This is a genomic window from Pseudoalteromonas sp. BZA4, assembly GCF_040104395.1.
Taxonomy (GTDB): Bacteria; Pseudomonadota; Gammaproteobacteria; order Enterobacterales; family Alteromonadaceae; genus Pseudoalteromonas.
This window is the reverse complement of sequence record NZ_JBECOT010000029.1, coordinates 1-52,648: the sequence shown is the minus strand read 5'-3', so window position 1 is coordinate 52,648 and position 52,648 is coordinate 1. Positions and strand designations below refer to the sequence as shown.

Here is a 52,648-nt window from a genome sequence, read left to right as displayed (position 1 = left end):
TTCGAAAGCAGAATGAAGAGCTTGTTCTATATTCACAAAAAAATCCGTAGTTAGTTGCCTAACTACGGATTGTGCATGATCATTCTGATCGGTCAACTGATCAACTTCTTAACTGATCAGCATTAGCTGGTTGGCTCATTTTTCGTATAATTTCATCTTAGATACTTGCACCCAATGCCCTGTCTAAGCATAATCTTGAAAACAATTTGAAATTGGAACTTTCATGAATTGGTTAGCAGAATTAGCAACTAAAAGAACACCTTGGTTATTATTAGCCGTTATTTCCCTCGCATTTGAAATCACTGCGTTATTTTTTCAATACAACATGGGCCTTGAGCCATGCATCATGTGTATTTATCAACGAACCGCTGTTTTAGGCTTACTTGCAGCGGGAGTTATTGGTGCAATTAACCCACAAAATATGGTTATTCGCTTAGTCGCATTTGCCACTTGGGGTGTCTCTGCAATTTGGGGTTACTTTATTGCCAAAGAACACATTGCAATGCAAAACAATACTGACCCTTTTGCATTTAGTTGTGCATTTGAACCTAACTTCCCAAGTTTTATGCCTTTGCATGAATGGATCCCTAGCTTCTTTGCCGCCACAGGTGATTGCGGAAATATCGATTGGCAGTTTGCTTCTATGAGTATGCCAGCATGGATGGAAGTGATTTTTGCAGCATTTTCAGTGGTATTTGTGGCTGTTTTAGTTAGCCGATTAGTGAGCGAAAAGTCGCTATAATGATTTATTTTTTTACTAGCCAAATCCCTGCTTTAAAAAGCTTTAAAGTAAGGCAACGTCAGCAAATAATTGCTCTTGCTTTGGCTCATTTAAGTCCAAGCAAAAAGATCATTTTATCGGTTTGTAAGCTTGCTTTTTTAGCGCCATTATTTTTAGGCTTAGCCTACTTTGAAGGTTGGATGCTTATTCCTTGGTTGTTGTTAGCAGGCTTAAGTTACCCACTTATTACAACACCTATCGAAAACATGTTCGCATTAGCGCATTTAGACAAAGCTATCGATGAATTTAAACAGGGCGAATAACGCCCTGTTTAGGTGTATAGCCTGCTGTTTATAATGTAATTTTCCCCTCAAGTTTAGCAAATAGCTTATCGCCTATTCCTTTTACTTCTTTTAATTGCTCTACCGACTTAAACGGTCCCTGTTTTTTGCGGTGCTCAACAATTGCTTTAGCTTTTGACTCCCCAATACCCGGTAATTGAGTAAGTTGCTCTATGCTGGCTTTGTTTATACTGAGCTTTTGCATTTTAACTTGTGTTGCTTCTGTTGGTTTAACGGCGAATGCCGATGTAGCAGGTAGTAACGCAATACTTGTGGCAAGTAAAATACTTGATAGTAATTTCATAATTTCCTCCATGATGTCCATCTTGGACAGGTAGTTAGCTATTACCCAACACTCACTCCATCGCTTGTGTTTAACTTTGGGTAACAATTTAAATAAAGCTAATGTCCCTACTATTGTCAAATTTGTTAAATAAAATTTTTCTCAAGTTACTTGCAAAGTAAGCCTCGAAGCATTACTGTATATAAAAACAGTAATCAAAGTAGCGGTATTGCGCTGCAAATGCCACGCTTAAATGCAGGAGAAATCATGGCTGTTGTTGTTAAATATGTTGTAGAAAGAAACGGAGTCGAGCGCATGACGTTTACTACTAAGAAAGAAGCTGATGCGTATGACAAAATGCTCGACATTGCTGAGTCATTAGAACTAATGCTTGAAAAAGTTGATGTACCATTAAGCGAGCAACAAATTGAGTCACTGGCGCTTGAAATGGCAAAAGAAAAAGACCAATTTATGGCGGTACTTAAAGGTGCTAAAGACTCGCCAGCTAAGCCTAAAAAAGCAAAGTCAGACGACAACGTTGCTGATATAAAAGAAAAAGCGGCAAGCTAAACGCAAATTTAGATCATAAAAAAGGGCAACAGATGTTGCCCTTTTTGTGTTTAATCAAAAACTACAGTGACGACTCAACTTCATCAAATAAGTCTGTAATTTCTTTTTTCGGCTCAGCAGTTGTAAGGCTAACAACAACAATAGCAATTGTTGATAAAATAAAGCCTGGGACAATCTCATAAATGATTGCACTTAATGCTTGGCCATCAATTGTAATTGGCGCGTAAATCCAAAACAGCACTGTTGCAGCACCAACAACCATACCACTAATAGCGCCTTGTAAGTTCATACGCTTCCAGTAAAGGCTCAGTAATACGAGTGGACCAAATGCAGCACCAAAACCAGCCCATGCATTACTCACTAAATCTAAGATAGAGCTATCGCGGTCATAGGCTAGGTAAATAGCAAATAGAGCAACCAAAATAACACTAATACGACCTACTAAAACCAGCTCTTTTTGAGATGCACTACGGTTTAAGTAAATCTTATAAAAATCTTCGGTTAGTGAGCTTGAACACACTAATAACTGCGATGAGATGGTACTCATAATCGCCGCTAAAATAGCTGCCAATAAGAAGCCGGCAATTAAAGGATGGAAGATTAGCTCAGACAACACTAAGAAAATCGTTTCTTTATCATCAATTGGCATTTGGTTTTCAAGCATATAAGCAGCACCAAATAGACCTGTTAGCACAGCACCAATAGCTGAAAGCGTCATCCACGACATACCCACACGACGCATAGTCGGCATATCTTTCACAGAGCGCACAGACATGAAACGCACAATAATGTGTGGTTGTCCAAAATAACCAAGGCCCCATGCCATGGCAGAAATAATCGCTATCGTTGAACCACCTGCAAACCAATCCATCATATTAAGTGCATGAATTTCTGATTCTTTTGGTGAGCTTAATAATAAGTCATAGCGTGCATTTGCAAGTGTATCCATAACTGGCTGATCAAGCATGGTAAACGTTGCAATTGGCACAGCCAGCAACGAGATAAACATGATACAGCCTTGTACAAAGTCAGTCAGGCTCACTGCTAAGAAGCCACCAAACAAGGTATATAACACGACAACACCTGTTGTGATGTACAGACCCATTTCGTAGCTCATATTAAATGAGTTTTCGAACAACTTGCCGCCTGCAACAACACCTGATGAGGTATACAAGGTGAAGAAAACAATGATTACAATCGCAGAGATAACACGCAGAATATTCTTATTATCATCAAAGCGGTTCGCGAAGTAATCTGGAATGGTGATTGAGTCATTCGCCTTTTCTGTGTAAACACGTAAACGAGGCGCGACTAAGAAGTAGTTAGCCCAAGCACCGAGTACTAGACCTATGGCAATCCAAACCTTGCTTAAACCAAACAAATACATTGCACCCGGTAGACCCATTAGCAGCCAACCACTCATGTCTGATGCGCCAGCTGAAAGCGCAGCAACACTTGGTGATAAATTACGACCACCTAGCATATAGCCTGATACATCGTCGGTAGATTGCTTATAAGCATACAGCCCAATCCCCAGCATGACGATGAAGTACATTGCTAACGAAATTATCATTCCTGTTTCCAAATTAGCCTCCAAAAGTTGTTTAATGTTGGCTTTTAATCCGAATAATGACTCGCAAGTTATTTAATTTTAAGACATTATTGGGGTAAAAACCGATATCATCCATGACTATAACATGCTTCTGCCCCACAACTCCAATCAAGCCGTTCAGTGACAGAGTTTACAATTTCAACCTTTTTATAACAAAAATATGATATTTAATCGCAAGTTATAGAATTCAATTACAAATTATCCTAGTCTTAAGGTAAAAATAAAATCAGTATTTATCCTCAATAATTCGCATTTAATTAATGCTATTTCAGGCACAATGACATATATTGCTGATGGATAAATGAATTAACCGAAGTGGACATGCCAGGACTATGTATTTTTACGCTGCACGCCAACCTATTTTAGATAAGGAAAAGAAACTTGTCGGCTACGAACTCCTATTTAGGGATGGCGTAGATAACGTGTTTCCAGACATTGATGGCGATGAAGCAACATCACGGCTCATTGAAGGTAGTCAGTTTAATTTTGGTTTAGAAGATTTAACGGATAACAAACCAGCTTACATTAATTTCACTTTAGAGACGCTCCAAAAAGGTTACCCTCTGTTATTGGGCAAAGAGCAAGTCGTTGTCGAAATTCTTGAAACTATTCAACCTGGCAAGCGTTTACTTGCACTGGTTAAAGATTTAAAAGAGCGTGGCTATACTCTAGCCCTTGATGATTACATACATCAACCTGTGTGGCGCCATTTTTATCCGTTTATCGATATGATCAAAATTGATTTTTTAACCACAGACAAAGAGTCAATTGAAGCAGTTATTGAGGCAATAAAACCTCACCCGCACATCAAGTTGCTTGCCGAAAAAGTCGAAACTTACGAGAAATACCAACTTGCTCTAGAAATGGGCTTTAGTTACTTTCAAGGCTTCTTCTTTTCAAAACCTGAGATGGTTCAAAGCAAAACCTTACCGCCCTCAGAGATGGCCCTTGCCGAGCTATTGTATGAAACGTCAAGCATGGATTTAAACCTCAAAAAAATCACTGAGGTATTCGAGCGTGATGTTAACTTATCTTACAAACTGCTTCGCTACTCGAATTCAGCTGCTTTTAAACGCCGCGCCGAAATAAGCACGATTAAACAAGCACTTATTGTTTTAGGTAGTGAAGAAATCAAACGTTTCTTATCACTTTTATTTGCTGCGCAAGTTGCCGCAGATAAACCTGCTGAGTTAATACGTTTATCACTAACCCGCGCCCGTTTTGCTGAATTACTAGCAATCAGTCATGGTAAATTACGTGATACCGGGATGGCATTCTTAACAGGCATGATGTCATTAATGGATGCTATATTGGATGAAGATATGCCAAGCGTAATGGGCAAACTGCCATTAACGAATGAAATAAAAGGTGCCCTTCTTCATGGTGAAGGTTTGCTGGCAACTTACTTATCACTTGTTAAGTTCTATGAACAGGCAGATTGGGACAACGCAAAAGAGATTCAGCAACAGTTAGGGCTCAAACCTGAAGAAGTACCTGATGCTTATCACGATGCTCTAAGTTGGTCTAATGAGCAGATGAGTGTGTTTGGCGACTAATAAATACCAACCCCTCAATTGATATTAAAAATGCCAGCAATTGCTGGCATTTTTATGACTTAAAGATTCTCTAAAAAGTCTTCGTCAAAATCATCCGTTTCTTTTTCAACTGGCGGATTACCATCATGTAGCTCATATAATTGACGCTGGAAGTAAATATCCTTCACGAAAATATATGGGTCTAACGACTCATTTAATAGGCTCTCTTGTGGCATTAATGAAGCACGGGCCTCAACCGCTTTCAGCGCGAAGACTAATATTGTCTGTGGTGTCGTTAACGTGATTTCAGGTAAGACAAAGTTATCTACCACATCACCAGTTAGGTTTCGTGCTGTACTTGGTCCCATACCCGGGATCATCAAATAAGCGCCATCACCTACACCCCATACACCTAGAGTTTGGCCAAAGTCCTCATCGACAATTTCTAAACCCAGCGATGAAGCGACATCAAAAAAACCGAGTAGACCAACCGTAGAGTTCACTAAAAAGCGCGCCAAGCTAATACCCATATTGCCAGGTTTACCTTGCAGGCCAGCATTGACCATATCCGTTGGTGCAGTGATGTTATCGGTAAAATTAACAATGCTGCGTCTTACTGGTGTTGGGGTCACTGTAACGTAGCCAACGGCTGCTGGGCGAAGAATATAAGCATCAAGCACGTCCATATTAAAATCATACATAGGACGGTTGAACGACTGTAATGGGTCTCGCTCATCCGCTTTTTCTTCAGGTATTTGTGCACATCCTGCAAGCACTACAAAAAAGATAAAAAATATACTGTGCCTAAACATCGGCTATCCTTAAGGTATTAACTCATTAATTAGCAACGAATATTCTTTTACGTTTGCACGCTCTAAAACATCCGACTTGCCTTCCAACTCGCCGCTAGAAGTTACCACAGTTGCATCTTTTGATAAACGCGCAGTTAAAATAATTTTATCGACACTTGATAGATTCAAGCCTTCAACCATGGCATTGGTATCACTTAATGTCACGGTTAGCGGAAAGCTATATTCGGTCATTTTTACCACAGCTAATGGCATTTGTGGACCACTGGCTGCTTTTGCAAAAACAAATAACGTGCCGTTTTGTGGCTGCGAATCTGCAAGTGCAGAGTCTAAATCAACCGTGATGCTAATTTCACTGTTTGAAGCTTCTGCGAGTTTTGTATTTGTAACTTGCTGCTCATTATTTAAATGGGCATCAATTTCAGCAATTCGCTCTGCAATCATGCTATAACGCGGGTCGTTTTGCTGCATACTTGCAAGCAGTACTTCAAACGCCGTTTTTGCTTGCAGCCAATCTTTACGCTCATAAGCAATTAGGGCTAGCAATGAGATAGCATCAATATTGGTCGGCTCTGCTTTTAACACTCTCGATAACATAGTCGCGGCACGAGACATATTCGCATCACTGCCTTCCATTAGCAGGACTTGCGAGTAGCTGATCAGCACTTGCTTGTTATCTGGGTTCATTTTAAGAACCTTATCAAATGACTGCATTGCCATATCAAATTCATTTAATGACATAGCAACACGACCTAGCAGCATCCACGCCACTTCATCATCACCACTTTGATCAAGCTTGGTACGCAATGCTAAAGCAAATGCTTGCAGCTCATTCGGTGTTAACGGCTCACCATCTTGCATCACGGCACGCTCACCATACGACTTAAGGTTTGCCATCGCGTCATGCCAGCCTTTAATTTGCTGCTGACTACCCGTGTAGCCGTAAAAGATAGCCGTTAAAACAATTAAAAAGCCAGCGCCAGTAAGCGCAAAAATACGGTTGTTACCTTTACTATTTAGCGCTTTTTCTGGAGACAATTCATTGAGTAAACGACGCTTTTGTTCGATAACTGACTCATCGTGCATTTGTGCATCAATACGCTGGTTATCTAAGTCAGCTTTAAGCTCGTCTAAACGTTGATGATAAATTCGGATTAACTCCGAGTTTGCATTGTGATCAAGGCGTTGAATACGTTCGCGTTTAAAAAACGGAACGACAACAAATAGCAATGCAATCAGTGTGAGTAAAACAAAAGAAGCCCACATTAATGCCATCTAGCTTTGCTCCTGACGTTGATTTTGTTCAATTAACTTTGCAAGTAACGCTTCGTCTTGCTCTGTCCATGTTTGTTTTACTGATGCCTTACGTTGGCGTAAAACAATAAAGCCAAAGCCAAGTACCACAATTAATACTGGCAATACCCATAACACTAAGGTTGCTGGTGTTACTGGTGGATCGTAATGTACGAAGTAACCGTAACGGTCAATCATATAATCGATGACTTCATCTTTGCTTTTGCCGTCTTTTACCAGCGCTAATACTTTGTCACGTAAGTCTTTGGCTACAACAGCGTCTGAATCGGCAATGTTTTGGTTTTGACATTTAGGGCAACGCAGCTCTTTGGTAAGCTCACTAAAGCGTACGGCCTGCTCTTTATCATCAAATTGATACTTGTCTTGCTCTGCAAATACGCTAAACGTGATAAGCAAACTTGCTAAAAAAATCACGAGTCTCATTACTGTAGCTCCTGCATTAACGGTGCGAATTTGGCTCGCCACACACGCGGATTAATATCGCCGGTATGGTGCAGCAAAATAGTGCCTTGTTTATCGACTAAAAAAGTCTCTGGTGCGCCAGACACACCTAAATCAAGGGCTAATGTGCGTTTTAAATCTAAGATATTAAATTGATATGGGTCGCCAGCACGATTAAGCATGCTAGTGACATCTTCGCGTAGTGCGTTAATATCAAACTGGCCATCAAAGTCAGGGTCGTAGCCTTGCTCGTAGTATAAGCCAACAATCTTAACGCCCTGCTCTCTAAGCTCGGTTAAATAGCCTAACTCAGCTAAACAGGTCGGGCACCATGTGCCCCACACATTTAGTAAGTAAACTTCACCTTTTAAATCACTATCTGTCCAACGCTTTGACTCATCCATCAAATCTGGCAGATTAAAAGCTGGCATAGCCTGCCCAATACGCCCTGTTTGCAGCTCACGCGGGTTAGCAAACAAACCTTGATATAAAAAAACACACAGTAAAACGAAAACCAGTAAAGGTGCTAGTGCGAATAGTTTACGGTTCATGCTGAAGCCTCCTGCTTAGTCGATTTTTGGCGATAGCGTTTATCACCAAGTACTAAAAAGCCTGCCAGTGAAATCAAGATACCACCGAGCCACATCCAACGAACATAAGGCTTATGGTAAATACGTAACGACCACGTACCTTGGCTTAATTGCTCACCAAGCGCTAGATATAAGTCACGTGTGAAGCCTGCATCAACAGCTGCTTCAGTCATAAACTGCATACCAATGTCATAACGGCGTTTTTCAGCATGTAAAACGGTTACTTGTTTATCGTTTTTCAGCACAGTGACAACCCCAGCATGGCCGCTATAGTTAGCACCGCGAATAGACTTAACACCATCAAAACGATACTGGTATTCATTTAACGCTACAGTGTCACCCGGCTTCATTGATACATCACGCTCTACTGAATAAGCAGAGGTTAACGTTACACCTGCAATCACGAACGCTAAACCAACGTGGCCTAAAACCATTGCCCAATAGCTTAGCCCTAAACGTTTAAAGCCTTCGCCTAAGGTTTTGTGAATAGTTACTTTTGCCGCTAAATCAACCACTGTAGTAACAACAATCCATACCGCTAGCGCAGTTGCAATAAAGGTAATAGGCGCAATTACATCGTAACTTGAATATAACCACGCTGCCGTAGCCACGAGACTAACTACAGCCGATAGTGCAAACTTGTTTTGCAACATCGACCACTTGTTTTGTTTCCAGCGTAACAGCGGACCCATACCCATTAAAATGGCAAACGGTACCAGTAAAATAGCAAACATCTTATTGAAGAACGGCTCACCAATCGAAATGCTACCTAAGCCAAGTTCTTTGTGGATCATTGGCAGTAATGTACCTAGCAATACAATCAGCGTTGCCACAACTAAGAAAATATTATTAAGCCAAAGCGCAACTTCACGTGAGGCAAACTTGTAACGGCCTTCACTTTTCACCTGTGAGACGCGTAATGCATAAAGCGATAAACCACCACCAACTACAATGGCTAAGAAAGCTAAAATAAACATACCGCGGTTAGGATCTGAGGCAAAAGCATGCACAGATACAATGATACCCGAGCGAACAATAAAGGTACCCAGTAAGCTTAACGAGAATGCTGCAATAGCCAACAATACGGTCCACGACTTAAATACACCACGCTTTTCGGTGGTTGATAATGAGTGCAGCAATGCTGTTGCCACAAGCCATGGCATTAATGATGCGTTTTCAACTGGATCCCAGAACCACCAGCCACCCCAGCCAAGTTCTGAGTATGCCCACCAACTACCAATGGTAATACCGAGTGTCAAAAAGCCCCATGCTGTCATAGTCCAAGGACGAGACCACTTAGCCCAAGTATTATCAAGCTTACCTGTAAGTAACGCTGCAATAGCAAATGAGAACGACACAGATAAACCCACATAGCCCATATAAAGCAATGGCGGGTGAATGATCATACCTGGGTCTTGCAATAACGGGTTTAAATCGCGACCTTCAACAGGGAAATAAGGCAATAAGCGCTCAAATGGGCTCGACATTAATAAGGTGTATAACATAAAGCCAACACCTAAAAAGCCTAGTACACCCAGTACACGAGCACGTAATACCCAAGGTAATGATTGCGAACGCATAGCAACTACAGCGGTCCAACCCGCTTGCATTACTAACCAGAGTAAAATTGCCCCTTCATGACCACCCCATGTCGAGGTTATCTTGTAGTACCAAGGTAAAGTGCTACTTGAGTGATAAGCAACATACGAAACAGTAAAGTCGTCGGTTAAACTGGCATAAACAAGTGCAGCAAAAGACAAAAGTACAAATACGAATTGTCCAATTGCCAGTGATGGGGCGGCACGCATTAAACGTAAATTGCCGGTATGCGCGCCCCACAAAGGAAAAATACACAATAGAACACTGAGCACCATGGCCAGTGTTAAAGAAAAATAACCGAGTTCTGGGATCATATTAATTGCCGTTATCTAAGTTATACGTCGGTTTTTCGTGCTTGATACCCTTCACAGCTTCAGCAACTTCTGCAGGCATGTACTCTTCATCATGCTTTGCAAGTACTTCAAAGGCATCAATTTCATTGGCTTTAACTAGCACGCCCTGCGCCACAATCCCTTGGCCTTCACGGAATAAGTCCGGCAAAATCCCTTGATAATTAATTGTCACCATAGGGCCTTTATCAATCAGTTTAAAGCTTACCTTTAAGCTTGATTCGTCACGAACAACTGAGCCAGGTACAACCATGCCGCCAATACGTAGCTTCTGACCAATATGCGGTTTTTCTTTGTTTGGTCCTTTACCCTCAACAAGTTCACTTGGGGTATAGAATAAATTGATGTTTTCTTGCAGTGCGTATAGCACTAAACCAATCGTTGCACCCACACCAAAAATAATGGCTACAACAGCTAATAAACGTTTTTTACGTCTTGGATTCATTGCCCTGCCTCTTGCTTCGCTTTCTTAATGCGCTCTTCACGTTGTGCTTGCTGCTTTACTGAAGAGAAAATACGTTTTGTATCGTTTAACGAACTAAATAAAATACCAAGTAAAATTAATGCACAGCTACCAAAAGACAACCATACATAAAAGCCATAGCCACCCATGGCAATAAAATCTGCAAAAGAATCAAACTGCATGATTAACCTCGCTCAACCATATCACGCACCCAAGGGCGATGCTTTTCACGTTGGAGAATTTCGTTTTTAAGACGGATTAACGTCACCACACCAACAAAACCTGCAAACGCAACAATGTTAACCATTAATGGCCAAAACATGCTTGGATCAATAGCTTTAGTATCAAACTTTGTAATGGTTGCACCTTGATGCAAGGTATTCCACCACTCCACCGAGAAGTGAATAATCGGTAAGTTGATAACCCCAACAATGGCTAAGATACAAGCAGCACGCCCCGCTGCTTTCTTATCTTCAAAAGCATGATAAAGCGATAACACACCAAGGTATAAAAATAACAGAATTAACTCAGAGGTAAGACGTGCATCCCACACCCACCATGCGCCCCACATAGGTTTACCCCATGCTGCACCGGTAATTAATGCTATCGCTGTCACACATGCCCCGACAGGTGCAATTGCAATCACTGCAAGTTCTGCATTACGTAATTGCCATACTAGTGCGATCACTGCTGCAATCGCCATAGAAGAGTAAGCGCCCATAGATAAAATAGCTGAAGGCACATGGATAAAAATAATTCGGTAGCTGTCTTTTTGTTGGTAATCAGCTGGGGCATAAGCAAGCCCCCAGACCCATCCAACAATCATACAAACCACCGTAACGACGGCGAAATAAGGCAGTAAGGTGTTACACAATTGGTAAGCACGATCTGCTTTTGCGTAGGGATGTAACCACTTCCACATATTAACTTACACTCACTTTCAATGCTGACGATATGGCAATTGGCGCCGCTATAATCGCTACGATTAGCATGGCACCAAGGATTGCAAGCTGTCCGCTATAGGCAAGCTCCATAGAGCTGGTATCAATAGCCGAGGTTGCAAAAATTAGTACAGGGATATACAAAGGCAAAACAAGCAAACTCATTAAAATGCCGCCTTTTTGTAGCCCCACAGTAAGTCCAGCGCCAATTGCGCCAATGAAGCTAAGCAATGGCGTACCTAACAATAAGGTCAGAACGGTTGCTAAAAGCGCTGAACTTTCTAAATTCAATAACAAAGCAAATACCGGGGTCATTAACACTAAAGGCAGCCCCGTGATCACCCAATGCGCTGCCACTTTTGCAAGGACAGTTAACGGTAATGGGTATGATGATGCAATTAATTGCTCTAATGTTCCGTCGTGATAATCATCACGAAATAGCTTATCTAGGCCCAACATAGTTGAGAGTAACGCAGCGACCCAAATAATGCCCGGTGCCATACGAGCAAGTAGACCGGGTTCAGGGCCAATTGCTAACGGAAAAAGTGTAATAACAATAAGAAAAAACAAGATAGGGTTAACGATTTCAGCACGCTGACGAAACGCTAATTTAAGATCTTTAGAAAAAACCGCAGTGAATAATTGCCAATACGAATGCTGTTTTACCATCAGTGGCGATACTCCAAAGTCACTGTTTGTAGGTCACTAAAATGTGTCGTTAAGTCTTGGTGGGTAGTTAAAAGAATCGCGCCACCAGCATTTAGGTGCTCAACAAAGCGTTCTTGTAAAAATGCAACGCCGCTTTTATCAAGGGCCGTAAATGGCTCATCAAGGATCCATAGTTTGGCACTATTCAGCCACAGTCTTACTAAAGCGACACGGCGCTGTTGCCCTGCTGACAACATACGAACGGGCACATCCTCAAGACCTACTAAGCCTATTTTTGCTAAGATCGGATACAAGTCTTGTTTGCTATCGTAGCCATTAATTTTTAGCCAAAATGCGACATTCTCAAGGGCGGTAAGCTGTGTATTTACACCCGTTTTATGGCCGATGAATAATAACTCTTGTGCATATTCATCATAGTATTTTGTAATCGAGCGTTCTTGGAACAAAACATCGCCTTCATCCGCCATAGCGAAACCCGCGATAATACGCAATAATGATGTTTTACCAGCCCCATTCGGACCAGCTAATTGCATAATTTGTCCCGATTTCAAGCTGAAATTAAGATCCGCAAACAAACAACGATCTTGCTTGATGCAGGTGACGGCCTTAATGTGTAACAAGATGACGATTCTCTATACCCAAAATTAGGCGTTAGTCTACCATAATGATAGGGTAATACGAATATTGCTTTAAAACGATTAACTTATATTTGATCTAAAATAATGAATAAACAAAGCCAGTTGACTCTCAGCACTCAGCTTAATCTAGACCCAAAAGCAATCAGCAGTGCATCACAGCAATCACCTAATGATGCCTTAAAAATGCTGGCTGAGCAGAGCTTAACTGCCCGAAATATCGTAATTGGTAAGCAAAGCGTGCAAATGGACGTGCTAATCAATAACTCATGGCAAACACTGCGCTTATCAACAGAGCAAGAAAATCTTAAAACTGAGCGCTTTTTAGCGGCCAATATTCAATTAAGTAGTGATGGTAAACAGCTGACTATCACACCAGCACCGCTGACTATTACACTTGGCAAAAGCCAGCAATTACAAGCACTACTGAACTTACTAACGCAAGGGAGCGCAAATACAAATATGCCGCACCCTGCTCAGATTGCGCCAAGTAAACCTTTACTACAACTACCAACATTAAAAGCTGAGTTTGCTCTTCACAATAGCCTGGTTGCTCTTTTAAAAGCTGAAGCACCACTTAAAGCCATTTTGCTGCCTGCTACCAACCAACAAAATAGCTTTAATTTAAACATTATTAATCGCTTTGGGGATTCACTCCATCAGCAAAGTGTTAGCCAACAAAAAGTAGCTGAGTTGGTGGCTAAGCTAACCCCTGAAATGAATTTAAAATTAGCTGGGCAACAAGTACAGTTAAGCGTTGCAAACAAGCAAAGTAATGAATTAACTTTACCGCTACCTACAATATCGCCAAAACAAGCTAAGCAAATTCAAGCGCAGTGGCAATTTCATCCTCATGCATTAAAACTAATCCCCCAGCAAGTTAAAAATACTATTGAACTTATAAGTAAAGCACCTGTGCAACAAATACTGTTAAAGAACTCGCTGTCAGAGACATTCAATCAAGCCTTAAAAAGCCAAGCTGTTGAACCTAAGAATACGTTGATAGCGCCATCGAGCAGCTCAAATTCCCCCATTAGCTCTTGGCTAAAAGACAGTTTTGCTGATTTAAAAACGCGTATTAGTGATGCTGTGCGCTATTTTGAAAAGCTCCCCGCTACCACCAAAGCGGCTGTTAACCAGTCAACGCATCAGCTGATTGAAAGCAAAAATACGATTAGCCAACTGGGCTTTAATGCTAATAAAATCAATATAGTAAAGTTTGCCGCTATTCAACAAAGCTCGCCACAACACGCCGCCCTCCAAGTAGCGCAAAATACCAGTGGGCCAGTTACAGCAAATACGCCATTACCTGCGACTAAAAAGACAGAGCCATTAACCGAAAGTCAGTCTACAAAGCAAGTTAGCTTACCCGTGAGTTATAACAAGGCTCCACCATTAATACAGTTACTGCAACGGATAAAAGTCAGTTTAGAGCCGATTGCTAGTGCACAAACTCAGGCGAGTCAAACAGCAATAAACAGTAGCAAAACACAACCACCGTTACTGAGCACTGATAACACTTTGCAAAAAGCACCTGTAGACAACAAAGCAGTTAGCGGCGCTGTTACTGCCATGAAATCTGACAAACCAGCCACCGAGCAGCTCGCTCAAGCTAAAAATAACCTTGCTAATTCAGTAGTTAAAAATCTTAGTGAGCAGATTACACAAACTAAACAAGCGACATTAAACTCAGCGCCCAACCCTACTGCACAAAATGCAAAGCCAGATTTAAAAGGGGCACCTGCTCCTTCGCAACAACAAGCTGATCGAGCAATAAAAACAGTGGCTAAAAACCTTGTAGCGGCAACGCCTAATGAACAAATAAAACAGAATAACTCAGCGACTCGAACAGCAGCTGAGCAAACAGCAGGGTTACAAAAAGTTGCTCAGCAGCAAACTCAATTACATGCCCCCTACTTAGCTTTGAAAGAACCTAACTTGAGTCAGCCATTGTTGCCGATAAGACCGATTGAGGCCACGCTGATTGCGAAGCTATTACCGCTTCCTGAAAGCAAACCTTTAGCAAGCACACCTCTACCAGTGCAATTAACAGAAAAACTTGTAGCTCTGAGTGAGCAAAACACATCGTCTTCGGTAGATTTAAATCGACTCGTAAATCAAGCATTTAATCGCATGATCTCGAGTCAAAACATGCATCCTACTACGATTGAACGAGAGCTTTTAAGTATCCTCAGGCCAACAGCATTACTTAGCCAGACTCAGCAAGCGAGCTTTAGCCAAGGGTTAGAACAATTAGCAGTGGCTTCACTTGCCGCGCCAATTATTAATCAAGCACCAACCAACCTTAGTTTTAATAATCAGACTGGTCTTGATGCCTTACTGCAAGTGTTAGTGCCCAACTTTAAAGCCGTTAACGGTAATAAATTACTCGAGCAGCTACAGCAGCCTGCGATGCAAGCCATGGCGGCTGAAGCCTCACAACTAAAAAACACGTTGGCTCAGGTGCAAACAACACCTATCAATCAGCAACAAGATAATAGTGCTTTAGCGCAGTTTTTCTTACCGATGAAGTTACCTCCTGAAACAGGGCAAACAGAAATCAGCTTAGGACAATATAAAAAGCCAAGTAAAAATAAACTCGAAGCTAAGAATGTCTGGTTTGTGCGATTAAACTTTGATTATGCTCAGCTTGGCAAGTTACAAATTACCGCAGAGGTGATGGATAAAGCGGTTGATTGCCAGTTGCTAGCGTCTTCACAAGAAGTGACAGCGCTTGCTCATCCGCATTTAGAAACGCTGCGTCATAAATTAGCAGGCCATGGCTTAAATGTAGGTGAGTTAAACTTGCAACAAGGGACGTCAAGCCACCAAGCTTTTTATAAATCCCATGCGATTATTAACATTAAGGTGTAATTCTTATGAGTGAACAAGCGGTGCATAAATCAGCAATTGGCTTACTCTACGAAGCTGGTAGCTCGCCACGAGTAACCAGTAAAGGCTTTGGTGAATTGGCTGAAGAAATCGTCAAACTTGCTGAGCAAAAAGGTATTTTGATACACCAAGATGCGGATTTGGCCCAAACCTTATCGCATCTTGAGTTAGGTGAAGAAATACCGAAAGAGCTCTATTATGTCATTGCCGAGTTAATTGCTTTTTCGTACGTATTGCGTGGTAAATTTCCACCAGGTTGGCAAGACTTTCAAGGTAAGCTCAACATTCAAGCCTAGTGCTCAAATGTACTCAAATAAAAAAAAGCGCCTTATTGGGCGCCTTTTTGTTTATGAAGTGACATGAGTAGCTCAGCTTCGGCTCTGGGTAATTCGCATTCACGAATTATTTCTTCTAAATCAGCGCCTAGCTCAACCATTTTAACCGCTCGCGAATAAATTTTCGCATTCGGATCATCATATTTTTGTGCATCTTGTAGCTGTTCAAGCTCTTTACTTTTTTCTTCAACAGCAACAACGCGTTTGCCAATACTCAGCATGCCAGCTCGCATCTCAGCCACTTCGCTACGTAAAATACTCAATTGCTGTTGAGCTTCTTGTAACTGTTTTTGCTTGGCTTGAATCGCCGCCGCTTGCTTATTGTTATTGACAAAAATAAGCCCCAAACACACTAATACAAGTAAGATTGAGGCACCAAACAAAGAGTATAACAGCATATAATTTCCAAACGCTTATAGTGCGCTTAGCTCGTCCCACTCATCGTCATTTAATAATTTATTAAGATCAACCAAGATCAGTAACTCACCATCACGGTTAGATACACCTTGGATAAACTTAGCACTTTCTTCTGTGCCAATATTTGGCGCACTGTCAATTTCAGAGCTACGTAGGTAAACCACTTCTGCGACACTGTCGACTAAAATACCAATCACTTGCTTTTCAGCTTCAATGATAACGATACGAGAGTTATCAGTGACCTCAGCACCCATTAAGCCAAAACGTGCACGAGTGTCGATAACAGTAACAACATTACCACGTAGGTTAATAATACCTAATACATAAGAAGGCGCACCTGGTACAGGAGCAATTTCGGTATAGCGAAGTACTTCTTGTACTTGCATTACGTTAATGCCGTACGTTTCTTCTTCAAGTTTAAAGGTTACCCACTGTAACACTTCATCGTTGCTATCAGCGTTTTTATTTGCTGACAGTAGTCTTTCTTCACTCATGCTATTACTCCGTAAAAATAGTTACTGCTCACGGCTGTCTAAGCCCTGCTCTAGCAATTGATTTAAATTTTCAACGTCAATCAAGGCGCACATTTTCTCTTTGATAACACCTGCAAGCCAAGGCCGCTTACCTGATTTTGCTCGCCATTTTACATCTTCTTTACGAAGCGTAATATTATTTACGAGCTTTTCAGCCAATAATCCCCATTGACTGTCACCTAAGGTGATTAAATACTGATAATCTAATGATTGTTCTAATTTTTCATCATACTTTTCTGGCATAACCCAACGTGCAGTATCAACAACATTTAGTTTTTCTTCACGGTTTAGCATTACACCTTTAAACCATTTAGGTTTACCAAATAATTGGTTAACCTCAGCCAGCTGATGAATTCCCCCTAATGCTTTTAACGGTACAGCAAGCGTTAACCCTGCAACCTCAAAGAATAATGCCTGAAATTCACCATCAAAATAGTCTTCTTGACGATCAGACGAGGTTTTTGCAACCAGTTCAGCTTTAGGTTCTGTGACTATATCTTTGATATTAGCTTGGTTCTCGGTTTTCTCAAGCTCTTTAGTCGGTTCTGGGGGTGGTAAAACAGGTTCTGGAGTAAGCTGAACGTCTGTCAGCTTTTCTTCCGTCTTAGTTTCAGGCTCTTTAACCTGCTCCAGCAGCTTTGCGACTGGCTCAAGATTTTGGTCTGTAGGCTCATCTTCACACAACAAAGCGCCCAAATATTGGGTCATCACTTTTTCATTGGCAAATAAATGCTTACTCATCTTTAACCTTGTGCAACTAAGTAATCAAGCAGCGCGCGATAGGCAAATACCCCACGCGAACGCGGGCAAAATTGAATCGGCACTTGTTGTGCTAAACTAGCATCTCTAAACTTTGTATCGACAGGAACCACGCCTGACCATACTTTATCTTTGTAATTATCCTGCAGAGTCTTGTAAGCTTCAAGTGATGCTTTAGTACGTTTATCGTACATTGTAGGAATAATTGTATATTGGTACTGTTTTGCTTGCGATGTTTGCATCAACTCCATCGTACGCATCATACGATCAAGCCCTTTTAAGGCCAGAAACTCTGTTTGTACTGGCACTAAAATTCGCTCACTAGCTGCAAGAGCATTGACCATCAAAACCCCTAAAACAGGCGGGCAATCAATAATTGCATAGTCATAATGGTCACTAATTTTGGCCAGTGCTTTTTTTAGTATTAAGCCCATACCATTTTTATTGCCCATGCTTCTATCAAGCGTCGCGATTGCCATCGTCGCAGGTAAGATATCAAGGTTTTCAAGTGTTGATGGACATAGAGCCTGTAAAATTTCTTCACTGGCCATGTTATTGCCGCGCGCAAAGATATCATACACGCTAACTTCTAAGTCTTCTGAATCTATACCAAAATAATAAGTCAATGATGCATGCGGATCGGTGTCAATAAGTAACACGCGTTTTCCTTGTAAAGCGAGAATACCAGCAAGGCTAACGGCTGTGGTGGTTTTCCCTACCCCACCTTTTTGATTCGCTACGGTCCAAACTTTCACATCACACCTTATTATTGTTCATTGCGCGTGGTAATCCTAATGCCACCATGTGGTAATTGAATCACTTTAATGCTGTTGTCATCGCTTGGCAACTCAATTTCTGTCGTCTGTTGCGGTTGGTTTTGTGACTCTTGTTCAGTATTTTCTGGCTCTTTTGGCGGTAAACCATATTTAGACAATGCAACAACCACTTTGCGGTTTTCTGCGCGGCCTTGCTCAGTGTCATTACTTGCGAAGGGCGAATACTGACCGTAACCTTCAATAGCCATACGCGCAGGGTTAATGCCTAAACTCTCAAGCTCAACCAGTACGGATGTAGCCCGCGCTACAGATAGCTCCCAATTTGAGCGAAACATCTCATTACGAATTCCTTCGTTATCGGTATAACCACGCACGCGAATGTAGTTATCAACCGGCGCGATAATATCTTTCACTAAACCAACAACTTGCTTGGCACGCTGCTGTGCAACAGCACTGCCCGATGAAAATAACATACCTGAACTTAATTCGATGATAAGCCAATCTTGGTGAAGCTCTAAACTCGCTTCGCCATCACGAATTTCATCAATAAGCGCAGACTGTAATTTAGTAAGTAAGCTGTCGAGAGGCTTGCCGAGATGTTTTTTCTCAATATTGCTGGTTTCGCTTTGTCCATCGAGTAATTCAGGACCCTGCTCATCTTTACGAATGCTCTCACCGTATAGAATGTCGTTCTCAGGACTAACTCTGTCAGTTAATATGCCTGTGCCGTTAACCCCAGTGCCAACCTGTTGTTGCTGACGAGCTGATTTTTCGAACACCTGCTCCAGTGAGTCTGAGAGAATCTGAAAGTCTTCATTTTTACTAATTGCGATAGCATACATGACCACAAAAAAAGCAAACATGATGGTCATGTAATCGGCATAAGAGACAAGCCAGCGTTCAGTATGTTGGTTTTTTGACGTGTTATGACGCAGACGACGGCGCATCATAATAAATTACTCGTCAACTAAGCTTGGGCGCTCTACACGGTACGCCTCAAGTTTTAGTTCGATATTTAGTGGGCTTTCACCTTGCGAAATAGCAATAATGCCTTCAGCAAGTAGTTCATGATACAGCATTTTTTGCTCAACTTGTTGCTTAAGTTTATTCGCCATCGGCAAGAATAATAAGTTAGCTAAACCAACACCGTAAATAGTAGCGATAAACGCAGTAGCCACACCGGCACCCAGTTTTTCAGGATCGGTGATAAATTGCATAGCCTGAATCAAACCGAGTACCGCACCTAGAATACCAATTGTAGGGCTATAACCGCCCATGGCTTCGTAAACTCGGCTTACCTCAAGTAAGCGCTCGCGCTCAAGCATTAAATCAATTTCAAGGGTATCTCTAAGCTTTTGCTCATCAACCCCATCAACAAGTAGACTCAATCCTTTTGCCGCATACGGGTCTGAATGCGACAGCGCATCAGACTCAAGGGCTAAGTATCCTTCTTGGCGTGCTTTGTGTGACCAACGCTTTACTTCTTCAATGGCTGCATCAATATCGTGATACGGCGGAAAGAACACCCAATGACTGATCTTCAGTGTTTTAGTAAAAACACTTGCAGGGGTTTGAAGCATCACAGCCCCAAGCGTACCACCGAGTACGATGATAAGCGCAGGACCATTAAACAGTGCAGAAACAACCCCGCCCTCTAATGCATAACCAAAGGCGATGGCACTTATCGCGACAATTAAGCCAAGAAAAGATAGCTTATCCACAGCCAGTCTCACGCGTTAGGCGAGCTGCAACATCAGTGAGTGCTAAGCTCTCGCTCGCTAGCCCCGCATTTGCAACAGCTTGTGGCATACCATACACCACACTGGTTTTTTCATCTTGCGCCCAAATAGTAGCACCGACTTGCTTAAGCATACGCGCACCATCACGGCCATCTGCGCCCATGCCCGTTAAAACTACAGCTAGCACATCACCACCAAAGGTTTTTGCAGCACTAGCAAAGGTGACATCAACGCTCGGTTTGTAAGTAATACGCGGACTGTCGTCTTCAAACACACGCAGTGTGCGAGAGCCGCCTCGTCCTTCTATTAGCATTTGTTGACCACCTGGCGCTAAATAAGCGGTACCAGGCACTAAACGGTCACCATTTTGCGCTTCTTTCACATTGATTCTGCATAAGCCATTAAGGCGTGCAGCAAAAGCAGGTGTAAACGCAGCTGGCATATGCTGAATAAGCAAAATAGGATGCGGAAAGTTAGCTGGCAGCTGAGTTAAAATTGTTTGTAGCGCTACAGGCCCACCGGTTGATGTGCCAATAGCAACTAACTGATATTGCTTGCCCGAAGCGCGAATGTTACTCGTACTCGAAGACGATGCGGCAGGCGAACTAGCAGGAGCTGGACGGCTAAAGCTGCGATCAGGTTGAACAATACCGCTACTCGTATTTGCAGTGCTACTGCTCCTTGGTGCAGGAGCCGGAGTTGGTCGCGAAATAGGTGCTGGGCGCGAAAAACGAGAAAGGCGACGGCGACCAATTTCTTTTACTTTATTTTGCAAAAGTGCGATTGCATCTTCATTGTTGCGTGCAATGTCTTCAAATTTTTTCGGTAAAAAATCTAACGCCCCAGCATCCAGTGCATCTAGGGTTGCGGTTGCACCATCACGAGTGAGTGATGAGAACATTAAAATAGGAGTTGGTGTTGCTGCCATTATTTCTTTTACGGCACTAATGCCATCAAGAACCGGCATTTCAACATCCATAGTAATTACATCAGGTTTTAGTTCACGGGCTTTATCTACCGCTTCACGACCGTTTACGGCAAAACCTATCACTTGAATATTGCTGTCTTGCTCTAAAATTTCGCTGACACGACGGCGAAAAAAGCTTGAATCATCAACAACTAATACTTTGACTGCCATTGGCACTCTCTTGTTTTATATCATTCAAAGTGCAGCTAAATACTGCACTTTATTATTTATTATTTATTATTTATTATTAGCCAACGTAGTGTTTAAGCATGCTAGGTACGTCGAGGATCAGTGCAATCCCACCATCAGAAGTAATTGTCGCACCTGCCATACCTGGTGTGCCTTGTAATAAGGCATCTAAAGGTTTAATAACAACTTCCTCTTGACCTATTAACGAGTCAACGACAAAGCCCACTTGCTTAGTACCTATTTGTACAATAACCACGTGGCCTTCTGCTTTACGCTCTTGGCGGTTGGCACCTTTTACTAACCAATGTTGTAAATAGAAAAGCGGGATCGCTTTTTCACGTACAATAATTGTCAGTTGGCCATCAACTACGTTAGTTTTAGTTAAATCAAGGTGGAAAATTTCGCTAACACCAGCAAGTGGTAATGCGAAGGTTTGCTCACCCACAACAACCATTAAGGTCGGTAAGATAGCAAGTGTTAATGGCACCTTGATTTCAAGTGCAGTACCTACACCCAGCTCAGACTGAATATTAACCGAGCCATTTAACTGAGTGATTTTAGTTTTAACAACATCCATGCCGACACCACGGCCTGAGATGTCAGAGATTTCTTCTTTGGTTGAGAAACCTGGTGCAAAGATTAAGTTGTACGCTTCGGTATCCGACAAGCGACTTGCTTGGTCGTGATCAATCACACCTTTGCTAATTGCGATTTTTTTCAGTTTCTCAGCATCCATACCTGCACCATCATCACGAATGGTTAGTAGGATGTGATCACCTTCTTGTGATGCCGAAAGCGTTACGGTACCTGTACGTGGTTTACCTGCGGCTTCACGCACGTCTGGCATTTCAATACCATGGTCAACAGAGTTACGCACTAAGTGCACCAATGGATCAGCAAGTGCTTCAACAAGGTTTTTATCTAAATCGGTTTCTTCACCAACTAGCTGCAGGTTAATATCTTTTTTCAAGCTACGGGCTAAGTCACGAACAACCCGTGGGAAACGGCCAAATACTTTCTTAATTGGCTGCATCCGGGTTTTCATCACCGCGCCTTGCAAGTCTGCGGTTACCACATCTAGGTTAGAGATGGCTTTACCCATTGACTCGCTATTGCTGTTATTAGCAAGGCTCACTAAGCGGTTTCGGACCAATACCAGCTCACCCACCATATTCATGATTTCATCGAGACGTTTAGTATCAACACGTACCGTTGTTTCTGCCTGTGGTGGTGGCGCTTTTTTCGGTGCAGCAGAAGCAGCAGGCGATTTTTCTGGTGCTTTTGCAGGTGCTGGAGCCGGTTTAGGCGCTGCGGCAGCAGGTTTAGGCGCAGGTGCCGGTTTTGATACTGCAGGCTGTGCTGGTTTTGCAGGTTCTGCTTTTGGTGGTTCAGGCGCTTTTTCTGGCGCAGTCGTTTCTAAAGACTGAGGAGCAGTACCTTTACCATGTAATTCATCAAGCAGTGCTTCAAACTCGTCATCGCTAATTTCATCGTCTGAGTCATTGCTTGAAGGTTCTGCTGCAGACGCCTGAGGAGCAGCCTGTGCAGGCTTTGTAGCTTCAGACTGAGCAGGAGTATCTTGTTTTACTTCACCAAAGTTACCAACGCCATGCAGTTCGTCTAATAAGCTGTCAAATTCATCATCGGTAATATCGTCACTGTCATTGCTTACAGTATCTGCAGCAGGTGCTGCTGGGCCTTGGCCTTTACCATGAAGTTCATCTAGTAGGCTTTCAAATTCGTCTTCGGTGATTTCGTCAATATTTTGTGACTCAGCGTTGCTATCTGCAAGACCGCCGCCATCAAATAACATATCAAACGCAAATGGGTCATCTTCATCGATGTTGTCTGTTGTTGTTTCTGCTGTGACTTCAGGCGTATCAACAACTGGCTCTTCAACTGCGGGTTCTTCAGGTGCAACTGCAACAACGTCTGCTACAGATAAATCTTCACCTGCAAGCTCTTCTGCAGTCGGTGGCTGACTTAATTTATGAAGGACTTCTAATAGGGCTGGGTCTGCAGGCTCTGGCTGTTCGCGATTTTGAATCGTAGCGAACATTTCGTTGATAGTGTCGAGAGCCTGTAAAATTACGTCCATTAGTTCTGGTGTTACACTGCGCAGACCTTGGCGTAATAAATCGAAAACATTCTCTGCACCATGACACGCATCTACAAGTTCAGTCATACTTAAGAAGCCTGCACCACCTTTAACAGTATGGAAGCCTCTAAAAATGGCGTTTAATAGATCTTTGTCTTCTGGGTTGTTTTCAAGCTCGACTAATTGCTCTGACAAAAGCTCTAAGATTTCTCCTGCTTCAACAAGGAAATCCTGTAATATATCTTCATCGACTTCAAAGCTCATGCAGCTACTCTCCTCTTAGAAGCCCAGGCTTGATAATAGATCATCGACTTCATCTTGTCCTGAGACAACATCATCGCGAGACTCTTTATCAATAATTGGCCCTTCAGGACCTGCTAGTGTGTCACTTGTTGCAGGTGCTTTTTCTATGGCCTGTTTTTCTTGTTGTTGATGACCATCTTCTTGACTGCCAAACACAGTTAAGAGATTAATTAAACTGTCTTCTACCTCTCGCACCAACTCAATAACACGGCGAATAACTTGTCCGGTTAAATCCTGATAATCCTGCGCCAACAGCACATTAGTCATCAAACCTTGGAGCTCATCGGTTTTGGTATGCGAGTTATTCATGAACTTATCTAAGCTATGACATAACGATTTAAATTCACCGAGTTCAATTTCTCGGTTCATTAAACGATCCCACGTAGGTTTGATTGCGGCAATTTCATCAGCAAGTTGTTGCGCTATTGGTAAACTTGCTTCAACCGCATCCATGGTTTTATTGGCGGCGCTTTCTGTCATTTCCATAACATAATTTAAGCGCTGCTTAGCGTCTGGGATCGCTTCGGTAGTTAAATCAGTGAGACGAGTATCTAGGTCAAAGTTTTTTAATGCTTCATGAAGCTGACGCGTCAATTTGCCGACTTCAGCAAACAACTCTGATTGTTCTTTTGATGCAGCGTCAAGAATGAGCTTATCCGCTTTTTCTTGTTCACCATTTTCAAGATACTCAACAAGTTGACGAGCTTGCTCTAAACTTATTTGAGGCGCAGCAAGTGCTGACATAAGCCTCTCCCCTTAGATTAACCTAGACGTTCAAACACTTTTTCCAATTTGGTTTTAAGTGTCGCAGCAGTGAATGGTTTAACGATATAGCCATTTACACCTGCTTGAGCAGCAGCAACAATTTGTTCTTTTTTCGCTTCAGCTGTCACCATTAAAACAGGAATATGCTTAAGGCTATCATCAGCACGAATTGCACGTAACAAATCAATACCTTGCATACCAGGCATGTTCCAATCTGTTACAACAAAATCAAATTCTTGATTTTGTAGCATTGGCAATGCTGTTGAACCGTCGTCAGCTTCCTGCACATTGGTAAAACCTAAATCCCTTAATAGATTTTTAATGATACGTCTCATTGTAGAAAAATCATCAACAACAAGAATTTTCATGTTTTTATCCAAAACATCCTCCGGTGAGGTTTGAACCTTTATTTACTTACTACTAATTAATCCAGTCATTGATTTTTGCTTTGAGCTTAATCATCGCCTGACCATGTATTTGACTCACACGCGACTCGCTAACATCGAGTATGTGTCCTATTTCTTTTAAGTTCATTTCGTCGTTGTAGTACAAAGACAAAACGAGAGCATCTCTTTCTGGTAACGATTGGATAGCCGTTAATAGAGACTGGTTAAACCGCTCATTTTTAACGTTATTAAACGGTTTGTCTAGTCCTAAATCCTGACCTACTGGTGTGATAACGTCTTCATCTACACCTAAATCTTCAATACCTAATACTTTACTCGAATTTACATCATGTAGAATATGATGGTACTCATCTAGCGTAATATCAAGTTTTTCAGCGACTTCAGTATCTTTGGGCTCACGATTTAAAGAGCTTTCTAATTCGGAAATGGTTTCAGCCACAAGGCGGGCATTTCGGTGAACAGAGCGTGGCGCCCAGTCACCTCTACGAATTTCGTCTAACATCGCACCACGAATACGAATTCCAGCGAAGGTTTCGAAACTAGCACCTTTGCTAGCATCAAAGTTTTTTGACGCTTCAATTAGGCCTATCATGCCTGATTGAATTAAATCATCGAGTTGCACACTGGCAGGTAAACGAGCAATTAGATGGCATGCCACTTTTTTGACTAAAGAGGCATGTTTTTCGACAATCGCATTTAAATTCTGTGCTGATTGATATCCCATCGCTTTATTCACCGATGTTGTCATAGTTAGCCGTTTACTAGTTTTTCAATAAAAAATTCTAAATGGCCAGACGGTTGATTAGGGATCGGCCACTTAACTGCTTTTGTTGCTAATGTTTTAAACGCCACCGCTGCCGGAGAGTTTGGGAATAATTCAACAATCACCTTTTGACGTCGCGTAGATTTACGCATGTTCTCGTCATAAGGAATGGTTGCTACCAACTCCATTGAAACATCTAAAAAACGATCCGTTACTTTTGAAAGTTTAGCAAATAATTCTTGCCCTTCACGCAAACTGCGCACCATATTGGCAACAATTTTAAATTTATATACGCCATGCTCACGGCTAAGCACTTTAATAAGTGCGTAAGCATCAGTAATTGAGGTAGGTTCATCGCATACAACCACAACAACGTCTTGGGCTGCACGAGAAAAGCTTAATACCATGTCAGAAATACCTGCGGCGGTATCAACAATTAATATATCAAATTCGGTGTTTAACTCGCTAAAAGCGCGAATAAGGCCTGCATGCTCAGATGGCGTTAATTCAACCATACTTTGTGAACCAGACGTCGCTGGTACAATTTTGATGCCCGCAGGGCCTTCAACAAGAATTTCGTCAAGCTCACACTCGCCTGACAAAACATGAGATAAATTACGTTCAACACGAAGGCCAAGCATTACGTCACAGTTTGCCAAACCTAAATCGGCATCTAATACTAATACACGATTTCCTTGCTGACCTAATGCGATTGCGGTATTGAGTGAAACGTTGGTTTTACCCACTCCACCTTTACCGCCAGTAACAGCGATAACTTTAACGCCACTATTATTATTTTGATTCATTTTGCGCAGGCCGCTTGCTTGATCTAATACTGTATTAATCATACATCCCTACTGTGTTCGACGCTACTGCTTGACGTCTTGAATGTTGTGCTTTTGCTCGTTTTAAATACAATTGTTCAGCTTTTTTCACTAGTTTTTCAGCATTCGCTACGCGAATATCCTCAGGAACGCGCTGACCGTTAGTAAGATACCCTATTGGCAGGCGATTTTGAATCGCTATGCTAATAATCTCACCTAAACTTAAAGATTCATCCAATTTAGTGAAGATACAGCCACTTAGGTGAACCTTTTTAAAGTGTCTTACGGTTTCTTGCAACACATTTATCTGTGCTGTAGCACTTAATACTAAATAACTACGAATATCAACACGCTGATTACGCATTAGGGTATTTAACTGCTCAGTTAAACGTAAATCACGTTGGCTCATACCCGCTGTGTCTATTAATACTAGACGCTTATTACGTAAATGGTATAACACTTCAGCTAATTCATTCGCATCTTTTACCTGCTTAACACCACAGCCAATAATACGACCATAAGTAGCCAATTGTTCGTAGGCACCAATTCTGTAGGTATCAGTGGTGATCAACGCCACTTTATCAGCACCATATTTTTGTGCACCCAGTGCAGCTAATTTTGCAACTGTGGTTGTTTTACCAACGCCTGTTGGACCCACTAATGCGAATACACCACCTTGACGCAGGATTTCGTTATTCGTTGTATGCATTTGGTTTTCAACCATTTGCAGAAGTGCTTGCCACGCTTGTTGACGTGATACATCGTCAGGAATGAAACACGCCATTTGCTCAGCAACATCACGTTCAATGCCCATACCTGCTAAGCGGTCAATCATACATGCACGAGTCGGATCGCGGCGCGCCATATCTTGTTGCATTAGGCCAGATACTTGGTGTTCAAGTAATTGACGAATCGCATTCATTTCTTCGCGCATAGTCGTCATTTCTGATTGATTCGCAGGTGCTGAGTTTTTGTGCTCGGCTGGTGAATCTAAATCATCAAAACCAGAATCTAAGTCGTCATCAAAACCTAAGCTATGTGCTTGAGTTTGTACACGAGGTGCTGCTTGCTGTTGATAACGAGGAGCTTGCTTATATTCAGGCTGTTGCTGCTCAAAGCTTGGCTCTTTTGGTTGATAGTGTTCACTCGTATCAATACCAGATTGACTAAACATTGACGCAAGCTCTGGCGAACGAGGGCGTGGGGCTTGACGCTCAAGTAACGCTTGTAGGCTATCAGCAACTTTCGCTTGCGGCTCAGGTTTAGCACGCATTGGCTCAGGTTTAACAAAATTATGCTCTGGAGCAGGTGCTGATTGTGCCACGGCTGGTTTAGCTTCGGCTTTCGGGGCTGCTTTGTCGTAATCAACAGCTGCAACGATTTCAACGCCGTTAGCAAGCTTTTTGTTCGACATAATAACCGCATCAACACCTAGTTCATCTTTCACTTCTTTCAGTGCTGTGCGCATATCTTTAGCAAAAAAACGTTTAATTTTCATGGTTCAACCCCTTTACTATCCTATTGTTGGCCTACTGAGCTGACAATCTTAATCTGTCTTTCGTCTGGTACCTCTTGGTAAGACATCACCCTTAAACCTGGGATGGTGTACTTAACGAAGCGAGATAACACAGTTCTTAACATTCCTGACGTTAACAGTATCGAAGGTTCACCGGCCATTTCTTGGTTTTGATGCGCTTCATTCAATGATTGTTGAAGTCGCTCTGCAAGGCTTGGCTCTATTCCGGCACCTTCGTCACCTGCATTCTGAAGTGACTGATGCAACATCTGTTCCAACTCAGGCGCCAAGGTTATGACAGGGATCTCAGAAGACATACCAACAGCGTCTTGAACGATTAGTCTGCGCAGTGAAATTCGCACTGCAGCCGTTAGTACATCTGGGTCTTGGCTACGTGGGCCATACTCAACAAGGGTTTGAACAATCGAGCGCATATCGCGAATTGCCACCCCTTCATTGAGTAAGTTTTGTAGCACTTTTACGATAGTAGTAAGTGGTAATACGTCAGGAACCAGTCCTTCAACAAGACGTGGATGACTCTTCGCTAACATATCTAGTAAATTTTGTACTTCTTCATGACCAAGTAGTAAAGCAGCACTGTTAGTAAGTAACTGGCTAATATGAGTTGCAACCACAGTTGCAGAATCAACGACGGTATAGCCAAGTGATTGAGCTTCATCTTTTTGGTCAGGTTTGATCCACACCGCATCTAATCCAAATGCAGGGTCTGTAGTGGCAACCCCTTTGATTGGACCAAATACTTGGCCCGGATTAATCGCTAACTCATCACCATGCTTAAGCTCACCCTCACCGCTTGAAACACCCATCATAGTAATTCTGTAAGCGTTAGGGTCGAGCTCTAAATTATCGCGAATATGCACAGGAGGTACCAAGAAACCAAGTTCCTGAGAAAGCTTCTTACGCACACCTTTAATACGATTTAACAGTTCACCACCTTGAGATTGGTCAACAAGTGGAATTAAGCGATAACCCACTTCTAAACCAATAACATCAACTTGCTGAACATCATCCCAACCCAGTTCTTTTTGTTCTTGTTTGTTGGCAACACCTGTACCTGGTGCACCACCATTTGCTTCTTGCTCTGCTTTTTCGGCTTCTGCTTTGGCTTTTTGTTGTTGTGTGAAATAAGCAAGGTAACCGAGTAATGCACCTAAGCTTAAAAATGCAATATGCGGCATACCTGGTACAAGACCCATGATGATCAAAATACCCGATGCAATATAAAGTGATTTTTCGTTACCTAGCTGTGTCTTAACTTGATCGCCCATATTGTGCGATTCATTTTGACGGGTAACAACGATTGCGGTACCGATTGACAGTAATAGTGAAGGTAGCTGTGCAACTAGACCATCACCAATGGTTAGCAAGGTGTACACTTCCATCGCACGGCTGAACGATAAATCATGTTGGATCATACCAACAAATAAACCACCAACGATATTAATCACGAGAATAACGATACCCGCTATCGCATCGCCTTTTACGAACTTACTTGCACCATCCATTGAACCATAGAAATCGGCTTCACGAGTAACTTCTTCACGACGTTCACGGGCTTGTTCTGCACTGATGAAACCGGCGTTTAAGTCAGCATCAATCGCCATTTGTTTACCTGGCATTGCATCAAGAGTAAAGCGAGCTGATACTTCAGAAATACGGCCAGCACCTTTGGTGATAACCACAAAGTTAATAATGATTAAAATTAGGAAGACCACTAAACCAACTGCATAGTTACCGCCGATAACCACCGAGCCAAAGGCCTCGATAACTTTACCGGCTGCATCTCCACCGTTATGACCTTCTAGCAATACCACACGGGTACTGGCGACATTCAGTGCTAAGCGCATGATGGTTGCAATTAGTAGAACCGCAGGGAACATACCAAATTCAAGTGGTTTCATGGTGTAAACAGTAACTAGTAACACCACCAGTGCTAACGCGATATTAAACGAAAATAGAATATCTAAAAGAAATGGCGGCAGGGGTAAAATCACCATGCCCAGCGCAGCAAGTACCATTAACGGCGTGCCGATACCCTTCGCATACTCTTTTTTATCTCTGTTAAGTTGTTGTAATACCGCTTTAAATTCCATAATTCAACAATTTCAAAAAATTGACACTACACGGAATTTGCAATAACTATTCCAAGTTATAAATTTACTGTTTAGTATTTGTAGGCATCGGGTATTGGGAGCTTTTTATTAAGTGGTACAGGGCGTTTACCGCGCCCTTTTTGGAAGCGTTTTAACTGGAAGACATAAGCTAGCACTTGCGCAACGGCAGTGAATAGCTGATCGGGTATTTGATTGCCCACATCAGTGGTGTGATACAGCGCACGTGTAAGCATGGGTGATTCAACAATTGGCACGTCATTACCCTTGCCTACTTTACGAATTTGCATAGCAAGCTCGTCCACGCCTTTGGCAAGAACAATAGGCGCACCCGCTTTAGCTGTATCGTATTTTAGTGCTACAGCATAATGGGTCGGGTTGGTTACGATCACATCGGCATCAGGCACGTCTTGCATCATACGCCTTTGCGACATTTCACGCTGAGTACGACGAATACGCGCTTTTATTTGTGGATCACCCTCAGAATTTTTGTATTCGTCTTTCACCTCTTGTAGAGTCATTTTAAGCTCTTTGTGGTGCTTATGACTCTGAAAAGGAGCATCAATTGCGGCAATGAGTATTAAAGTACAGGTTAAGCCTAAAAACATCCAAGCGAGAATTTCAAGCGCGTGAATGATATTTCCAGGTGCACTTTCAATACTTAAATGTAATATTTCATCAAAGAAGGTATTAATTAAAAACACCGCAAAGCCAGCAACCACAGCAAATTTTAAAATAGACTTAACTAGCTCTACTCCTGCTTGAGGGCCAAGCATACGTTTAATACCTTTAGCCGGCGACATCTTACTTGCTTTTGGTGCTGCCGCTTGCCAACTAAAGTTAAAGCCCCCCAGTAAAGTGTTCCCAACAAAAGCGGCTATCACGATGATCAACACAAACATTGCCATAGGAAATAACAACGCATCCGCAACAATTCCCCACACTGAAAACATTTTAGTGGTGTCGTAGGTTTCATTACGATTAAGGCTTAATAAGCGCCCCATCACATTATAAAGACCTTTGCCAATTTCAGGACCATAAAGTAATAGTGATACTGCCGAGAAGATAAGCACAAACATGGTACCTAACTCTTTCGAGCGGGCAACCTGGCCTTTTTTCTTGGCGTCGTCTATTTTCTTCCCGGTGGGTTCTTCGGTTTTTTCTTGACCAGAATCTTCAGCCATGGCGTGCTCCTAAGGTGTACAACCAACAAGGCTGCACATTAACTCAACCATTTTTAACCACTGAAACTCAAATTGAGTCATAAAGTTGCCTAATGTTGCCCAAATAATCACGAGCCCAGCTACTAAGGTAAACGGAAAACCTATCGAAAAAATATTTAACTGCGGTGCAGCACGGGTCATTACACCAAACGACATATTAATAACCAACATAGCTGTCAGTGGCGCTAAAGCAAGCACCAAGGCTGTAGTAAACATCCAGCCGCCCCAAGTAACGATATCCCAGTAATGATCAACCGCCCACCAATTGCCATCAATTGGCAGTACTTCAAAGCTATGAATGACCATTTGAATCATCATTAAATGACCATTAAAAACGAAAAATAGTAAGGTAGCCAAGATTAAATAAAATTGCCCTACAGCGGGTACACTTAGGCCATTAGATGGATCAACGACGGACGCAAAACCAAGACCGGTTTGCATCGCGAGTATTTGCCCAGCAAGAATAAAGGTATTTAGTAATAGGATTGAAGCAAAGCCTATCGCCACACCAATAAGCATTTGCTGAATGACCACGAGAATCATTTCAAACGAGAATAGGTTATTAAAAGTCGCAGGGGGCAGCATAGGTACAGCAACAAAGGTGACAACCACAGCTAAGCCGAGTTTAATTCGTGTTGGTACATTCTTGGCACCAAGACCTGCCATGATCATGATCATTGAGCTAATACGCACTAATGGCAGCAAGAAATCGCTGAGCCATTGAATAATGACCGCAAAGGGAAACTCCATTTACCCAGCAATCTCAGGAATAGAAAGAATTAAGCGGTTAAAAAAATCCATAAGTTCTTGCGTGAACCAATGGCCACCTAATATCAATGCACTTATGGTAATTAGCAAACGAGGTAAAAAGCTTAATGTTTGCTCATTGATAGATGTTGCCGCTTGGAAAACAGCAACAACAAGACCAACCAATAAGCCAGGTACCACGATTGCCGACACTAACTTTATGACTAAAAACAGTGCGTCACTGAGTATATCGACAAAAATTTCTGGTTCCATTTTGTCTCCCCTACCTAATTATGTGTCTTGAATTGCATTGTTACACCCCGAGCCCAAAGCTCTTCGCCAGTGTGCCCATCACAAGGCCCCAGCCATCTACTAATACAAACAGCATGATTTTAAACGGTAAAGATACAATCATCGGCGAAAGCATCATCATACCCATGGCCATTAATACGGAGGCCACTACTAAATCCACAATCAAAAAGGGAATGAAAAACATAAAACCAATGATAAAGGCCGTTTGCAATTCACTGGTAACAAACGCGGGGATCAATACAATCAACGGCGTGTCTTCTGGCGAATCTAATTGCTCATAACCCGCTATTTTCGCAAAGGTCTCTAAATCTTTTATACGAACTTGCGAGAGCATAAACGCTTTCATTGGCTCTTTGGCAAGTTCTAATGCTTGCACTGAGGTAACTTGTTCATTCAAGTACGGCTCAATAGCACGCTCATTCACCTGCTGATAAATTGGCGCCATAATAAAAATACTCAAAAACAGCGACATGCCTAACAAAATTTGATTCGATGGTGTTTGTTGTAAGCCTATTGCTTGGCGTAATATCGCCAGAACCACAATAATCCGTGTAAATGAAGTCATCATAATGACCGCTGCCGGAATAAAACTCAGCGCCGTCATAATCGCTAACACTTGTAGCGTCACGGAGTAATCTTGAGAGCCATCAGGGTTGGTGGTAATGGTCAGTGCTTCTATGCCTTCAGCGTTAACCGATGGCAAAAACAACACACTTGCTAAAATAAGTATCCACTTGATCATAGCGTTAATTCTTTTTATTTGAAGGTGATTGTGGGTTCAGCAACTTACCAAATTTTTTGGCAAGTTCTGGCAGTTCTTTTTCTTGTAATGGTGTTTCTAGTTTATGCAGGTAGTTAATACTATGCGGGGTCACACCAATTAAGTGCTGAGCGTTATCGATTTCAATGACCATCAAGCGCTCACGAGAGCCTAAAGGCAAACTGCGCACTACTTTAAATTCATCACTATTAGCAAGATTTGGATTAAGTTTTTTAACCAAAAAAGCCAAAGCAATAATAACCACCAGCACTAAAAGCAAAGACATCACCATAGACAGTAAATCTGCCGTCGGTGATGCCGTAGGAAATGCAGTGCTCGACGCACTTGTTAAAGCGACTAAAGCATTCATCGTAACTTTTTAATACGCTCAACTTGGCTGATAACGTCCGTTAAACGAATACCGAACTTATCGTTTACGACAACCACCTCACCATGCGCAATCAGGGTGCCATTAACCAATACATCAAGTGGCTCACCAGCGACTCGGTCTAGTTCTACCACTGAACCTTGGTTAAGCTGTAATAAGTTACGAATGTTGATTTTTGAACGACCCACTTCCATCGAAATAGTAACTGGAATGTCCAAGATGGTATCAAGTTTACGTTTTTCGTCGCCAGACAGCTCATGTCTTTCATCTTTTAACTCATCAAGCTCCGCTACAGCAGCATCACCTGAGCCACCCTCAGCTTCTTCAGCTTCGGCTAGTGCCGCAGCCCATTCGTCCATTGTATCTTGATCATCACTCATTATGTTTAACCTTATAAATCGACTACCAGTCTAAATCTACACCTTCAGATAGATGTAGATCTTCTTCTAGTTCTGCTAATTCTGCATCTGAATCCAGTTTTTTGCCACCTTTTGTGAACACATGTAGTTCTGACTTAACTGATTCAGGGCGTTTAATTTTTTCGCTAATTTGTAGTGCCACATTGTCACGAGAGCGGCCCATTTTCGCTCTAAAGGTCGGCAATTCTTCTACAAATACGGTGATATGTTCTGGCATTTCAACAGGGATAATATCGCCAGCTTTAAGCTCCATAATCTGTTGTAGCGTTAGATCAACTTCAAGCAATTGAGTCGATAAATCGACCTCAACATCCATGATCTCATCACGTAATGCTTTACTCCAACGTAAGTCAGTGTCTTCGGTGTCTGATTGCACACCGGCATCGAGTAATTCACGGATTGGCTCAAGCATCGAATAAGGTAATGCGATATGGAAATCACCGCCACCACCATCTAGCTCAATATGGAAAGAGCTAATAACAACCACTTCAGTTGGACTTACGATGTTAGCCATCGCTGGGTTAACTTCTGAGTCAAGGTACTCAAAAGACACATCCATTACCGGCGCCCATGCTTCTTTATAATCTTCGAAGATGATTTTAAGCAGCATTTGAACAATACGGCGTTCTGTTGGGGTAAATTCACGGCCTTCTATTTTTGCATGATAGCGGCCATCACCACCAAAAAAGTTATCCACTAAAATGAATACTAATCGGGCTTCCATGGTAATTAGGCCGGTGCCCTTCAACGGACGAAAACGTACCATGTTCAAACTAGTTGGCACGAATAAGGTATGAATATATTCGCCAAATTTAATCATTTGTACGCCGTTAATCGACACCTCAGCGGTGCGGCGCATCATGTTAAATAGGCTAATTCGCATATGACGGGCAAAACGTTCATTCACGATCTCCAAGGTCGGCATACGACCCCGAACAATACGATCTTGTGATGAGAAGTCATACTGTAAGGTATTACTGTCTAAGTCATCACCTTCGTGAATATCTTCCTCTTCGACTTCATCAACGCCATGTAAGAGCGCATCAATTTCGTCTTGAGATAATAAATCGCTCACGCTGACCCCTTATTGCATCACAAAGCCGGTAAATAATACCCGCTCTATCACTTTGCTACCTTCAACATCACTTAATGCTGATTGTACTTTTTCAAGTGCAGCAACACGTACTGACTCTTTACCTTCACTGGTACCTAATTCATCTGCGGTCGTTGTTGAAAGAACGCCAAGTAAGGTACTTTCGATAAGTGGAATATGCTTTTTGGCAGTTTCTTCGTTCACTTCACCGCGAACAAGTAGCTGAACTTTTATTTGTACAATTCGGTCGCGACTAGCACCGGGTACATTAAATACAAATGGGCGTGGCATTGCGACATACAGAGCCGAACCAATCTGTGCAGAGCTAGATGGTGCAGCAGCCTCTGTCACTGTGGTTTCATCTGCTAGGCTTTCTTCAGGGGCATCATCGCCCATAAATAAAAAGTAACCCGCAGCAGCACCAGCAATCAACACTACAGCTGCAATGATGATAATCAGCTTCTTTTTGCCTTTACCCGTATCTTCTATTTCTAAATTTGCTTCTTCGGCCATTGTCACTTCCCTCAAAGTTACAGCAAGCTGTTTATCGCGCTGTAACTATTTTATTTCTTATAATAGCAGGACTTATGCATAGTAATCTATTGATGATGAAGATTGTTTTCGAGAAGTTTCTGCGCTTTGTGCTGTTACTTCTGGCTGCTGCTCCTCAGCTTGTTGATTTCCAGCAAGCTGACCTTGCCCAGACTGCTCTTGTTGTTGCTCAGGGTTACCCTGCTGAATACTACTTTCACCAAGTTCAATACCTTGCTGTGCAAGCATTTCTCGTAAACGTGGCATTGATTGCTCTAAAGCTTCTTTAGCCTGCTGATTTTGAACAACAAAATTAATTTGAGCTTGCTCCGCATCGCTACGTATACGAATTTGCATACTGCCCATTTCTGGCGGATCTAAGCGAATTTCAGCTTCTTTATTATTAATATTTAGTAACGCGCTAACTCGCTCTTGAAGCATCTTTGCAGCATCACTTTTTATGATATTAATCGCTTGCATTACACCAGGGTCAACATTCATCGATTTAGATTGAGTCTGAGTTTGCGCAGTTGTTTGTGTATGCATTGTTTGTACGTCTAGTGCTTGCTCATATTGCTGATGAGCCATCTCATAGGCACCTGGTTGTGTTGTTGCATTTGCTTGAGTCGTTAGCTGAGTAAATAATTGAGCTACACGCACAGTAACAGTTTCCTGTGTACGTTCTGTATTAATTTTTGTATCAAGCTCTGTGGTTACTTCTTCACTAGCAACTACTTTTGTCACATCGGCTGTAATTTGCGCGGTATTATTTGGTTTCGCTTTATTATTTTCAACATTAACTGTTGCTGCGGTTACTGGCATCGCAGTACTGGCTGTTGCAGGGGCATTAATAGCCTCTGTCAGCACAGTTTGAGCTGCAGCTAACTTTTCGTACTGAGCGGTGCCCGGCGTTAACATTTGCAGCTGAGTGTTCACTTTGTTTAACAGTGCTTGCTGCTCATCCTTAGTCAGCGCCGTGATTTGCTTTTCTACGCCTGTAGGTAATTTGTTATCGAGAGCCTTATTGTCAGCTAATTTAGCATCTTGTTTTGCCTGGCTTTCTTCAGCAATGTCTTGCTCTACAGCAAGTTGTGATACAGGACTCTGTGCAGTTTGCGTTGTAGACTTACTACGCATCACATCAGTCAATAGCGACTTGATTGTTGCCACCTCATCAGCACCAAGCTTATTATCAGCTTTAAGTTGATTTATTTGTTGCTCAAGTTGCTTTTGTTGCTCAGAGGTTAGCGATAAACCTTTAGCGAACTCACTTACAGCCTGCCCATCGCCACTTTGTACTTTGGCCAGCAAGCTAACGATTGACTTATCTGTTACTGGTTTATCTAAAACTGGTTTTTCTGTTACGGCTTGATCAATTTTGGCAGCTGCGTCAGCTGGTTGGTCTGGCACTTTTGCCGTGCCAGCTTCAATGTTTTTAGCAATGCTTTGCTCAGCACTGAAATTTGCTGCCGTTTTGTCAGTGTAGCTTTGTGTTTGTTTTGAATTAACTTCAGCTATTTTTGTATCTACTTGATCATCGCTATTTAAATCTGCAACCACCTTATTTAAAACAGTTTTACTTGTCTCATTTACGCCAAGCTCTTTGCCTTCAGATGTTTTTGCAGCGTCTGAATTCACAGTCTGTTTTTGAGCGCTATTTAACAGAGCGTCTACATCAACTGTGGTTTCTTTGTTGTCAGTTGCTTGTGTTGCACTGGCAAAGTTAGCTACCTGAGGTTTTGTATCCGGTGTATTAACAGCTGAAACACCCTGCTTTTCTTTGTCTGTTAATGGACCATCAACAATCGGAGTCACACTATCTTTTGGTGGTAAATCGCCAATCGCTTTTAGCTGGCTATCTACCGCTGTCGCAACTTTAGACTTATGTAATAAGCTTGCTATTGAACTGTCGCCTTCAGCGTCGGCTTTTGAATCATCGGTTTGTGCAACGTCTGTCATCGGTGAAGGTATAACAGGTGTAATGGTATCGATTGGGGTTGGTTTTTTATCAACAACTACTGGGCTAAAGTCATTATTTTCAATCAATTTATTAACACGTGTACTCATAGCTTGAGCTGCATTAATTTGCGAAAGCAGTGAGTTTTCTTCATCTTCTACAAGTGCAAGTTCATCACTTGGCTCTTTAGTTACAGCTTCATTACGAATATCTGGACTTGTTTTAGATTGCTGCTGTGTAGACGTGGTAGCAGTTGCAACTTTAGCATCAGCAGTTGTGTTTTCATCACCTAATTTGGCATCTGATTTAGGCTCTTCAGAAATACTGATAGCTTTAGTTTCATCAACAGAATGAGTATCTGCATCACTTTTTGTTTGAGGGGTGGTATTTGCTTGCGCGTTTGCCGCTTCACTTGCTTCTGTAAGTGAAGTTAAAAAACTTAAGCCAGATGCTTTGTCGCTAGACTCTGAGTCTTTGCCTGAAAAACCAGTACCTTGCTCAGTTTTAACCTGCAAATTGATATCACTGATCGCCATAATTCACCTAAAACTAAAGAGGCAATTTGCCGCCGCAAGTGCCAAAATTAATGCTACTGGTTAGGTAAATGCAATTAACATGCCTAAAAAAGATAGTGTTTTAGAGATGTGCGTTTTTAAGTTGACGTTGATAAAACTGATTTGAAGCGAACTCATCCAGCATTTTTTGCTCCGCTTTAGCCACTTGCATTGCTTGTTTTTCAGCTTGCTTTTCGATTAATTTCGCCACTGCTTTTGCTTTCACTTGCTGTTTTAACCACAATGCTTTGCGCTGCGTAACAACCTGTTTTGCAGTATTCACTGTGCTGGCTTGCTGGCGTATCGCTTCTTCAATTTTTGCGATAAAGGCATGATATTGACTAAACCCAGCACTAGACAAACCAGAGCGACCTTTCAAATGCAACTGCTGAGAATACTCCATGCGAAAGTTATTCAGCCCTTGCAGTTTTTGTTGATTACTTTGTAAGTGCTGCTGGGCTTTTAAATAATCCATGCGTAAAGATTCTTCTTTATCGCTCTCAAGCTTTAGCAATAAATCAAGTTTACTTTGAGCCATTAACCTTGTCCTAATAACTGCGCAAGACCTTGTAGACCATCATCATAACTGATCACATCTTTCATGCCTTGCTGAAGGAATTGATTCACACGTGGCATCATATTAATTGCTTGGTCAAGCATAGGGTCGGTGCCTTTTTGGTACGCACCTAGTGTGATCATATCTTTGTTCTGTTGGTACATTGAATACACTTGTTTTAGCACACGAGCTTGTTGCATATGCGCTTCAGATACAACTTGTGGCATAACACGAGAAATCGATTTTTCGATATCAATAGCCGGATAATGACCACTGTCAGCTAAATCTCGAGATAAAACAATGTGGCCATCTAATATAGCGCGAGCAGAGTCAGCAATTGGATCTTGCATATCATCCCCTTCACTAAGCACAGTGAAAAACGCGGTGATTGAACCTTGCCCTTCACCACCATTACCGGCACGTTCCACCAGCGCAGGCAGTTTAGCAAATACTGAAGGCGGATACCCCTTAGTCGCAGGAGGCTCGCCAACTGCTAAGGCAATTTCACGTTGCGCCATGGCATAACGGGTAACGGAGTCAAGTAATAACAATACGTTAAGACCTTGATCGCGAAAGTATTCCGCAATGGTCACTGCACTTTCACAGCCTTTTAAACGCATTAATGGTGAAGCATCCGCAGGAGCTGCAACCACCACTGAGCGCTTACGCCCTTCAACACCTAAAATTTCTTCAATGAACTCTTTTACCTCACGACCACGTTCACCCACAAGACCTACCACAATTACATCTGCTTCAGAGCCGCGAGTCATCATACCCAGTAATACTGATTTACCGACACCAGAGCCTGCAAACAGACCCATACGCTGTCCTTGACCTACGGTAATAACGGAGTTGATGGCTCTTACACCTACATCCATCGGTTGACTAATTGGTCGTCTTGCAAGAGGGTTAATTGAGTTTTGCGCAAACTTTAAGTGATGCTCAGCATTAATGGCACCTAAGCCATCAAGTGGCCGACCTAGGCCATCCACTACACGGCCAAGTAAGCTCATGCCGACGGGCAACCCAGTTTCATTTAGCTTTGGGATAACTCGTGCACCAGGCAGTACGCCAGAGATGTGATCATTTGGCATCAAGTAAAGTGTTTGGTCATTAAAACCAACGACTTCAGCATCAACAAAGCCGTTAATGGTTTCAATTTTACATTGACTGCCAACAGGTGCTCTAAGCCCTTTTGCTTCTAGCGTTAAACCAACGACACGTGTCAGAATACCGGCAACAGCTGGTTTTGGGGCCTTGATATTTTTTTCATAGCGCTGTAAGCGTTCGCTTAGAGTCATTGATTGAGCACTCATAATGAGCCTAAAAAGTGTTAGATACCACTGCTATGCAAAAAGTTTTCCAACGTTTCTTTGACGCGTGTTTTTAATGTCATATCGAGGGATGATTGCGGGGTTTTAATTTCGCAGCCACCCCGTTCTAAAGTCGGCTCTGCAACTAACTGCCAATGATTATCTGCGATAGTTTGTTCGCCATAACTTTCGGTAATTAAAGTAATATCATCAGGATGTAAGTGAATACGTACTTTCGCTTGTTCTTCACCTAACGCATCAATAGCTTGCTTCAAAGCATGTAAAATGACTTCAGGTGAGGTTTTAATTTCTTGGTAAACTAAAACTTCAGTTAACATTACAGCTAACTGCACTAACTGCTTTTCGGCACTTTCATCGACTTTAGATAATGGTTGAGAAAGGCTATCAAGTAAGCTTCTTAAGTTGGTCAGCTGCTCTTCTAAAATAGGCTTTATTTCTTCTTGGCCTTGCTCCTTACCAAGCTCAACACCTTCTTTAAAGCCAGCTTCTTTTCCCTCATGTGCGCCTTTTTCAAAACCATCTATATAGCCTTGCTCATGGCCTTGCTTTAGCCCTTCTTCATAGGCATCTTGACGGATTTTTTCAAGCTCAGCCATGGTCAATGACGGAATTTCAGGCTCTTCTGGCTGCTCTTCGGCCTGCTGCTTTTGCTGCTCTTTACGGTATAAGTCAGCTAAAGGCGTGCCATACGCCGTTGAGCGTCCAGCGAGTTTTGCTGTATCTTGCGTCACTTCAGGAATTGGCCAGTTTTCCAATAATTCATCGGCAGCTTCACTGGCATGCACTGGCCGCCCTGTATGAAATGAAGACTTACTCATGGCTTACAGGAACTCCTCACCACCACCGCCACCAAGCATAATTTCGCCTGAGTCAGCTAAACGACGTGCCGTAGAAAGAATTTCTTTCTGTGCCGCTTCTACTTCACTAATACGAACAGGGCCCATTGCCTCAAGATCATCAGCGAGTAATTCAGCAGCACGTTTAGACATGTTACTTAAAATCTTCTCTTTTAATGCTTCGTCAGTACCTTTAATTGCTTTCATTAATACATCTTGCTGTACTTCACGAAGGATCGCTTGAATACCACGGTCTTCAACATCCATTAAGTTCTCAAAGACAAACATAAGGTCTTGGATTTGCTGTGACATCTCTTCATCGTGTTCACGGATTGAATCCATTAACTGACCTTCAACATTGGTATCTAGGTAGTTCATGATATCAGCAGCCGCTTTCAAGCCACCCATTTTCGCAGCTTGCGCACCAGCTTGACCTGCGAACTGTTTCTCCATGATTTCATTCAACTCTTGCAATGCTGCTGGTTGAACTTCTTCAAGGTTAGCAATACGCATGGTTAAATCTAAGCGCACTTTTTCTGGGAATTGCGACAAGATTTCCGCTGATTGCTCTGGCTCTAAATAGGATAAAACAATGGTTTGAATTTGCGGGTGCTCGTTGCGAATGATATTCGCCACTTGCTTTGAATCCATCCACTTCAATGAATCAAGACCTTTCGCTCCTGAGCCCATAACAATTTGGTCAATAAGGCTGGCTGCCTTGTCTTCACCAAGCGCTGCTGTAAGGGCTTTTTTGATAAAGTCTTCAGACTGGAAGCCAATGGTACTGAAGCTTTGAATTTGCTCAATAAACAAATTATGAACTGCGCTAATTTTCGCTTGCGATAAATCATCTAGCGCAGCCATTGCCATACCCACTTTTTGCACTTGCTTTGGCTCTAAGTGCTTAAGGATTTGCGCAGCATCTTCTTCTGATAAGCTCAGCAATAAGATTGCCGCCTTATCCACACCGTCTAATTTATCAACATCAAACGCCGGTGGTAGTTGTTTTTGTTCTTGATCAGTCATCTTCTGTTAACCACGCTTTCACTACTTGAGAAGACAGTTCTGGTTCATTTGCAACCAATGCACGAACTGCTTTGAGTAAATCTTCATCGCCATGTAAGTCTGGCAGCTGTAGTGTACCATCACTTGAGAATCCTACAGCAGCAGAGTCAAAGTCTTTATTTAGCATATCTAGCGTGCTATCACCAATATCTACACCTGCACTTAATGCATCTTCATCGTATTCTTCTAGTGTATCGTCTGGGTAAATTAGACGTTTCAGCATAGGTCTTACTACAAAGACAATCAGTACGATAATAACCAGTGCACCTAATGCTAAGCGTAGCATCTTCATGAACCAATCTTGCTCCCAAAGTGGAACTTCAATCGCTTCACCAGCATCTTCACGAACAAATGGCACTGTAACAACCTCAAGCGCATCACCACGCTGCATATCAAAACCAACACCGCCTTGTAATAAACGACGAATATTTGACAATGCTTCTACAGAGCGAGGAACCATGGTTGTTTCACCATTTTCACCCACCTGCGGTACATAATCAACGGCAACTGAAACACTGATACGACGAATAACACCGGTTTGCTGACGCTTATGCGAAATTGTTGTATCAAGCTCATAGTTACGTGTTGCTTCTTTATGCGAACGACTTGGGTTCGTTGCTGAGCCTGCTCCACCTTGGCCTGCAATTTCTGGAATATTAGAGTTAACTGGCGGCTGATTCGTTAGCGCACCAGGAATGCCCACTGCAAGACCACCGATGTTGTTTTCTTCGAACGTGGTTTCACTGCGCACAGCAGGTAAGTCTGGGTTATAACGTTTTTGTGTTTCTTCGACTGCACTAAAGTCCATGTTTAAATCGACTTGCGCGGTATAGTTACCTAATCCTACAACTGGAATAAGGATGCTATCGATTTTATTTAAGTACTCTTCTTCACGCTTACGTTCAATCTCATACTCTTTACGAGAGCGAGCAGCAAGTGAGTTTTGTGAACCTGAATTAAGTAAGCGACCATTTTGATCGGTAACAGTAACACGCTCTGGCGATAACCCTTGGACTGCTGAGGCAACAATATCAACTACTGAGTCAACTTCTTCACCGTCAAGTGTACGACCGCGTTTTAAGGTAAGCACTACCGTCGCTGAAGGTTGTTTTTCACGACGAGCAAATACGTTTTCTTTTGGAATAGCTAAAAGTACTTTGGCGCGAGTAACGTTTTTTAGCTCTTCGATGGTACGTGCAAGCTGTTGCTCACGACCATGTTTTAAACGTTCACGTTCAAGGCGCTGGCTAACACCAAACCCCATGTCTTGCATGATGATGTCAGTACCTGAGCTTGGCGCTTGCTCTAGGCCTTCACGAGCCATCAATAATTTAATGTTTTGGTATTCACCTTCTTCAACAGAGATGACGTTACCATCAAGTTCGTAATCAATCTTTTGAGCGTCTAAAAAGTCCAGCGTTTGAATAAGCTCTTCCGTTGGCATTTTGCCAAGCGGACGCATATCTGGTTGACGAGCCCAAATAATAATAAAAATTGCGATAGCCAAACAGATTGCCAAAGCGATCACTAAAGTAACCTGGCGTAAAACATCTACACCATTTAAGGCACTTAGGTAGCCTGACTTTTGCTCTTGTTGATCATCAGTATCGGTTGAATCGATACCGCCGCCTGCTAAGGCTAGATCAGTTGATTGATTAGATTGCGCCACAATAATTCTCCACTACCTAGTTACACAGGCATGTTCATGATTTCTTTATAAGCTTCAACAAGTTTATTTCGAACTTGCACCGTAGCTTCAAAAGCGACTGATGATTTTTGCGAAGCAATCATTACGTCAGCTAAAGAAACACTGCGGTCGCCCATTTCCATTGCTGTTACTTTTTGCTTAGCATCTTGTTGTAAGCCATTCACTGTATCAAGTGCATTGGTAAGTAAATCACCAAACTGTGCCGACGATGTTGGCTGAGTTTGTGTTGGTAAATTATTAATTGAGTTACTACGGCCTACTTCTGAAGCCATAGCTTGCATTTCTTGAAATAATGCGCTGTTTTGAACTTTCATAATACTCTCTGACAATGCAGTTTACTTACTCACTAGCAAAGCACAAACCGTGCCACAATATAAAATCAACAAATTCAATAACTTGAAATATTTATTTTGCATGTCAGAGTTTTGACAGCAAACAAGCTCACAAAAATGTGAGCTTGTTTGAGTAACTTTTTGGAAGGAGTTTATGCAGGTAAGGCGATACCCAAGTCTCGCATTTGCGCCAGTTTATAACGTAATGTGCGCGGACTAATACCTAAGGTTTCTGCAACCTCTTTACGCTTACCGTTACAACGCGCTAAGGTTTCTAAAATAATACGATGCTCTTTGTCTTTCAGCTCGTCTTTGTAATTACCTTGCTCACTCACTTGTGGCACGGTATCTAAATTAACTTCAACAGGCTGTTCTTGATATACGGGTGCGTTGTGTGGCGGTGTAGCGACTGGCTTGATATCAACAGTAAGCAACTCTTCAATAAAGACATCATCTTGATGAATACTATTACCATCACATAATATCAATGCCCGTTGAATAACGTTATCAAGCTCTCGTACGTTACCTGGCCAAGCATGCGATAGCAGCTTTTGTTTCGCACCCTCACTTAGTTGAGCTATAGGCTCTTTACTTTTCAGGCAATGACGCTCTATTAAATGCTCAGCCAATACAATAATGTCGCCAGGACGCTCGGCTAATGGTTTCCACATTAGCGGGAATACATTTAAGCGATAATATAAATCTTCTCTAAATAGATTTTCGCTCACTGCTTCTTTCAAATCTCGGTTACTTGTAGCTAGAACGCGAACATCAAGCTCTATGGTTTTACGACCGCCTAAGCGCTCTACTTCGCGCTCTTGAAGTACACGCAGTAATTTAGCTTGCAAGCCTAAATCCATCTCAGTGATTTCATCAAGTAAGATGGTACCACCTTGAGCTTGCTCAAATTTACCCGGGCAAGCTTGAATCGCGCCAGTAAACGCCCCTTTTTCGTAACCGAATAAGGTTGCTTCAAGCATGTTTTCAGGAATAGCAGCGCAGTTAATAGCCACAAAGGGGGCATCGCTACGATTTGATTTATCGTGGATAAAACGAGCCAACACTTCTTTACCCGAGCCACTTGGGCCGAGTACCATGACACTGGCATCTGAGCGGGCAACTTTGCTCGCGAGCTCTAATAGCTTAATACTTGATGGATCGGCAACAATTGGGCCATCGGTTTCTTTTTCCTTTTCAGGCAAATAACGACTCACCATATTAAGGAGTACTTCTGGAGCAAACGGCTTTGCCATGTAATCAATCGCGCCTAAACGCATTGCTTCTACAGCATCATCAATGGTCGCATAGGCTGTCATCATTAATACGGGCAGCTCAGGATAATTAAGTTTAATGCTACGTAATAGGTCAAGGCCACTCATGGCGCCCATTTGCACATCACTAACAACCAATGAATAGCTATTTTGCTTAAGCAAGATCATCGCTTGTTCAGCGCTATCTGCAGCAACGCAATCAATACCCGACATTTCAAGGGTATCGATCAGTGCTTCTCGTAAGCCTGCATCGTCTTCAACGACTAAAATAGAGTTAGTATTCATTTTGCCTCCGCTGACATTGGTTCTGCACTAATTGGCAAGATCAAACTAAAACATGCTCCCCCATGAGCATTATTAGCCACTTCAACCCGTCCTTGGTGCGCATTGGCGACTGAACTTACAACAGCAAGTCCAAGCCCCGTGCCTTGACTTTTGGTAGTGTAAAAAGGTTCGAATAATTTGTTGGCATGACGTAAATCAACACCTGGGCCATTATCACTGACACTAATGCGAACACAGTTTTCGCTAGTTTCGTCACGTTCGGCACTCAGGGTTACCACAGCCTCAGAGCCAATAATTTGAATACTGTTGTGGATCAGGTTTTGAATAGCACTCGCCAGAGCCGTTTTATTACCCACAATTTCAATATCTGGCTCAGGCAAGTTCACGCTTAGTTCACTGTTATTTTGTGCAACCATAGCATCAGCACCTGCTTTTACTTCATTAAGTAGCTGCTGCATTGAAACGCTTTCGACCACTTGTTGCTCACCACTTTTGGCAAATAACAGCATATCGTTCACTTGAGTTTCTAAATCTTTTAAACGCGACATTAACTTCGTATGAAAGTTGCCACGCGAGCTTTCTGGCAATCGCTTTGAGCCTAAATTTGCGGCATACAACATGGCCGCTGATAACGGTGTTCTGACCTGATGAGCTAGCGAAGCAACCATTTTGCCAAGCGCACTTAAGCGCTGCATATGTGCAACTCGCTTTTGTAAGCGCCTGGTTTCAGTTAAATCTGTCATTAAAATTAACTGTCCTGGCTCTGGAGCAAGCGCAGTAATATCAAGCTTAATTAATCGCCCATCTTTAAGTGATACTTCATGTCCATCATCTTGCTGTGGTCGAAATGAGCGTTGAATAACGCTAAACCACTTTTCACCTTCAAGGGGTTCACCTAGCATATCAATGGCAATTTGATTGGCTTTTGCGATCATCCCTCGGCCATCTAAAACCACCACACCCGCAGGCATGGTATCAACCAAATGACCTAACCAACTGGCTTGTTGGCGCAGCTCACTCAATTCACCCACATACTCTTCTTGTTGTAAGCATGGGTTATATTGTTTGGCTGTGATAAATTGTGGTTTTAGGACATTTGCTAAGGCCATAATCGATACTCAAAAAATCGTGTCTACCTAGCTAGATGCACAATCCGTACCAAATTTATTTTTGTTTTATTTCAATAAATTAAAGACAAAACAACACTGACAAAAAAATGACAATCGCGAGGAAATAATGCAAAAAGAACACCATTGTCGTTGCCCATGGCTCGATACCGGCAAAGAAGATTATATGGCCTATCATGACCAAGAATGGGGGGTGCCATTGTATGATGATCACCGCCTATTTGAATTTATAACCTTAGAGTCAGCACAAGCGGGACTGAGCTGGTATACCATACTTAAAAAGCGTGATGGCTATCGCAGTGCCTTCAAAAACTTTGTTGTCGAAGAGGTTGCCAAAATGACCGAAGACGACGTCGAAAGGTTAATGCAGTTTGAAGGTATTATTCGTAATCGCGCTAAAATCGCCGCCACTATCAATAACGCGCAACGGTTTATTGAGATTCAAAAAGAGTTTGGCAGTTTCTCAAATTACCAATGGCAGTTTGTTGGTGGCAAACCATTGGTAAACGATCTTGATAATTTAGAGGATTACCCGGCTATTACTGAAGCCTCAACAGTATTCGCCAAAGATTTAAAAAAGCGCGGTTTTAAGTTTTTAGGCCCTACTACCGTGTATGCCCACATGCAGGCCTGTGGCATGGTAAATGACCATAGCAATGATTGCTTTAGAAAAGCTGAGATAATTAGTGAATATTAAGGAGATAAAACCGAGGAAGAAACCTAACGCGGCTTAGTCGCGCGTTAGGTTGTATTTCTTCATTTTTTCGACCAGTGTGGTGCGCCTAACACCTAAAATTTCTGCTGCACGTGCAACAACGTAATCATAGCGCTCTAATGCTTGGCTGATTAAGCTGATTTCTAGCTCAGCAAGATACTCTTTGAGCTCAATGCCTTCATCTGGTAGTAAACCTGAGTCAACCGTTGTTGCTGGTACATCAGGTTCTTCATCATCATAATCACTAAAGCCAGTACTGAAAATATCGTTGAAAGCATCTCGCTCCATCAACTCTTCTGGGTACTCAGGCTCGTAAGCCTCAACTTCAATATAACGATATTTAGCTGGAAGGTCTGGCACATCAACTACTTTATCAGGGAACATGATCACCATGCGCTCAATTAAGTTAGCAAGCTCACGAATATTCCCCGGCCACGCATGCTCTTTTAAGCTTTGAATCGCACGCTCAGTGAATTTGGCCGTTGTGCCACTTTGCTCGTTCACACGACGCATTAACTCTTTTAAAAGCAGAGGAATGTCGTCAGCACGCTCACTAAGCGAAGGATTTTCAATTGGAAACACGTTTAAGCGATAAAAAAGGTCTTCACGGAAGTCGCCCTGTTCAATCATTTCTTCAAGGTTGCGGTGAGTCGCAGCAATAATGCGTACATCTGCTTGAATAGGCTTAGTACCCCCTACTCGCTCATAGCTACGCTCTTGCAACACACGCAGTAGTTTAACCTGCATTTGCAAAGGCATATCACCAATTTCATCAAGAAACAGCGTGCCGCCTTGCGCTAATTCAAAACGCCCTTTTCGCGCAGAAATAGCGCCCGTAAAGGCGCCCTTTTCATGGCCAAATAGCTCACTTTCAAGAAGCTCGCCTGGAATAGCACCACAGTTTACCGGCACGAATGGCCCGGTATTTCGTTTAGAGAGTAAATGAACGTTACGTGCAACAACTTCTTTACCTGTGCCTGACTCACCTAAGATCAGCACATTGGCATCGGTTTTTGCTACTTGCTCAATTAAAAAGCGCACATCTTTTACAGCTTCGGTTTCACCAACTAAACCATCAAACGATTTGTTAGGTTTAGCTTGCTTATGGTCACCCGGTAGCATGCGCTGATATTGCTGACAATCATGCAATAGCTGAGTAGTTACATCATGGTTAAACGGCTCACAAATTAAACCAACTACATTAGCAATGCTTAGTAGCGGTTTGAGTGTTTCACCAATTAATAAAAACGGAATGGCTGGAAACTGTTTGATCACAGCCTCGTGATTAAGCTGCTGTAAAGCACCAAGAATGACCATGCACTCTTGTTGTTGATGTTTTTCACAAAAAGACTGTAATGAAGTCTCATCAACTAATTGTGCAGTTTCACCAATGAAGGTAAGTGCTGCATGTAAACCTATCGCACGATTATTATTATTGTCTAAAATTAAGATCATTATTGGCGAACCACAGTTACCACGAGGTTAGTTAATTTCTAAATTGTAAGCGAGTTTAGGAGGGATGCAAGCGCTAAGCGGCAATTTATTGACATCAACGCCAAAAAATAGTCACTTAGCACTAAAATTTAATACTAAAGAATTAACTTACAAATTTAGCATGTTTGAATTTTAAAATATTCTATACTCGTTGCTATAATCCTCTATAGAAATGCTCAAAAAAAGATAACATCAATGGCATTAATATTGCTTATCTATTTTTATGAATCGGTGTTTTTAATATAGGATTTTCTCATGGCACATATATCGATAAAAAAGTACAGTCAAGTTAGCGTTAGCAACATTAATGAAATGTCTCCTTATGAGCAGATAAATTTGATTTTTAGCAATATTATCGGACGCTTAGCAGCAACTAAAGGCTTTATTGAGCGTAAAGAATTTGAAAAAAAAGGTGAAAATATTTCTACCTGCATTTTATTATTCGGTGCTCTACAAGATGCACTCAATTTTGAGCATGGCGGGGATATCTCTAGCAACTTACTATCGCTGTACGATTTTTGCCAACGCAGGTTAACTGAAGCAAATGTAAACAACGACATTGCAGCAGTAGATGATGTTATCCGTATCGTTAAAGAAATAAAAGAAGGGTGGGATTCTATTCCGCTCGAAGAGCGCATACCTAAAGCTGAGCAATAATGCCGAATTATATCGCTCTGAATGCATTACTCACTGCATTGTCAGAGCACATAGATAAAACTGAGATTGAGCTGGCAAGCCAAACGTTAATAGCTATTGACCAAGAGTTGAAGCATTGGTGTGAGAGTGAAACACCACCTCAAGAAAAAGAGTTATTAGCTATACAAGCCAAAATTTTAACTGCTACAGCTAAACTTAAAAACGCCAGAGACAAAACTCAGGCTGAGCTCATCAACCAGCGTAAATCACACAAAGCTATTTCTAAATATAAAGCAACTAAACGCTAATTAGCGTTTAGTTGCTTTCACATTCTTACTTTATATATTTAGCTTAGTTATATAACTGTAATCGATATAAATTGCGCGACTACAATTTAGGCAAAAAAAAGCGCCGATAATCTGGCGCTCAAACAATGAAAGGAATAAATTAATCGCTCTTTTTAACTACGCCAGGCATATTATCAAGCTGCGCTTGTACATAGCTACTGGTTGAGTTCATTTGGGCTACAAGTAAATCCATACTATTATATTGTGCATACAAACGAGACTCTAGCGATTCCATTTTACGCGCAAATGCAATGCGCTCATCATCTAAACCATCTAACTGGGTTTGTTTACTGTCAATTCTGTTTTGAACAATACCATCTGAATCTGTATAAAAACTCATTAGCTCATCAAAAGATTGCGCAAAGCCGCCTTCATCGCTCTCACCTATAAAAAACTCTTGTACCAGGTCTACATCGGCTTCTACTTGTTCGTTTAATCGTTCAGTGTCTAGGCTTAATTTGCCGTAACGGTCTGCTTCAACCCCAAGCTTAGATAACGACAAACTACTGCCATCACTAAGGGTTACTTCACTGGTTAATTGCTGACGAAGTTTTGACATCACCCCACGAAGCATAGAGTCACCGGCCATCACACCAGCGCCATCTTCGCCTGATTTACCCAAGTTATTGCTAAGCTCAAGTAATTCGTTATAGCTTTCTATAAAGCTATTTAAACCGGCTTTTATATTATTATTGTTTTCTGTAATTTTTAACGTGCTATCGTCGTCATCAGTGCCATGTGCTTTTTTAGCGGTGATGGTTACACCGTCAATAACATTTGCAAACTCGTTATCACTGCTTGTAACTGTTAAATTACCATCTATGGTGATAGAAGCATCTGTTGCAGCAATTACTTCACTAATGTTTGTCACCCCTAAGTCGGTGTCATAGGCTAGTGCCGATAAACCTGCCGCGTCGGTATTATTGCCATCTGCATCAGTTGCTGTAATTTTTATTGCGTTTTCAACACCACTGTTTTTTGCTGATAAAACTAAATGCTGACCATTATCGTCGGTGATAATCGTTGCTGTTACACTGTCGTTGTCTTTACTTTCGTTAATCGCATCACGAATTTCAGACAAAGTTGCAGTATCTGACACATCAATATCAAAACTATTCTCACCGGACGCTATAGTTAACGTACCCTCACCTACTGCGGCATCTTCTGCAAATGCACTTGACATCAATTTATGTTCAGTCGCAAGGTTGTTTACTTTTACATTGTAACCACCAGGCTCCGCATCTTTGTCAGAGCTTAGAGTTACAAAATCATCACCACCAGAAATACTGCGCTTTTGGTAGTTATCAACTTCGCCTAATGCTTCCATTGACGTTTGTAATTTTTCAAGTGCAGATTTTAGTGCACCTGCAGCTGAAATATCTGTCGTTAGGGTTGCTTCTTTATTATTTAAACGTGAAGTAAAAGGGGTGCGCTCAGCATTAACTAACGCATCAACAATATCTGATACTGCTAAACCTGAACCTAAACCATTAAATGAAATAGCCATAACACTTCCTCACATTACACATTTAACTTAACAAAAAACTTTATACAGTTTGATCAATTAAAAAACCAGCGGTTTCAGATAACTTAGCCACTAGGCTTAACACTTCTTCAGATGGGTATTGCTTAATTAACTCACCACTATTTTTATCAACCACTTTAATAACATCACGGCCTGAGTCTTCATCTACTTGAAACTGCAAACTACGATTCATTTCACCCAAGAAGTCCTGCAATTGCTGCGCCATCTTCTCAAGCTGTTCGCGGCCTAATTCGTCTTTTTCAGCACTTTCGTCCAACTTACGTTGCGCTTGTTGATAATTTTGCTCGGTTTGCTGTTGTTGTGTATTTTCCGTTTTATTTGATTCATCAACCGCCGCTGCTGTCAGTTGCGGGCTCGCAGCTAACTTATCATCAGTTTTTTGCGGAGCCACTGCAAAATCAGGGCTTTGGCTTATTGTACTCATAACGCCTCCTTAAACATTTTACCCTATGGCTAATGCAACAAAAGGAGATTAGCGTAAGCCAATCTCCTTTTTATTTTAGTTAACTAATGCTGACTTAACCATTAGTTGCTGTAACGAATCACACTATTAACCAATTAAGCTAAGCGCTGCTTGTGGTAATTGGTTCGCTTGCGACAAGATTGATGTACCCGCTTGTTGCAAGATTTGGTTTTTAGTCATCTGCGCAGTTTCTGTTGCAAAGTCAGTATCTTGAATACGGCTACGAGAAGCCGATACATTTTCTTGAATATTTGCAAGGTTGCTAATAGTATGACCAAAACGATTCTGAATAGCACCTAAATCAGCACGTTGGCTATCAATTTCAGCTATGGCAGCATCAATAATAGCTAAAGCATCTTGTGAGCCTGTTTGTGTTCTAATATCCACTTCATCAACCCCTACAGATGAACTCGATATAGCCTTACCTACATCTGCTGTAGCTACTAATGAATCATCATCTGCTGATACCGTAAAGGATTTTGAAGAGTTCAATTGAATTGAACCTGCTACAATTGTCGAATCCCCTGTACCATTGTCTGCAGTAGCGCCTGAAATTGTTTGAGCTGTACCTCCATCGCCATTATAAGCTAGACCAGTAATCGTTACATCAGTAGCACTCGCATCGCCAGTACCTGCAGAATTACGAGCCTCAATATTTGAA

General features: G+C 42.0%; 56 protein-coding genes. 9 read left to right on the top strand and 47 right to left on the bottom strand.

Going from position 1 to position 52,648, the window contains the following annotated elements:
* The first annotated feature begins 223 nt into the window (after positions 1-223).
* Positions 224-742, top strand: coding sequence for a disulfide bond formation protein DsbB (dsbB, locus tag ABMY41_RS13035; RefSeq protein WP_217874696.1), 519 nt, complete (start codon positions 224-226; stop codon positions 740-742).
* Positions 742-1,044: a DUF6170 family protein gene (locus tag ABMY41_RS13030; protein ID WP_055197970.1), complete on the top strand. Its 303-nt coding sequence runs from the start codon at positions 742-744 to the stop codon at positions 1,042-1,044. Before dsbB ends, ABMY41_RS13030 begins: the two co-directional genes overlap by 1 nt.
* A 28-nt stretch (positions 1,045-1,072) precedes the next feature.
* Here ABMY41_RS13030 and ABMY41_RS13025 read toward each other — a convergent pair whose 3' ends face one another.
* On the bottom strand, positions 1,073-1,366 hold the full coding sequence (locus ABMY41_RS13025; protein ID WP_349274955.1) for a helix-hairpin-helix domain-containing protein: 294 nt from the start codon (positions 1,364-1,366) through the stop codon (positions 1,073-1,075).
* A gap of 246 nt (positions 1,367-1,612) precedes the next feature.
* Between ABMY41_RS13025 and ABMY41_RS13020 the strand changes: the two genes are divergently transcribed.
* Positions 1,613-1,915: a YebG family protein gene (locus tag ABMY41_RS13020; RefSeq protein WP_349274953.1), complete on the top strand. Its 303-nt coding sequence runs from the start codon at positions 1,613-1,615 to the stop codon at positions 1,913-1,915.
* A gap of 61 nt (positions 1,916-1,976) precedes the next feature.
* On the opposite strand, the gene putP is transcribed toward ABMY41_RS13020, so the two are convergent.
* The gene (gene putP / locus ABMY41_RS13015) at positions 1,977-3,488 is read right to left on the bottom strand and encodes a sodium/proline symporter PutP (protein WP_054562154.1); all 1,512 of its coding nucleotides are present in this window, start codon (positions 3,486-3,488) and stop codon (positions 1,977-1,979) included.
* A gap of 371 nt (positions 3,489-3,859) precedes the next feature.
* On the opposite strand from putP, the gene ABMY41_RS13010 reads away from it, so the two are divergent.
* Positions 3,860-5,083 carry an HDOD domain-containing protein gene (locus ABMY41_RS13010; RefSeq protein WP_217874698.1) on the top strand — a complete coding sequence of 408 codons (1,224 nt, stop codon included), beginning with the start codon at positions 3,860-3,862 and terminating at the stop codon, positions 5,081-5,083.
* Between the two features lie 59 nt (positions 5,084-5,142).
* Here the strand turns inward: ABMY41_RS13010 and ABMY41_RS13005 are convergent, their stop codons facing one another.
* Genes ABMY41_RS13005 through ccmA form a run of 10 tightly spaced genes read right to left on the bottom strand, consistent with a single transcriptional unit; the run spans position 5,143 to position 12,858 of the window.
* Positions 5,143-5,874, bottom strand: a complete 732-nt coding sequence (locus tag ABMY41_RS13005) for a VacJ family lipoprotein (RefSeq protein WP_054562156.1) — start codon at positions 5,872-5,874, stop codon at positions 5,143-5,145.
* Positions 5,875-5,883: 9 nt separating this feature from the next.
* The gene (ccmI, locus tag ABMY41_RS13000; protein WP_349274950.1) at positions 5,884-7,146 is read right to left on the bottom strand and encodes a c-type cytochrome biogenesis protein CcmI; all 1,263 of its coding nucleotides are present in this window, start codon (positions 7,144-7,146) and stop codon (positions 5,884-5,886) included.
* Positions 7,147-7,608, bottom strand: coding sequence for a cytochrome c-type biogenesis protein (locus tag ABMY41_RS12995; RefSeq protein WP_289097195.1), 462 nt, complete (start codon positions 7,606-7,608; stop codon positions 7,147-7,149).
* Complete coding sequence (locus ABMY41_RS12990; RefSeq protein WP_349274948.1) at positions 7,608-8,177, bottom strand: DsbE family thiol:disulfide interchange protein; 570 nt, start codon at positions 8,175-8,177, stop codon at positions 7,608-7,610. The genes ABMY41_RS12995 and ABMY41_RS12990 overlap by 1 nt, the downstream gene beginning before the upstream one ends.
* Positions 8,174-10,129: a heme lyase CcmF/NrfE family subunit gene (locus ABMY41_RS12985; protein ID WP_289097198.1), complete on the bottom strand. Its 1,956-nt coding sequence runs from the start codon at positions 10,127-10,129 to the stop codon at positions 8,174-8,176. The genes ABMY41_RS12990 and ABMY41_RS12985 overlap by 4 nt, the downstream gene beginning before the upstream one ends.
* A 1-nt stretch (position 10,130) precedes the next feature.
* Entirely contained in the window at positions 10,131-10,610 is a 480-nt protein-coding gene (ccmE, locus tag ABMY41_RS12980) for a cytochrome c maturation protein CcmE (protein ID WP_054562161.1), read from the bottom strand.
* Positions 10,607-10,810: a heme exporter protein CcmD gene (ccmD, locus tag ABMY41_RS12975; RefSeq protein WP_054553244.1), complete on the bottom strand. Its 204-nt coding sequence runs from the start codon at positions 10,808-10,810 to the stop codon at positions 10,607-10,609. Before ccmD ends, ccmE begins: the two co-directional genes overlap by 4 nt.
* 2 nt (positions 10,811-10,812) lie before the next feature.
* Positions 10,813-11,550 (bottom strand): heme ABC transporter permease, encoded by a 738-nt coding sequence (locus ABMY41_RS12970; protein ID WP_054553245.1) that lies wholly within the window; start codon positions 11,548-11,550, stop codon positions 10,813-10,815.
* A 1-nt stretch (position 11,551) separates the two neighbouring features.
* On the bottom strand, positions 11,552-12,238 hold the full coding sequence (gene ccmB, locus ABMY41_RS12965) for a heme exporter protein CcmB (RefSeq protein ID WP_130166649.1): 687 nt from the start codon (positions 12,236-12,238) through the stop codon (positions 11,552-11,554).
* Positions 12,238-12,858, bottom strand: a complete 621-nt coding sequence (ccmA, locus tag ABMY41_RS12960) for a cytochrome c biogenesis heme-transporting ATPase CcmA (RefSeq protein WP_095209716.1) — start codon at positions 12,856-12,858, stop codon at positions 12,238-12,240. The genes ccmB and ccmA overlap by 1 nt, the downstream gene beginning before the upstream one ends.
* 102 nt (positions 12,859-12,960) lie before the next feature.
* On the opposite strand from ccmA, the gene ABMY41_RS12955 reads away from it, so the two are divergent.
* Both ABMY41_RS12955 and ABMY41_RS12950 read left to right on the top strand, forming a co-directional pair.
* The gene (locus ABMY41_RS12955) at positions 12,961-15,747 is read left to right on the top strand and encodes a flagellar hook-length control protein FliK (protein WP_349274943.1); all 2,787 of its coding nucleotides are present in this window, start codon (positions 12,961-12,963) and stop codon (positions 15,745-15,747) included.
* Between the two features lie 5 nt (positions 15,748-15,752).
* A complete protein-coding gene (locus ABMY41_RS12950) occupies positions 15,753-16,061 on the top strand; it encodes an EscU/YscU/HrcU family type III secretion system export apparatus switch protein (protein WP_054562165.1) in 309 nt (102 codons plus the stop codon).
* A 32-nt stretch (positions 16,062-16,093) separates the two neighbouring features.
* Here the strand turns inward: ABMY41_RS12950 and ABMY41_RS12945 are convergent, their stop codons facing one another.
* The 31 genes from ABMY41_RS12945 to ABMY41_RS12795 all read right to left on the bottom strand — a co-directional run bounded on the left by ABMY41_RS12945 (position 16,094) and on the right by ABMY41_RS12795 (position 46,768).
* Positions 16,094-16,498, bottom strand: coding sequence for a DUF2802 domain-containing protein (locus tag ABMY41_RS12945; protein ID WP_055020709.1), 405 nt, complete (start codon positions 16,496-16,498; stop codon positions 16,094-16,096).
* Between the two features lie 15 nt (positions 16,499-16,513).
* Positions 16,514-17,011, bottom strand: coding sequence for a chemotaxis protein CheW (locus ABMY41_RS12940; protein WP_054553251.1), 498 nt, complete (start codon positions 17,009-17,011; stop codon positions 16,514-16,516).
* Between the two features lie 21 nt (positions 17,012-17,032).
* Complete coding sequence (locus ABMY41_RS12935) at positions 17,033-17,791, bottom strand: chemotaxis protein CheW (RefSeq protein WP_217874705.1); 759 nt, start codon at positions 17,789-17,791, stop codon at positions 17,033-17,035.
* Between the two features lie 2 nt (positions 17,792-17,793).
* Positions 17,794-18,564 carry a ParA family protein gene (locus tag ABMY41_RS12930; protein WP_054562168.1) on the bottom strand — a complete coding sequence of 257 codons (771 nt, stop codon included), beginning with the start codon at positions 18,562-18,564 and terminating at the stop codon, positions 17,794-17,796.
* 11 nt (positions 18,565-18,575) lie between these two features.
* Entirely contained in the window at positions 18,576-19,535 is a 960-nt protein-coding gene (locus ABMY41_RS12925; RefSeq protein WP_054562169.1) for a flagellar motor protein MotB, read from the bottom strand.
* 6 nt (positions 19,536-19,541) lie between these two features.
* The gene (locus ABMY41_RS12920) at positions 19,542-20,306 is read right to left on the bottom strand and encodes a flagellar motor protein (protein ID WP_349274939.1); all 765 of its coding nucleotides are present in this window, start codon (positions 20,304-20,306) and stop codon (positions 19,542-19,544) included.
* Positions 20,299-21,462 carry a chemotaxis response regulator protein-glutamate methylesterase gene (locus ABMY41_RS12915; protein WP_251600262.1) on the bottom strand — a complete coding sequence of 388 codons (1,164 nt, stop codon included), beginning with the start codon at positions 21,460-21,462 and terminating at the stop codon, positions 20,299-20,301. The genes ABMY41_RS12920 and ABMY41_RS12915 overlap by 8 nt, the downstream gene beginning before the upstream one ends.
* 76 nt (positions 21,463-21,538) lie before the next feature.
* A complete protein-coding gene (locus ABMY41_RS12910) occupies positions 21,539-23,842 on the bottom strand; it encodes a chemotaxis protein CheA (protein ID WP_217874707.1) in 2,304 nt (767 codons plus the stop codon).
* 15 nt (positions 23,843-23,857) lie between these two features.
* Entirely contained in the window at positions 23,858-24,625 is a 768-nt protein-coding gene (locus ABMY41_RS12905; RefSeq protein WP_349274936.1) for a protein phosphatase CheZ, read from the bottom strand.
* A 17-nt stretch (positions 24,626-24,642) separates the two neighbouring features.
* Complete coding sequence (gene cheY, locus ABMY41_RS12900; RefSeq protein ID WP_016708035.1) at positions 24,643-25,026, bottom strand: chemotaxis response regulator CheY; 384 nt, start codon at positions 25,024-25,026, stop codon at positions 24,643-24,645.
* 40 nt (positions 25,027-25,066) lie between these two features.
* A complete protein-coding gene (locus tag ABMY41_RS12895; protein WP_130166705.1) occupies positions 25,067-25,777 on the bottom strand; it encodes an RNA polymerase sigma factor FliA in 711 nt (236 codons plus the stop codon).
* Positions 25,778-25,803: 26 nt separating this feature from the next.
* Positions 25,804-26,664, bottom strand: a complete 861-nt coding sequence (locus tag ABMY41_RS12890; RefSeq protein WP_054553259.1) for a MinD/ParA family protein — start codon at positions 26,662-26,664, stop codon at positions 25,804-25,806.
* Positions 26,657-28,138 carry a flagellar biosynthesis protein FlhF gene (flhF, locus tag ABMY41_RS12885; protein ID WP_175082352.1) on the bottom strand — a complete coding sequence of 494 codons (1,482 nt, stop codon included), beginning with the start codon at positions 28,136-28,138 and terminating at the stop codon, positions 26,657-26,659. The genes ABMY41_RS12890 and flhF overlap by 8 nt, the downstream gene beginning before the upstream one ends.
* 20 nt (positions 28,139-28,158) lie before the next feature.
* A complete protein-coding gene (flhA, locus tag ABMY41_RS12880; RefSeq protein WP_287243244.1) occupies positions 28,159-30,270 on the bottom strand; it encodes a flagellar biosynthesis protein FlhA in 2,112 nt (703 codons plus the stop codon).
* A 71-nt stretch (positions 30,271-30,341) separates the two neighbouring features.
* Complete coding sequence (gene flhB, locus ABMY41_RS12875; RefSeq protein WP_175080822.1) at positions 30,342-31,472, bottom strand: flagellar biosynthesis protein FlhB; 1,131 nt, start codon at positions 31,470-31,472, stop codon at positions 30,342-30,344.
* Between the two features lie 9 nt (positions 31,473-31,481).
* A complete protein-coding gene (gene fliR, locus ABMY41_RS12870) occupies positions 31,482-32,261 on the bottom strand; it encodes a flagellar biosynthetic protein FliR (protein WP_175080823.1) in 780 nt (259 codons plus the stop codon).
* On the bottom strand, positions 32,262-32,531 hold the full coding sequence (fliQ, locus tag ABMY41_RS12865; protein WP_289097205.1) for a flagellar biosynthesis protein FliQ: 270 nt from the start codon (positions 32,529-32,531) through the stop codon (positions 32,262-32,264).
* A gap of 40 nt (positions 32,532-32,571) precedes the next feature.
* Positions 32,572-33,312, bottom strand: a complete 741-nt coding sequence (gene fliP / locus ABMY41_RS12860; RefSeq protein WP_175080825.1) for a flagellar type III secretion system pore protein FliP — start codon at positions 33,310-33,312, stop codon at positions 32,572-32,574.
* Between the two features lie 4 nt (positions 33,313-33,316).
* The gene (gene fliO, locus ABMY41_RS12855) at positions 33,317-33,700 is read right to left on the bottom strand and encodes a flagellar biosynthetic protein FliO (RefSeq protein ID WP_054553266.1); all 384 of its coding nucleotides are present in this window, start codon (positions 33,698-33,700) and stop codon (positions 33,317-33,319) included.
* Positions 33,697-34,098, bottom strand: a complete 402-nt coding sequence (fliN, locus tag ABMY41_RS12850) for a flagellar motor switch protein FliN (RefSeq protein ID WP_054553267.1) — start codon at positions 34,096-34,098, stop codon at positions 33,697-33,699. The genes fliO and fliN overlap by 4 nt, the downstream gene beginning before the upstream one ends.
* Positions 34,099-34,120: 22 nt before the next feature.
* Positions 34,121-35,212, bottom strand: a complete 1,092-nt coding sequence (gene fliM / locus ABMY41_RS12845) for a flagellar motor switch protein FliM (protein ID WP_054553268.1) — start codon at positions 35,210-35,212, stop codon at positions 34,121-34,123.
* 9 nt (positions 35,213-35,221) lie between these two features.
* Positions 35,222-35,743 (bottom strand): flagellar basal body-associated protein FliL, encoded by a 522-nt coding sequence (gene fliL, locus ABMY41_RS12840; RefSeq protein WP_054562177.1) that lies wholly within the window; start codon positions 35,741-35,743, stop codon positions 35,222-35,224.
* Positions 35,744-35,815: 72 nt separating this feature from the next.
* Positions 35,816-38,254, bottom strand: a complete 2,439-nt coding sequence (locus tag ABMY41_RS12835) for a flagellar hook-length control protein FliK (protein WP_349274929.1) — start codon at positions 38,252-38,254, stop codon at positions 35,816-35,818.
* 100 nt (positions 38,255-38,354) lie between these two features.
* Entirely contained in the window at positions 38,355-38,810 is a 456-nt protein-coding gene (fliJ, locus tag ABMY41_RS12830; RefSeq protein WP_217874713.1) for a flagellar export protein FliJ, read from the bottom strand.
* Positions 38,810-40,144, bottom strand: a complete 1,335-nt coding sequence (gene fliI, locus ABMY41_RS12825; RefSeq protein ID WP_055197963.1) for a flagellar protein export ATPase FliI — start codon at positions 40,142-40,144, stop codon at positions 38,810-38,812. Before fliI ends, fliJ begins: the two co-directional genes overlap by 1 nt.
* Before the next feature lie 17 nt (positions 40,145-40,161).
* A complete protein-coding gene (gene fliH / locus ABMY41_RS12820; RefSeq protein ID WP_349274926.1) occupies positions 40,162-40,980 on the bottom strand; it encodes a flagellar assembly protein FliH in 819 nt (272 codons plus the stop codon).
* Between the two features lie 3 nt (positions 40,981-40,983).
* On the bottom strand, positions 40,984-42,024 hold the full coding sequence (fliG, locus tag ABMY41_RS12815; protein ID WP_130052073.1) for a flagellar motor switch protein FliG: 1,041 nt from the start codon (positions 42,022-42,024) through the stop codon (positions 40,984-40,986).
* Complete coding sequence (fliF, locus tag ABMY41_RS12810) at positions 42,017-43,732, bottom strand: flagellar basal-body MS-ring/collar protein FliF (protein WP_054562182.1); 1,716 nt, start codon at positions 43,730-43,732, stop codon at positions 42,017-42,019. Before fliF ends, fliG begins: the two co-directional genes overlap by 8 nt.
* 20 nt (positions 43,733-43,752) lie before the next feature.
* On the bottom strand, positions 43,753-44,085 hold the full coding sequence (gene fliE / locus ABMY41_RS12805; RefSeq protein ID WP_054562183.1) for a flagellar hook-basal body complex protein FliE: 333 nt from the start codon (positions 44,083-44,085) through the stop codon (positions 43,753-43,755).
* A gap of 170 nt (positions 44,086-44,255) precedes the next feature.
* Complete coding sequence (locus ABMY41_RS12800) at positions 44,256-45,659, bottom strand: sigma-54 dependent transcriptional regulator (RefSeq protein WP_054562184.1); 1,404 nt, start codon at positions 45,657-45,659, stop codon at positions 44,256-44,258.
* Complete coding sequence (locus ABMY41_RS12795) at positions 45,656-46,768, bottom strand: ATP-binding protein (RefSeq protein ID WP_349274922.1); 1,113 nt, start codon at positions 46,766-46,768, stop codon at positions 45,656-45,658. Before ABMY41_RS12795 ends, ABMY41_RS12800 begins: the two co-directional genes overlap by 4 nt.
* Before the next feature lie 127 nt (positions 46,769-46,895).
* Between ABMY41_RS12795 and ABMY41_RS12790 the strand changes: the two genes are divergently transcribed.
* Complete coding sequence (locus ABMY41_RS12790; protein ID WP_349274920.1) at positions 46,896-47,483, top strand: DNA-3-methyladenine glycosylase I; 588 nt, start codon at positions 46,896-46,898, stop codon at positions 47,481-47,483.
* Between the two features lie 33 nt (positions 47,484-47,516).
* Here the strand turns inward: ABMY41_RS12790 and ABMY41_RS12785 are convergent, their stop codons facing one another.
* Complete coding sequence (locus ABMY41_RS12785; RefSeq protein WP_349274918.1) at positions 47,517-48,956, bottom strand: sigma-54 dependent transcriptional regulator; 1,440 nt, start codon at positions 48,954-48,956, stop codon at positions 47,517-47,519.
* Between the two features lie 294 nt (positions 48,957-49,250).
* Here ABMY41_RS12785 and fliS point away from each other — a divergent pair, with 294 nt between their 5' ends.
* Both fliS and ABMY41_RS12775 read left to right on the top strand, forming a co-directional pair.
* Positions 49,251-49,652, top strand: coding sequence for a flagellar export chaperone FliS (gene fliS / locus ABMY41_RS12780; RefSeq protein ID WP_138599045.1), 402 nt, complete (start codon positions 49,251-49,253; stop codon positions 49,650-49,652).
* Positions 49,652-49,939: a hypothetical protein gene (locus ABMY41_RS12775; RefSeq protein WP_349274916.1), complete on the top strand. Its 288-nt coding sequence runs from the start codon at positions 49,652-49,654 to the stop codon at positions 49,937-49,939. Before fliS ends, ABMY41_RS12775 begins: the two co-directional genes overlap by 1 nt.
* A 139-nt stretch (positions 49,940-50,078) precedes the next feature.
* Here ABMY41_RS12775 and fliD read toward each other — a convergent pair whose 3' ends face one another.
* From fliD to ABMY41_RS12760, 3 genes are all read right to left on the bottom strand, one after another.
* The gene (gene fliD / locus ABMY41_RS12770) at positions 50,079-51,485 is read right to left on the bottom strand and encodes a flagellar filament capping protein FliD (RefSeq protein WP_349274914.1); all 1,407 of its coding nucleotides are present in this window, start codon (positions 51,483-51,485) and stop codon (positions 50,079-50,081) included.
* Positions 51,486-51,525: 40 nt separating this feature from the next.
* Positions 51,526-51,948 (bottom strand): flagellar protein FlaG, encoded by a 423-nt coding sequence (locus ABMY41_RS12765; protein ID WP_349274912.1) that lies wholly within the window; start codon positions 51,946-51,948, stop codon positions 51,526-51,528.
* A 126-nt stretch (positions 51,949-52,074) separates the two neighbouring features.
* Positions 52,075-52,648: flagellin (locus ABMY41_RS12760; RefSeq protein WP_349274910.1), on the bottom strand; the 574-nt coding region annotated here is incomplete at its 5' end.

Bases quoted from the DNA above. Each gene is read 5' to 3' on its own strand.
- fliR (WP_175080823.1), bottom strand. From the start codon at position 32,261: ATGGAGTTTCCCTTTGCGGTCATTATTCAATGGCTCAGCGATTTCTTG.
- fliO (WP_054553266.1), bottom strand. From the start codon at position 33,700: ATGAATGCTTTAGTCGCTTTAACAAGTGCGTCGAGCACTGCATTTCCT.
- flhB (WP_175080822.1), bottom strand. From the start codon at position 31,472: ATGGCTGAAGATTCTGGTCAAGAAAAAACCGAAGAACCCACCGGGAAG.
- dsbB (WP_217874696.1), top strand. From the start codon at position 224: ATGAATTGGTTAGCAGAATTAGCAACTAAAAGAACACCTTGGTTATTA.
- ABMY41_RS12940 (WP_054553251.1), bottom strand. From the start codon at position 17,011: ATGAGTGAAGAAAGACTACTGTCAGCAAATAAAAACGCTGATAGCAAC.
- ABMY41_RS12895 (WP_130166705.1), bottom strand. From the start codon at position 25,777: ATGGGATATCAATCAGCACAGAATTTAAATGCGATTGTCGAAAAACAT.
- ABMY41_RS12765 (WP_349274912.1), bottom strand. From the start codon at position 51,948: ATGAGTACAATAAGCCAAAGCCCTGATTTTGCAGTGGCTCCGCAAAAA.
- flhA (WP_287243244.1), bottom strand. From the start codon at position 30,270: ATGGAATTTAAAGCGGTATTACAACAACTTAACAGAGATAAAAAAGAG.
- ABMY41_RS12800 (WP_054562184.1), bottom strand. From the start codon at position 45,659: ATGAATACTAACTCTATTTTAGTCGTTGAAGACGATGCAGGCTTACGA.
- ABMY41_RS13030 (WP_055197970.1), top strand. From the start codon at position 742: ATGATTTATTTTTTTACTAGCCAAATCCCTGCTTTAAAAAGCTTTAAA.
- ABMY41_RS12785 (WP_349274918.1), bottom strand. From the start codon at position 48,956: ATGATCTTAATTTTAGACAATAATAATAATCGTGCGATAGGTTTACAT.
- ABMY41_RS12935 (WP_217874705.1), bottom strand. From the start codon at position 17,791: ATGAGTAAGCATTTATTTGCCAATGAAAAAGTGATGACCCAATATTTG.
- fliD (WP_349274914.1), bottom strand. From the start codon at position 51,485: ATGGCTATTTCATTTAATGGTTTAGGTTCAGGTTTAGCAGTATCAGAT.
- ABMY41_RS12905 (WP_349274936.1), bottom strand. From the start codon at position 24,625: ATGTCAGCACTTGCTGCGCCTCAAATAAGTTTAGAGCAAGCTCGTCAA.
- fliJ (WP_217874713.1), bottom strand. From the start codon at position 38,810: ATGGCTCAAAGTAAACTTGATTTATTGCTAAAGCTTGAGAGCGATAAA.
- ccmE (WP_054562161.1), bottom strand. From the start codon at position 10,610: ATGAATCCAAGACGTAAAAAACGTTTATTAGCTGTTGTAGCCATTATT.
- ccmD (WP_054553244.1), bottom strand. From the start codon at position 10,810: ATGCAGTTTGATTCTTTTGCAGATTTTATTGCCATGGGTGGCTATGGC.
- ABMY41_RS12795 (WP_349274922.1), bottom strand. From the start codon at position 46,768: ATGGCCTTAGCAAATGTCCTAAAACCACAATTTATCACAGCCAAACAA.
- fliH (WP_349274926.1), bottom strand. From the start codon at position 40,980: ATGAGTAAGTCTTCATTTCATACAGGGCGGCCAGTGCATGCCAGTGAA.
- ABMY41_RS12915 (WP_251600262.1), bottom strand. From the start codon at position 21,462: ATGGCAGTCAAAGTATTAGTTGTTGATGATTCAAGCTTTTTTCGCCGT.
- ccmI (WP_349274950.1), bottom strand. From the start codon at position 7,146: ATGGCATTAATGTGGGCTTCTTTTGTTTTACTCACACTGATTGCATTG.
- ABMY41_RS13010 (WP_217874698.1), top strand. From the start codon at position 3,860: ATGTATTTTTACGCTGCACGCCAACCTATTTTAGATAAGGAAAAGAAA.
- ABMY41_RS12910 (WP_217874707.1), bottom strand. From the start codon at position 23,842: ATGAGCTTTGAAGTCGATGAAGATATATTACAGGATTTCCTTGTTGAA.
- putP (WP_054562154.1), bottom strand. From the start codon at position 3,488: ATGATAATTTCGTTAGCAATGTACTTCATCGTCATGCTGGGGATTGGG.
- ABMY41_RS12985 (WP_289097198.1), bottom strand. From the start codon at position 10,129: ATGATCCCAGAACTCGGTTATTTTTCTTTAACACTGGCCATGGTGCTC.
- ccmB (WP_130166649.1), bottom strand. From the start codon at position 12,238: ATGGTAAAACAGCATTCGTATTGGCAATTATTCACTGCGGTTTTTTCT.
- fliL (WP_054562177.1), bottom strand. From the start codon at position 35,743: ATGGCCGAAGAAGCAAATTTAGAAATAGAAGATACGGGTAAAGGCAAA.
- ABMY41_RS12835 (WP_349274929.1), bottom strand. From the start codon at position 38,254: ATGGCGATCAGTGATATCAATTTGCAGGTTAAAACTGAGCAAGGTACT.
- ABMY41_RS12970 (WP_054553245.1), bottom strand. From the start codon at position 11,550: ATGTGGAAGTGGTTACATCCCTACGCAAAAGCAGATCGTGCTTACCAA.
- fliS (WP_138599045.1), top strand. From the start codon at position 49,251: ATGGCACATATATCGATAAAAAAGTACAGTCAAGTTAGCGTTAGCAAC.
- ABMY41_RS12990 (WP_349274948.1), bottom strand. From the start codon at position 8,177: ATGAACCGTAAACTATTCGCACTAGCACCTTTACTGGTTTTCGTTTTA.
- ABMY41_RS12955 (WP_349274943.1), top strand. From the start codon at position 12,961: ATGAATAAACAAAGCCAGTTGACTCTCAGCACTCAGCTTAATCTAGAC.
- fliP (WP_175080825.1), bottom strand. From the start codon at position 33,312: ATGATCAAGTGGATACTTATTTTAGCAAGTGTGTTGTTTTTGCCATCG.
- ABMY41_RS13020 (WP_349274953.1), top strand. From the start codon at position 1,613: ATGGCTGTTGTTGTTAAATATGTTGTAGAAAGAAACGGAGTCGAGCGC.
- ABMY41_RS12890 (WP_054553259.1), bottom strand. From the start codon at position 26,664: ATGATTAATACAGTATTAGATCAAGCAAGCGGCCTGCGCAAAATGAAT.
- ABMY41_RS12790 (WP_349274920.1), top strand. From the start codon at position 46,896: ATGCAAAAAGAACACCATTGTCGTTGCCCATGGCTCGATACCGGCAAA.
- ABMY41_RS13005 (WP_054562156.1), bottom strand. From the start codon at position 5,874: ATGTTTAGGCACAGTATATTTTTTATCTTTTTTGTAGTGCTTGCAGGA.
- ABMY41_RS12925 (WP_054562169.1), bottom strand. From the start codon at position 19,535: ATGATGCGCCGTCGTCTGCGTCATAACACGTCAAAAAACCAACATACT.
- ABMY41_RS12945 (WP_055020709.1), bottom strand. From the start codon at position 16,498: ATGCTGTTATACTCTTTGTTTGGTGCCTCAATCTTACTTGTATTAGTG.
- ABMY41_RS13025 (WP_349274955.1), bottom strand. From the start codon at position 1,366: ATGAAATTACTATCAAGTATTTTACTTGCCACAAGTATTGCGTTACTA.
- ABMY41_RS12950 (WP_054562165.1), top strand. From the start codon at position 15,753: ATGAGTGAACAAGCGGTGCATAAATCAGCAATTGGCTTACTCTACGAA.
- ABMY41_RS12995 (WP_289097195.1), bottom strand. From the start codon at position 7,608: ATGAGACTCGTGATTTTTTTAGCAAGTTTGCTTATCACGTTTAGCGTA.
- fliN (WP_054553267.1), bottom strand. From the start codon at position 34,098: ATGAGTGATGATCAAGATACAATGGACGAATGGGCTGCGGCACTAGCC.
- fliG (WP_130052073.1), bottom strand. From the start codon at position 42,024: ATGACTGATCAAGAACAAAAACAACTACCACCGGCGTTTGATGTTGAT.
- fliI (WP_055197963.1), bottom strand. From the start codon at position 40,144: ATGAGTGCTCAATCAATGACTCTAAGCGAACGCTTACAGCGCTATGAA.
- fliE (WP_054562183.1), bottom strand. From the start codon at position 44,085: ATGAAAGTTCAAAACAGCGCATTATTTCAAGAAATGCAAGCTATGGCT.
- ABMY41_RS12775 (WP_349274916.1), top strand. From the start codon at position 49,652: ATGCCGAATTATATCGCTCTGAATGCATTACTCACTGCATTGTCAGAG.
- flhF (WP_175082352.1), bottom strand. From the start codon at position 28,138: ATGAAAATTAAACGTTTTTTTGCTAAAGATATGCGCACAGCACTGAAA.
- fliQ (WP_289097205.1), bottom strand. From the start codon at position 32,531: ATGGAACCAGAAATTTTTGTCGATATACTCAGTGACGCACTGTTTTTA.